The organism is Bacteroides sp. RTP21281st1_H5_RTP21281_210402, assembly GCF_040918965.1.
Taxonomy (GTDB): Bacteria; Bacteroidota; Bacteroidia; order Bacteroidales; family Bacteroidaceae; genus Bacteroides; species Bacteroides congonensis.
This window is the reverse complement of the sequence record NZ_JBCOWR010000004.1, coordinates 288,358-346,028: the sequence shown is the minus strand read 5'-3', so window position 1 is coordinate 346,028 and position 57,671 is coordinate 288,358. Positions and strand designations below refer to the sequence as shown.

At 41.9% G+C, this 57,671-nt stretch carries 48 protein-coding genes, 3 tRNA genes and 1 riboswitch (2 of these 52 only partly in view); of the genes, 14 read left to right on the top strand and 37 right to left on the bottom strand.

The genetic code is table 11. The features are described 5' to 3' along the window. The 9 genes from AB5443_RS08595 to nspC all read right to left on the bottom strand — a co-directional run. A protein-coding gene (locus AB5443_RS08595; protein WP_294543538.1) for an efflux RND transporter permease subunit crosses the window boundary here: on the bottom strand, nucleotides 1-338 show its 5' end (the start). The gene continues 2,788 nt to the left of window position 1, outside the view; only the first 338 of its 3,126 coding nucleotides appear in the window; the start codon lies at nucleotides 336-338; the stop codon falls past the left edge of the window. A gap of 17 nt (nucleotides 339-355) precedes the next feature. Further along, nucleotides 356-1,450 (bottom strand): efflux RND transporter periplasmic adaptor subunit, encoded by a 1,095-nt coding sequence (locus AB5443_RS08590; RefSeq protein WP_368114441.1) that lies wholly within the window; start codon nucleotides 1,448-1,450, stop codon nucleotides 356-358. Between the two features lie 22 nt (nucleotides 1,451-1,472). Then, nucleotides 1,473-2,738, bottom strand: a complete 1,266-nt coding sequence (locus AB5443_RS08585; protein ID WP_368114440.1) for a TolC family protein — start codon at nucleotides 2,736-2,738, stop codon at nucleotides 1,473-1,475. 224 nt (nucleotides 2,739-2,962) lie between these two features. Further along, a complete protein-coding gene (gene nagA, locus AB5443_RS08580; RefSeq protein WP_277135343.1) occupies nucleotides 2,963-4,135 on the bottom strand; it encodes an N-acetylglucosamine-6-phosphate deacetylase in 1,173 nt (390 codons plus the stop codon). A 21-nt stretch (nucleotides 4,136-4,156) separates the two neighbouring features. Next, nucleotides 4,157-5,323, bottom strand: coding sequence for an N-acetylglucosamine-6-phosphate deacetylase (nagA, locus tag AB5443_RS08575; RefSeq protein WP_368114439.1), 1,167 nt, complete (start codon nucleotides 5,321-5,323; stop codon nucleotides 4,157-4,159). Between the two features lie 199 nt (nucleotides 5,324-5,522). Further along, nucleotides 5,523-5,598: transfer RNA gene (locus AB5443_RS08570), tRNA-Gly, on the bottom strand. 34 nt (nucleotides 5,599-5,632) lie between these two features. Beyond that, nucleotides 5,633-5,717, bottom strand: a tRNA-Leu gene (locus tag AB5443_RS08565). Between the two features lie 32 nt (nucleotides 5,718-5,749). Next, nucleotides 5,750-5,822: transfer RNA gene (locus AB5443_RS08560), tRNA-Gly, on the bottom strand. 118 nt (nucleotides 5,823-5,940) lie between these two features. Continuing rightward, a complete protein-coding gene (gene nspC / locus AB5443_RS08555; RefSeq protein ID WP_044655420.1) occupies nucleotides 5,941-7,080 on the bottom strand; it encodes a carboxynorspermidine decarboxylase in 1,140 nt (379 codons plus the stop codon). Nucleotides 7,081-7,256: 176 nt separating this feature from the next. On the opposite strand from nspC, the gene AB5443_RS08550 reads away from it, so the two are divergent. Next, nucleotides 7,257-7,814 carry an NAD(P)H-dependent oxidoreductase gene (locus AB5443_RS08550; protein WP_022138521.1) on the top strand — a complete coding sequence of 186 codons (558 nt, stop codon included), beginning with the start codon at nucleotides 7,257-7,259 and terminating at the stop codon, nucleotides 7,812-7,814. 47 nt (nucleotides 7,815-7,861) lie between these two features. Here the strand turns inward: AB5443_RS08550 and AB5443_RS08545 are convergent, their stop codons facing one another. The 22 genes from AB5443_RS08545 to AB5443_RS08440 form a co-directional block, all read right to left on the bottom strand. Beyond that, complete coding sequence (locus AB5443_RS08545; RefSeq protein WP_368114132.1) at nucleotides 7,862-11,125, bottom strand: efflux RND transporter permease subunit; 3,264 nt, start codon at nucleotides 11,123-11,125, stop codon at nucleotides 7,862-7,864. Between the two features lie 37 nt (nucleotides 11,126-11,162). Further along, nucleotides 11,163-12,677, bottom strand: coding sequence for a TolC family protein (locus tag AB5443_RS08540; RefSeq protein ID WP_368114133.1), 1,515 nt, complete (start codon nucleotides 12,675-12,677; stop codon nucleotides 11,163-11,165). A gap of 28 nt (nucleotides 12,678-12,705) precedes the next feature. Then, on the bottom strand, nucleotides 12,706-15,801 hold the full coding sequence (locus AB5443_RS08535) for an efflux RND transporter permease subunit (protein ID WP_368114134.1): 3,096 nt from the start codon (nucleotides 15,799-15,801) through the stop codon (nucleotides 12,706-12,708). 22 nt (nucleotides 15,802-15,823) lie between these two features. Further along, complete coding sequence (locus AB5443_RS08530) at nucleotides 15,824-16,915, bottom strand: efflux RND transporter periplasmic adaptor subunit (protein ID WP_368114135.1); 1,092 nt, start codon at nucleotides 16,913-16,915, stop codon at nucleotides 15,824-15,826. Between the two features lie 86 nt (nucleotides 16,916-17,001). Continuing rightward, nucleotides 17,002-18,078: a 6-bladed beta-propeller gene (locus AB5443_RS08525; RefSeq protein WP_368114136.1), complete on the bottom strand. Its 1,077-nt coding sequence runs from the start codon at nucleotides 18,076-18,078 to the stop codon at nucleotides 17,002-17,004. After that, nucleotides 18,075-18,533 (bottom strand): hypothetical protein, encoded by a 459-nt coding sequence (locus AB5443_RS08520; RefSeq protein ID WP_368114137.1) that lies wholly within the window; start codon nucleotides 18,531-18,533, stop codon nucleotides 18,075-18,077. The genes AB5443_RS08525 and AB5443_RS08520 overlap by 4 nt, the downstream gene beginning before the upstream one ends. After that, nucleotides 18,521-19,558, bottom strand: coding sequence for a DUF4221 family protein (locus AB5443_RS08515; protein WP_368114138.1), 1,038 nt, complete (start codon nucleotides 19,556-19,558; stop codon nucleotides 18,521-18,523). The genes AB5443_RS08520 and AB5443_RS08515 overlap by 13 nt, the downstream gene beginning before the upstream one ends. 170 nt (nucleotides 19,559-19,728) lie before the next feature. Next, the gene (locus AB5443_RS08510) at nucleotides 19,729-19,983 is read right to left on the bottom strand and encodes a hypothetical protein (RefSeq protein WP_368114139.1); all 255 of its coding nucleotides are present in this window, start codon (nucleotides 19,981-19,983) and stop codon (nucleotides 19,729-19,731) included. Between the two features lie 103 nt (nucleotides 19,984-20,086). Next, complete coding sequence (locus AB5443_RS08505; protein WP_368114140.1) at nucleotides 20,087-21,733, bottom strand: O-antigen ligase family protein; 1,647 nt, start codon at nucleotides 21,731-21,733, stop codon at nucleotides 20,087-20,089. A gap of 403 nt (nucleotides 21,734-22,136) precedes the next feature. Beyond that, a complete protein-coding gene (gene lepB, locus AB5443_RS08500) occupies nucleotides 22,137-23,012 on the bottom strand; it encodes a signal peptidase I (RefSeq protein ID WP_368114141.1) in 876 nt (291 codons plus the stop codon). Beyond that, on the bottom strand, nucleotides 23,009-23,944 hold the full coding sequence (locus tag AB5443_RS08495; protein ID WP_368114142.1) for a DUF4965 domain-containing protein: 936 nt from the start codon (nucleotides 23,942-23,944) through the stop codon (nucleotides 23,009-23,011). The genes lepB and AB5443_RS08495 overlap by 4 nt, the downstream gene beginning before the upstream one ends. Nucleotides 23,945-23,974: 30 nt before the next feature. Then, complete coding sequence (locus AB5443_RS08490) at nucleotides 23,975-24,898, bottom strand: DUF4964 domain-containing protein (protein WP_368114143.1); 924 nt, start codon at nucleotides 24,896-24,898, stop codon at nucleotides 23,975-23,977. Beyond that, the gene (locus tag AB5443_RS08485) at nucleotides 24,889-26,895 is read right to left on the bottom strand and encodes a transglutaminase domain-containing protein (protein WP_368114144.1); all 2,007 of its coding nucleotides are present in this window, start codon (nucleotides 26,893-26,895) and stop codon (nucleotides 24,889-24,891) included. Before AB5443_RS08485 ends, AB5443_RS08490 begins: the two co-directional genes overlap by 10 nt. Nucleotides 26,896-26,901: 6 nt before the next feature. Continuing rightward, the gene (locus tag AB5443_RS08480) at nucleotides 26,902-27,765 is read right to left on the bottom strand and encodes a DUF1573 domain-containing protein (protein ID WP_368114145.1); all 864 of its coding nucleotides are present in this window, start codon (nucleotides 27,763-27,765) and stop codon (nucleotides 26,902-26,904) included. Nucleotides 27,766-27,770: 5 nt separating this feature from the next. Next, nucleotides 27,771-28,823: a BF3164 family lipoprotein gene (locus AB5443_RS08475; protein WP_368114146.1), complete on the bottom strand. Its 1,053-nt coding sequence runs from the start codon at nucleotides 28,821-28,823 to the stop codon at nucleotides 27,771-27,773. Beyond that, on the bottom strand, nucleotides 28,807-29,520 hold the full coding sequence (locus AB5443_RS08470) for a hypothetical protein (protein ID WP_368114147.1): 714 nt from the start codon (nucleotides 29,518-29,520) through the stop codon (nucleotides 28,807-28,809). Before AB5443_RS08470 ends, AB5443_RS08475 begins: the two co-directional genes overlap by 17 nt. Nucleotides 29,521-29,625: 105 nt before the next feature. Continuing rightward, nucleotides 29,626-29,874 carry an NVEALA domain-containing protein gene (locus AB5443_RS08465; RefSeq protein ID WP_368114148.1) on the bottom strand — a complete coding sequence of 83 codons (249 nt, stop codon included), beginning with the start codon at nucleotides 29,872-29,874 and terminating at the stop codon, nucleotides 29,626-29,628. A 212-nt stretch (nucleotides 29,875-30,086) separates the two neighbouring features. Then, the gene (locus AB5443_RS08460; RefSeq protein WP_368114149.1) at nucleotides 30,087-31,163 is read right to left on the bottom strand and encodes a BF3164 family lipoprotein; all 1,077 of its coding nucleotides are present in this window, start codon (nucleotides 31,161-31,163) and stop codon (nucleotides 30,087-30,089) included. Then, entirely contained in the window at nucleotides 31,132-31,365 is a 234-nt protein-coding gene (locus AB5443_RS08455) for an NVEALA domain-containing protein (protein WP_367743593.1), read from the bottom strand. The genes AB5443_RS08460 and AB5443_RS08455 overlap by 32 nt, the downstream gene beginning before the upstream one ends. An 89-nt stretch (nucleotides 31,366-31,454) precedes the next feature. Then, the gene (locus AB5443_RS08450; RefSeq protein WP_368114150.1) at nucleotides 31,455-32,510 is read right to left on the bottom strand and encodes a hypothetical protein; all 1,056 of its coding nucleotides are present in this window, start codon (nucleotides 32,508-32,510) and stop codon (nucleotides 31,455-31,457) included. Between the two features lie 766 nt (nucleotides 32,511-33,276). Next, nucleotides 33,277-34,188, bottom strand: a complete 912-nt coding sequence (locus tag AB5443_RS08445) for an Rpn family recombination-promoting nuclease/putative transposase (RefSeq protein WP_289698843.1) — start codon at nucleotides 34,186-34,188, stop codon at nucleotides 33,277-33,279. Nucleotides 34,189-34,249: 61 nt separating this feature from the next. After that, entirely contained in the window at nucleotides 34,250-35,812 is a 1,563-nt protein-coding gene (locus AB5443_RS08440; protein ID WP_368114151.1) for an ATP-binding protein, read from the bottom strand. Between the two features lie 263 nt (nucleotides 35,813-36,075). Here AB5443_RS08440 and AB5443_RS08435 point away from each other — a divergent pair, with 263 nt between their 5' ends. Continuing rightward, a complete protein-coding gene (locus AB5443_RS08435) occupies nucleotides 36,076-37,320 on the top strand; it encodes an ATP-binding protein (protein ID WP_073345799.1) in 1,245 nt (414 codons plus the stop codon). Nucleotides 37,321-37,431: 111 nt separating this feature from the next. Here the strand turns inward: AB5443_RS08435 and AB5443_RS08430 are convergent, their stop codons facing one another. Then, the gene (locus tag AB5443_RS08430) at nucleotides 37,432-38,118 is read right to left on the bottom strand and encodes a glycine zipper family protein (protein ID WP_368114152.1); all 687 of its coding nucleotides are present in this window, start codon (nucleotides 38,116-38,118) and stop codon (nucleotides 37,432-37,434) included. A gap of 25 nt (nucleotides 38,119-38,143) precedes the next feature. Continuing rightward, nucleotides 38,144-40,519, bottom strand: coding sequence for an ATP-dependent helicase (locus AB5443_RS08425; RefSeq protein ID WP_368114153.1), 2,376 nt, complete (start codon nucleotides 40,517-40,519; stop codon nucleotides 38,144-38,146). Between the two features lie 146 nt (nucleotides 40,520-40,665). Between AB5443_RS08425 and AB5443_RS08420 the strand changes: the two genes are divergently transcribed. The 9 genes from AB5443_RS08420 (at nucleotide 40,666) to AB5443_RS08380 (ending at nucleotide 49,447) form a co-directional block, all read left to right on the top strand. Next, nucleotides 40,666-42,405, top strand: coding sequence for an RHS repeat protein (locus AB5443_RS08420; RefSeq protein ID WP_368114154.1), 1,740 nt, complete (start codon nucleotides 40,666-40,668; stop codon nucleotides 42,403-42,405). A gap of 75 nt (nucleotides 42,406-42,480) precedes the next feature. Then, nucleotides 42,481-43,098, top strand: a complete 618-nt coding sequence (locus AB5443_RS08415) for a superoxide dismutase (protein WP_022138544.1) — start codon at nucleotides 42,481-42,483, stop codon at nucleotides 43,096-43,098. 132 nt (nucleotides 43,099-43,230) lie between these two features. Continuing rightward, nucleotides 43,231-43,324, top strand: a riboswitch (TPP riboswitch). Nucleotides 43,325-43,384: 60 nt separating this feature from the next. Then, nucleotides 43,385-43,585, top strand: coding sequence for a sulfur carrier protein ThiS (gene thiS / locus AB5443_RS08410; RefSeq protein ID WP_044655891.1), 201 nt, complete (start codon nucleotides 43,385-43,387; stop codon nucleotides 43,583-43,585). Between the two features lie 4 nt (nucleotides 43,586-43,589). Continuing rightward, entirely contained in the window at nucleotides 43,590-44,207 is a 618-nt protein-coding gene (locus tag AB5443_RS08405) for a thiamine phosphate synthase (protein WP_368114155.1), read from the top strand. A 163-nt stretch (nucleotides 44,208-44,370) separates the two neighbouring features. Then, on the top strand, nucleotides 44,371-45,147 hold the full coding sequence (locus AB5443_RS08400) for a thiazole synthase (RefSeq protein WP_368114156.1): 777 nt from the start codon (nucleotides 44,371-44,373) through the stop codon (nucleotides 45,145-45,147). Between the two features lie 34 nt (nucleotides 45,148-45,181). Next, a complete protein-coding gene (thiC, locus tag AB5443_RS08395) occupies nucleotides 45,182-46,864 on the top strand; it encodes a phosphomethylpyrimidine synthase ThiC (RefSeq protein WP_368114157.1) in 1,683 nt (560 codons plus the stop codon). 91 nt (nucleotides 46,865-46,955) lie between these two features. Beyond that, nucleotides 46,956-48,080, top strand: coding sequence for a 2-iminoacetate synthase ThiH (gene thiH / locus AB5443_RS08390; RefSeq protein WP_368114158.1), 1,125 nt, complete (start codon nucleotides 46,956-46,958; stop codon nucleotides 48,078-48,080). Nucleotides 48,081-48,084: 4 nt separating this feature from the next. Next, nucleotides 48,085-48,777, top strand: a complete 693-nt coding sequence (locus AB5443_RS08385) for a HesA/MoeB/ThiF family protein (RefSeq protein WP_368114159.1) — start codon at nucleotides 48,085-48,087, stop codon at nucleotides 48,775-48,777. A gap of 61 nt (nucleotides 48,778-48,838) precedes the next feature. Continuing rightward, the gene (locus AB5443_RS08380) at nucleotides 48,839-49,447 is read left to right on the top strand and encodes a thiamine phosphate synthase (RefSeq protein ID WP_022139203.1); all 609 of its coding nucleotides are present in this window, start codon (nucleotides 48,839-48,841) and stop codon (nucleotides 49,445-49,447) included. A gap of 107 nt (nucleotides 49,448-49,554) precedes the next feature. On the opposite strand, the gene AB5443_RS08375 is transcribed toward AB5443_RS08380, so the two are convergent. From AB5443_RS08375 to ppdK, 3 genes are all read right to left on the bottom strand, one after another. After that, the gene (locus AB5443_RS08375; RefSeq protein WP_368114160.1) at nucleotides 49,555-50,124 is read right to left on the bottom strand and encodes a porin family protein; all 570 of its coding nucleotides are present in this window, start codon (nucleotides 50,122-50,124) and stop codon (nucleotides 49,555-49,557) included. A gap of 192 nt (nucleotides 50,125-50,316) precedes the next feature. Beyond that, complete coding sequence (locus AB5443_RS08370; RefSeq protein ID WP_022139205.1) at nucleotides 50,317-50,832, bottom strand: outer membrane beta-barrel protein; 516 nt, start codon at nucleotides 50,830-50,832, stop codon at nucleotides 50,317-50,319. A gap of 214 nt (nucleotides 50,833-51,046) precedes the next feature. Continuing rightward, on the bottom strand, nucleotides 51,047-53,767 hold the full coding sequence (gene ppdK, locus AB5443_RS08365) for a pyruvate, phosphate dikinase (protein WP_368114161.1): 2,721 nt from the start codon (nucleotides 53,765-53,767) through the stop codon (nucleotides 51,047-51,049). Between the two features lie 247 nt (nucleotides 53,768-54,014). On the opposite strand from ppdK, the gene rlmD reads away from it, so the two are divergent. Both rlmD and AB5443_RS08355 read left to right on the top strand, forming a co-directional pair. Further along, entirely contained in the window at nucleotides 54,015-55,385 is a 1,371-nt protein-coding gene (rlmD, locus tag AB5443_RS08360) for a 23S rRNA (uracil(1939)-C(5))-methyltransferase RlmD (RefSeq protein ID WP_277131576.1), read from the top strand. Nucleotides 55,386-55,394: 9 nt separating this feature from the next. Continuing rightward, a complete protein-coding gene (locus AB5443_RS08355) occupies nucleotides 55,395-56,315 on the top strand; it encodes an RluA family pseudouridine synthase (RefSeq protein ID WP_195407830.1) in 921 nt (306 codons plus the stop codon). A 66-nt stretch (nucleotides 56,316-56,381) separates the two neighbouring features. Here the strand turns inward: AB5443_RS08355 and AB5443_RS08350 are convergent, their stop codons facing one another. After that, nucleotides 56,382-56,789: a hypothetical protein gene (locus AB5443_RS08350; RefSeq protein ID WP_073345917.1), complete on the bottom strand. Its 408-nt coding sequence runs from the start codon at nucleotides 56,787-56,789 to the stop codon at nucleotides 56,382-56,384. Between the two features lie 112 nt (nucleotides 56,790-56,901). On the opposite strand from AB5443_RS08350, the gene AB5443_RS08345 reads away from it, so the two are divergent. Continuing rightward, a protein-coding gene (locus AB5443_RS08345; protein WP_368114162.1) for a DUF4080 domain-containing protein crosses the window boundary here: on the top strand, nucleotides 56,902-57,671 show its 5' end (the start). The gene runs 865 nt beyond the window's last position; the window shows 770 of its 1,635 coding nt (coding positions 1-770); the start codon lies at nucleotides 56,902-56,904; its stop codon lies beyond the right edge, outside the window.

Here is a 57,671-nt window from a genome sequence, read left to right as displayed (position 1 = left end):
ACCTGCTGACGGGCTGTAAAATCATCCACACGGTCTTCGAACATCACATTGATAACGGAAAGTCCGAAAAGCGTAGTCGAACGGATATCCGTTTTCTTCTGAACCGGGTTCATGGCTATCTCGATAGGAATCGTGATAAATTTCTCCACTTCTTCCGCGCTGCGTCCCGCCCATTGCGTGATAATCGTCACCTTCGTATTGGTCACATCCGGAAAAGCGTCTATCGGAGTGTGCTTGAAAGAGACAGCTCCGGCTATAATGGCAATCGCCGTACAAAAGAAGATAAAGAACTTGTTCTTCAGCGAGAAAGCCACTATATTATCTATGAATTTATGCATAAGTCTATTCTCTGTTTTTAATCCGTATTCAAAGCATTATACACTAACAATACATTATTATTCAACACCCTGTCTCCTTCGGAAAGTCCGGATCGGATATAACATTCCTTGCTCAACTGCTTATATACATCCACCTCTTTCACTTGCAGCCGTTGATCCGGTTTCACAACCACCACATAATTCCTGCCCCCTTCAAATACCAGCGCATGAGAATCAATGCGGGGCATCGAGGTTCCGTCCGCCCGGCATTTTACGCTTACGTTCGTAAACATTCCCGGCTTCAGCAGATAATCCTCATTTTTGAGTTTGATACGGACATTCATCGTCTTGCTTTCATTGTTCAGCAGATGATATACCTTGTCAATCGTTCCGGCAAATGTTTTATCGGGATAGGCCAGTGTAGAGATACGCACCGAAGCCCCTTCGGACACTTTGCTGATGTCGCTTTCATATACATCCGCCATCACCCATACATCGGAAAGTCCCGAAATCGTGAACAGTCCTTCACTTTGGTCGGGGCGCAACTGCATATCCCTGCTGATTTGTTTCTCAACAATAAAGCCCGATACAGGCGATTTCAACTGATAGTAGGCATTTCCGGAGAAATTATAAATAGAGAAGATTTCCTTTATCCTTCTCTCTTCCGCTTCGGCGCTTGCCAACTCCTGTTTCGCCTGAAGTATATCCTTATCCGAAGCCATGCCGGACGAATACATATCTTGTGTAGCATCCATATTTCTGCGGGTCAGCTGCAATTGCTGCTCCGCGTCTTTCAGTTGCTTTTCATACTCTGCCACTTCCCCACTACGGATGACTGCCAACACATCTCCCTTACGGACGAAATCCCCGATTTCAGCTTTCAGTTCCGTCACCATACCGCCAAACATCGGATATACATGTGCCACTTGATTCTCGTTAAATGTCACCCGTCCGTTCAGTGTCAGTTCGTCTATCACTTCCTGAACATGAACCGTATCGACAGATACGACTTTCAGCAAGCTGTCCGTCAGACATAAGGCAGCCGGGGCAACATTCGGTTGTTCACCTTTGCCGGAGCATGCTCCCAATAAAGTAGTAAGCAATATGCAAGGAAGGAATTTATTCCAGTTCATAGTCTTTGATAATTTATAGATATTAGTAGTTCAATATATTCTGTCCGACAGTTGTATTCAGGTTTTCGATGGCGAGAAACACATCTTTCTTTATCTCATGCAACTGAATACAGGTTTCCTTATAACTGTCATAGTAATCAATAAACTCCAGCAAACTGATATTGCGTTTACTGAAGTTCTCGTTCACACCTGTTATCAGTTTCTCAAAGTTGCGTTCCAAATCCATGTTGGTAGATTGATAAAGCTGCACTGCCTTTTCCAGTGAAGCATAAGCGGTATAAAGCTCCATATCCGCACGGTTGGCAGCATCTTCCTGCTGCACTCCCGCTTGCTGAATGCTGAAACGGGCAGCCTTTATATTTCCCTGGTTACGGTTGAAGATAGGTACGGACAGGCTTACTCCTACCGCAAAATAATCCCTAATAAAGTTTCCGATACGGTCATAACTACCTTTCACCGAAAATTCAGGAAAAGCCATCGACTTCTGCAATTTCAAATTGGCACGGGAAGCGCTTGCCATGCTTCGCGCAATTTTCAAGTCCGGACGCTCATTAATCATCGCTTTCAAATCGGCGAATGACAGTTGAGACAAATCAAGCTGTTTCAATACTTCCTCATCCAATGATAACCGAATCCGGGTATCTCCCGGAAGATTGAGCAACCTGTTGAACTCCCCTCTTAGAGTCAGCAACTCATTCTCCCGTTCATTCTTCTCTTTCTTTAAAGAGAACAGCATGGACTCCAGGCGGGAGATTTCCATCAACGAAATATTTCCTTTTTCTTGTTGCACCTTCATCCCGGCAAGTAAATTTTGCAGGGAGTTGACTTCCTTCTCATAAATAGAGATGGATTTGGAAAGGAAATAAACCTGTACGAACTTCTCATTCAGTTCCCGGCGAAGGGTACGCATCACTTCTTCAAACTGATATCCGGCTATTTCCTTGTTGATTTTTTCCAGCTTCACTTGCTTGTTCCGCTGACCGGCAAGGCGAATCACCTGCTCAATCTCCACAACCGCTTCACCCTCATGCCCAAAATCGAAGTACTTCCCGTTCAGCCGATTGTAGACATTCTGTTCCAGTGAAATCACCGGGTTCTCAAATAGTTTGGCTTGCAGAACCTGTGCTTGTGCCATGTCGATGTTATAACGTTCGGCTATCAGCGACAGGTTACGTTCCAGAAAACGTTGTTCCGCATCCTTTAGTGTCAGCGTGCCCGAAATCTGCTGGGCACATAATACTCCCCTTGTCAATAGAAGAAAAAAGGAAATTAGAAATACTCTGTTCATTGCGTTTAATCTTTGTTACCTTATCGTAGTTTTCGCGACAAAATTACAATTCTGCAATCGTAGAGAAGGAAAAAAGCCATTATAAGGCTCTCATTTCAGATTAGAATTCGATTAGAAAAAGGCTGTTTTCATCATACAGATACCATAAAAATAAGCCCCGATTCCGAAGCAGAGCATCTCTACATTCAGAATCAGGGCTATCTTGTTTCGTATTATTTCAACCGTTATTTGTGCAACAGGATATCAGTTCCCGGAACAATCTTTCCCATCGACCACACACAACGCACATTCAGTTCCTTATCAAGAATCACAATATCGGCATCTTTTCCTTTAGCCAACGCCCCTTTCCGGTCGCTAACTCCAATCAGACGGGCGGGAGTCTCAGAAGCCATGCGTACAGCATCTTCCAAAGGTATATTCGCTTTCTTCACCATGGTACGCACCAGTATATCCATCGTAGCCAAACTACCTGCCAACGCAGAATGGTCTGCCATCTTACATACTCCGCCTTCAATAATATACTGGGGATCAACCGGCACATTACCGTCAGAAGCGGCATAAGCCAAAGCATCCGTTACGAGACAAGTATTCTCCACACCTTTCAGTTTATATACCAGTTTCAGTATCGTAGCCGGCAAGTGAATGCCGTCCGCAATCACTTCTACTGTCATTCCATCCGTCAGATATACACTTTCCACCGTACCTTCATATTTATACTCACGGCGTTTGTGGAAACCCGGCATCGCATTATAGAAATGCGCGGCATGGGTAAAGCCTACCGCATACGCAGCCTTAATTTCATCATACTCGGCTTCGGTATGTGTCACGGCGGTCATAATCCCTTTCGAACGGGTGTACTTCGCGAAATCATGCGCACCGTGCAATTCGGGACTGATGTCCCAACGCTTGATGCAGGAAGTATGCTCCAACAAAGGAATATATTCATTCTCATCCGGTGTTTTGAGGAAGCCGTCATACTGCGTACCTGCCATCTTCGGATTCAGGTAAGGCCCTTCGATGTGCAGACCGAGAATCGGAGAATCTTTCTCCTGCATCAAACTCTCGCAAACATCGACTGCCTGATAAAGCCTTTCGAAAGAAGTGGATGATAAAGTAGGGAACATACTGGTGGCACCATGCTTCAAATGGGCGGTAGTCGCCGTGCGGAAAGCCTCTTCCGTAGCTTCGGTAAAGTCGTGTCCGCCACCACCGTGAGCATGCATACTCACAAATCCCGGTACGATTGTCATCCCGCGGGCATCAATGATCGTTGCACCGATAACCGCCAGGTCACTGTTCGTCACCTCTAATATTTTTCCATCGCAAATCAATACGGAGCCATCTTTCAACCAGCCTTGCGGGGTAAGTATTCTTCCGTTTATTATCTGAGTTAACATAGTCTTCTTTTTTTATAGGATTTAAAACAGTTTGTTGGTGCCTTCCACCAGTTGTCCCATCGCCCACACAGCCCTTACATTCAAGTCTTTGTCCAAAGCAATGATATCGGCATCCTTGCCACGCTCGAGCGTACCTTTACGATCCAGCACTCCCATGATGCGGGCAGGTGTTTCGGAAACCATCCTTATCACATCCGCCAATGGAATCTCCGCCTTCTGCACCATCGTGCGAATCAGGCGATCCATTGTCGCCACGCTTCCTGCCAGGGCGGAACGGTCTGCGAGTTTGCAAACCCCGTCCTCGATAATTACACGCGGGTCAAAAGCCGTCTGACTGTCACTGGCCGCGCAAGCCAGCGCATCCGTTATCAGACAAGTACGCTCCACTCCTTTTATTTTGTAGACAAGACGCAGAATCGTCGGGGGCACATGAATACCGTCCGCCACTACTTCCACGGTCATATCGTCAATCAGATAAATGCTTTCTACCGTGCCCTCATATTTGTATTCCTTCCGTTTGTGGAATCCCGGCATGGCGTTATAGAAATGGGTGGCATGAGTATAGCCCGCTTCATAAGCCGTCAGTATATCCTCAAATTCAGCCTGCGTATGTCCTACCGAAGCCAATATGCCTTTTGCCGTGATATACTTACCGAACTGCATGGCTCCCGGAAGTTCCGGTGCGGCATCCCAACGCTTGATACAATGCGTCTCTTCCAGCAACGGGATATATTCTTCGGGATCGGGATTCTTGATATTTTCGGGAATCTGTCCGCCCGCCATTTCCATATTGAAATAATGTCCTTCGAGGTGAAGTCCGAGTACCGGGCTATCCGGTTCCGCCATCATTTTCTCGGTAGTCTCCGCGGCTGCGCAGATCATAGGAATGGTTGAAGAAGAAAGTGTGGGGAAAATACTGGTAGTGCCGTGCTGCATATGAGCTTTGATAGCTGTTCGGAAAGCCTCTTCCGTACCTTCCATAAAATCCCTTCCGCCGCCACCATGAACGTGGATTTCCACTCCGCCGGGGACAATGTACATTCCTTTGGCATCAATCAGTTTGGCTCCGATAATGGCAAGGTCGCAGTTGGTCACTTCCAGAATTTTATTGTCGCGGATAAGCACTGACCCATCCTTGAGCCAGCCTTGCGGGGTCAGGATGCGTGCATTAATGATTTGTGTTAACATATCATCTATTATTAAATTAATTATAGGTCTGCGTGAATCAATGACGCTCTTTTTGGGGGGAGTACATTGATTTTTTTCATCTGCAAAATTACGCTTTTCTATTCAATCTATTGATAAAATCGTCCGGTAAACTTACAATAAGGTACAAAAAAAAGAGGTTGCCAATCACATCGACTGACAACCTCTTATGTTATATATATGGAGCGGAAAACGAGACTCGAACTCGCGACCCTAACCTTGGCAAGGTTATGCTCTACCAACTGAGCTATTTCCGCAAACTAAATTTCGTCATTCAGAAAACTGAAAGATTGGTGCCCAGAACAGGACTCGAACCTGCATGCCTCTCGACACACGCACCTGAAACGTGCGCGTCTACCAATTCCGCCACCTGGGCAAAACTTAGTTCCAACATTTCAAAGAAACATGAGCGGAAAACGAGACTCGAACTCGCGACCCTAACCTTGGCAAGGTTATGCTCTACCAACTGAGCTATTTCCGCATTTTTTCGTTTGCGGTTGCAAAGGTAGGGATTTTCCGTAAACCTGCAAACATTCTGCATACTTTTTTTAAAGAAATCTGCACACTTTGCCCCCGCCGCAAAACAATCTTTTTGATTATCAACTCATTCGGTCACGATAATCTTCGTAAGAAAATTGCTTGTATATTTCTGCTTTTCCCTCTTTTGTCCATAAAGCGATGGCCGGATGATGGATTCCGTTAAACATGTTTGTCTTTACCATCGTATAGTGAATCATATCTTCGAACACAATCCGCTCTCCGATTTGCAACTCATGGTCGAAACTCCACAGTCCCATATAGTCGCCGCTCAAACAGGAATTTCCGCCAAGGCGGTAAATGTATTTGCCTTCATTTCCCATTTCCGCGCCACGGACTGCCGGCTGATAAGGCATCTCCAGACAATCGGGCATATGGCAGGTAAAGCTGACGTTCAGGATGGCTGTCCTGATTCCACGGCTTTCCACAATGTCCACCACCTCGGAAGTCAGGACACCCGTCTGCCAGGTAAAAGCCGATCCGGGTTCCAGGATAATCCGTAAGTGCGGATAGCGTGATTTTAAGCCTTGCAATAGTTTTATCAGATGTTCCGTATCATAATCTTTGCGGGTCATCAGATGTCCGCCGCCCAGGTTCAACCACTTTATCTGCGGAAACCAACGGGCAAACTTCTCTTCCAGATGTTCCAATGTACGCTCCAGTTCATAAGAGGAAGATTCGCAATGACAGTGGCAATGAAAACCCTCAATCCCTTGCGGCAGCGTCTCCGGCAACAAATCAGCCGTTATCCCGAAACGGGTACCGGGCGCACACGGATTATAAAGTTCCGTTTCCACTTCCGAATATTCGGGATTCACACGGATACCACAGGAGATACCGCTTCCTTCGGCTACCGTCATCGGATAGAAACGGGCAAACTGCGCCATCGAGTTGAATGTGATATGGCTGCTGCATCGCATGATTTCGGGGAAATCCTGTTCTGTATAGGCAGGAGAATAGGTATGCGCCTTGCTGCCGAATTCTTCCAATGCCAGGCGGGCTTCATATACCGAACTGGCGGTTGAATGGTTGATGTATTCACGAAAGATAGGGAAAGAGCGCCACATGGCAAATGACTTGAAAGCCAGGATTATCTCCACTCCCGCCCTGTCGGCTACGTTTTTTATCAAACTCAGGTTCTTTCTTAAAAGTTCTTCTTCCATGATATAGCAAGGAGAAGGAAACCGGGTAAAATCTATCATATACAATATTATTATCTAAAGTAACGTCTTACGAACGTGGATGCAAAAATACAAATTCAAAAGCAAAGAGTGATTGTTTTATTTTTAATTAAGATATTGGTTTTCGAGAACTTTTTCTTATTTTTAGACCTTAATAGTATATAAGTAATTGTATCATCCTAAATACCTGATTGAATATGAATAAAGATTTAAGAAAAGTCGTGATTCTGCTGGCACATCCCAACATGAAAGAATCACAAGCAAACAAGGCATTAATCGACGCCGTGAGTGACATTGAAGGAGTGGCGGTTTTCAACCTTTACGAACTGTCCGAGGAAATCGCTTTCAATGTGGACGAATGGAGTAAGATCATCTCCGACGCTTCGGCTGTCATCTACCAGTTTCCTTTCTATTGGATGGCTGCGCCGTCATTACTAAAAAAATGGCAGGACGAAGTCTTTACTTACTTATCCAAGACTCCGGCTGTTGCAGGCAAGCCATTGATGGTGGTAACAACTACCGGCTCCGAATATGACGCTTATCGTAGCGGCGGGCGAAACCGCTTCACAATCGATGAGCTTCTACGCCCGTATCAGGGTAGCGCGATTCACTCGGGTATGGCATGGCAGACACCCATTGTCGTTTACGGAATGGGAACCGCAGATGCAGGAAAGAATATTGCCGAAGGAGCGAATTTATACAAGCAGAGAGTGGAAATGCTTATCAGCAGCAGTAACGCGGGAAATAACTGGTAAAACCAAAAGCGTAGCTTTAGACCGGATAAAGCTACGCTTTAGCATCCTTAAAGCATAGCTTTAGATGCTGCAAAGCAATGCTTCTTCTTCAGTGTCAGCACCGGCAGGAAAATAAATACCCCGATTACGGACATTATCAATCCCCCGATAGTGCCTGCCGCCAACGGGAACCAAAAACCTTCTTTTTCCGCTCCTACCATGAAAGGGATAAAGCCCAGGATAGTGGAAGCGACCGTCAGGAAAATAGGAATCACTTTCGTGTTCCAGGCTTTCACATAAGCCCGGAGCGGTGAAAGACGCGGGAAGCGTTTACGGATGGCATTGTATTCATTCAATATATAAATGCTCGCGTTCACTGTGATACCACAAAGCAGGACAAAGGAAGCAAAACCGCCCTGGTCGAAGTTCAGTTTGAACCAGTAGAACGTCAGGAACACGCCGATATAAGATACCGGAATCACAAAGATAATCGCCAACGGCTGTTTCAGCGAATTAAAAAGAATACTTGTAATAAAGAAAATAATGGCGATTACAATCAGGAGCAAACGATATTGCTTATTATCCTTTCCGCCCCACGACCAGTTGTTATCTTCCGATTTTGCGGTATATCCCATCGGAAGAAGCTCGTTAAACTCTTCCAAATCTTTCTTCAGCAGTTTATGCCCCTGTTCCGAAGAGCCGATATACTCGTATTGCAGGCACAAGCGATATTGCTGATTTTCCTTTGCCACTTCCTGCGGCATCTGCCCTTTCTCAACGACGGCCAGTTCCGACATCTTATATTCCTTACCGCCTGACTGGAAAGGATAGTACTGCATAGCCCATACATCCCGTTCTTCCGATTGCCGGGAAGAAAGCTTTATCTTTTCCGTTCCTTCTTCCGTCAATACCGAACCAATTTCCATATTTCGCCCATATATCGGACGGATAGCGGAAAACAACCCTCCGGCTCCAATTCCTTCTTCAGCCATCCGCCGTTTGTTCAGGTCGAAGTAGAATTCCATATAATCATCTTTCCACCACGAGAAATCAGAACCTATCGTCACTTCCCTAATCCGTCGGTGAGACAATAGCTTCTCCTTCAAATTCTCCGCCCACGCATAAAGCTCATCATAATTGTACCCGTACATCTTCACCCGGAAAGAACCCGCGTTCTCACGCACACTATTACTGAATCCCTGATCCTGCAATCCGTAGATACTCCAGTCTCCACCTCCCAATTGAAGAGCCTTACTTATCATATTCGCTTTCAATGTATAGGGAAATCCGCTTCTCTGATGCTCTTTAGTAAAATAGATATGGATAGATGCCCTGCGGGCACTCTCCACGGATGCTTGAAACTGCTTGATTTCCTTAAATCCACTCAGATAAGTTTCCATCCGTTTTATCAGTGTATTCATCTGCTCAAGCGTGCTCCCATTCGGTAAATTCGCGTTGGCGTGAAGCACTACTTCTTCATTCCGTGAGAAATAACTCCCCTCATACACCTTTTGTATAAACAGTCGCAGACTTCCACCCAACACCTTATCCACAACCGGTTTCACCTTTTCTTTATAGGCAGAAGTACCCAGCGTTTTATTATAAACTTCCGCCCACTTATCTTCCCCCTTCATCTTTTCCGGCAACAAGAATACAGGCAATCCGAATCCTAATAATAACAGTATGCACACCGCCACTCTCCAACGGCAAAGATTCCGTATCAGCCACCTATAAAAGCGGCTGAAGTAAACCGGAAAACGACGCATTTTCGAGCGTACCCACACAAAGAAACGTACGTTCCCTATCCGCTGTCCCGATTTCGGTTTCAGCTTCAACTTTGGTTTTGAAGGAGAAATTCTTTTCCGTCGCTTCAATCCGATTTTATCAATCAGGGAAGGAACAAAAAACAGGGCAACCAACAAAGAAACTCCCAAATTGATAATCACCACGGCAGCAAAGTCCTGCAAATTAAGCCGTATCTTCTCATCGAGGAAAAAGATGATAACCAATGCTCCCATCGTTGTCAATGTAGCCGCCAGCACGGACATAAACGCTTTCCGGTTGCCACGTCGCAGATAGTGGTCGCTCATCACTATCGTGTTATCAATCACAAGATTCAACGAGACAGTGATACCCGCCAAAGAGTACAACTGCATTTCCAACCCGAAGGCGTAATAAAGAATAACCGCTATCGCTATATTGACAGACAAACTGACAACAATCAGAAACAGATATTTAGGACTGAACGTAATCAACAATACGAACAGAAGCAGGATAGCCACCGTGACTCCCGTACGCAGATAAATCTTACTCAACTCATCCTTGATAAACTCCGTAGCATCATAACTGGTATGAATCTCATATCCTACCGGAAGCAATAGCTGAATGTCATCCATATATGCCTTCACTTCCTTGCTCAACGCCAATTGATTAGCCGTCTCTTCGGCAACTATAGACAGATAAATTGAGTTCAGCCCATTAATCCGGTAATAACTCTGCGGCTGTTGTTCCACCCGTGAAACCTTCACCAGTTCATCCAGACCAATCATTCTCCCGTCCTTCATCTTCACCTGTATCCGACTGGCATCAAACTCCCGGCTGTCATGTTCGGGAACCAACGCCAGGCGTATCCATTGCCTGCCCGAAGCCCCTTGTTCCGCATCATAAGTACCTAAAAATTCTTTCTGATAATGCAGCCCGACCGCCTCGCGAATATCATCCGTATTTATCCCAAGCGCACGCAACTGTTCGGAATCATACTCCAACCGCCACTCCATCGGAGTGGCACCACTAAGGTTAATCTTATAAATCCCCGAAAGCTGTGCCAAGCGTGTTTTTATATGCTCTTCCGCATACTGCTGAATCAATACAGGCGTAGCGGGCGCATTGATTGTAAACGCCATGAAAGGAGACTGGCTGCTCTGTCCCGGACTCTGCATCTGAATATACGGATAACTCACCCCGTCCGGCAACTCCGGCCACGTCTGACGGATAATGGTGGAAGCCTCGAAACGTGCGACTGCCGCATCCACATGCTTGTCCAGGTTCACGCTGATACTTCCCCACCCGTTTCCCGAAGTGGAGTAAATTCCCCGAATCCCTTTCACGCGGGCAAGCATCGCCTCCAGTTTACTGGTAGCCGTCATCTCCACCACACGCGCCGAAGTGCCGGGCATGCTGAAACGTACCGTGAAGCCGGGCAATGTCCGTGACGGGTTCAATTTAACAGGTAACAGCGGGACAAGTGCCAGTCCGACCAACGCCACACAGACAAAAGCCACAATCAGCGTAAAGGCGGAAGCCTTCGGGGACTTATTTATTTCAGATTCCATAATTTTGCATTATCATCATTCATATAAATGGGAATCATCATTTAACCAACTTTCCCCCATTGAAATCGAACCTGTCCGAAAGAGAAAGCTTCGCGGCGAAATCGAACAGGGTAAGCCGGCGTATCTTATAATAATTCAGCCAGTAGTTTTGCAAGGCGGAAATATAATTCCGCTGTGCCTGCTGCTGCCTGTTGAGTGAAAGTGTCAGGCTGTTTATATCCGCCTTGCCGATGATAAAACGCTGTTTCGTCTCATTATAAGCAAGTACAGACAAATCCAGCGCCTCTTCCGCGCTTGCTATCAATTGCTGCTGGATATTGAAATCGCTCACTGTCATAATCACTTCCTCTTCGATGCTAATCTCATCCTGACGTGCCGAAATCTTCACCACATTCAGGTTATTCCGCGCCATATTATACTTGCCTTTACGGACGCCCCAATCCAATAACGGAATGGAAACACTGACCGCCACCAAATCCTGTTGCATCGGTTTATGATACACATCCCCGAAATTATCCGCCACCTGGTTAAAACCGACGCTCGCATTCACACTTGCGTTGAAACGGGATTCTTTCTTTGTCTTGTCCACATTCCGCTGCGCTTCCAGTACATTCTGTTTCAATTCCAGCAATTGGGGATTGTTGCTTCTCCCCCAACTCAAAGCCTCATCCACCGGAATCTCTATCATGCCCGGACGGGAAGGGAGTTTCAGTTCGATTTGCGTATTCTTATCCAGATTAAGAAAAGACGCTAAGGAGAACATCGCCCGTTTCAGGTCGCTAGCCTTGTTCTGAAGAGTGTTCTGTGCGTTGACACGGTCCAGTTTCAATGTCAGCAGGTCGGCCTGTGAGATGGCGGCTATCCGGTGGCGTTGTTGCCCGATACGGTAAAGCGTATCGGTGGAAGCCAGGTTGTCCTTTGCCAGTTTATATTCCGCTTGCGCCATGGCAAGGGAAAAGAAATAGTTCGTGGCCGTTTCCGAGACCTTCTCCACATTATAAAGAAATTCCTTCTTCACGCGCTCGTATTTCAACGGTTCTATTTTCCGCTCCCACTTGAAAGGATTGTATCCTACCAGGCTCTGCGAATATCCGAGCCTTATCGGGACACTGGTGAGTTGTGTCGCGCTGTTATCCCCGAAGTTGCGCATATAGGCAAGATTCGATTCCAGATAGAATGTACCCCCGGTCAGGTCGAGGTTCTGCCTCACGCTCAGTCCGCCGTAGGCATAATATGATTGCTGCGTGCGGTACACGTCGAGGTTGGAGCCCGAATCATAACGTTTCGTTATATCCCGGTTATATTGTGCCGGAGTAAGGTCCAGCGTCAGACTGGGCAGGCGGTTCGCCTTGTATGTCCGGTATTCCCAATAGCCGGAGAGATACATATTCTGTGTGCGGAATGATTCCAGAGAACTGTCGTTGGCCAAAGCAATCGTCTGATTCAAGTCCAGTACCAGATGTTTCTGTGCGTACAGCGGGGATTCACCACAGAGGACACTGAGGACACAGAGAAAGGTGGGAATTCTTAATAATCCGTTCATAACTCTCATATTTGAACTATTCGTTATTATTTGCTACTTATTTCAACTTTCTTACTTCTTCTTTTTTCCGGTAAATGAACCAATAAAGCAACGGTATGATAAACAGGCTCACTGCCGTGCCTATCGACATCGTCCCTATCATGGCTATGGACAACGGCTTTTGCAGTTCCGAACCCATATCCGAAGAGAACAAGAGCGGAACCATGGCGAAAATCGTAGTCAGCGAGGTCATGATAATGGGACGCAGGCGCCTGCGTCCGGCTTCATGGATGGCTTCCAGCAAAGGGACGCCTGCCTTGCGCAGTTCATTGATTGCATCCAGTTTCAGGATAGAGTCATTGATGACGATACCGCAGGTGACGATAAGCCCGATGGCTGACATCAGATTCAGCGTATGCCCGCAAAGCCAAAGCAGCAACAAAGCAAAGGCCACGTCTATGGGAATTTCCGCCAGGACAAGCAAAGGCTGTAAAAAACTCTCGAACTGTGCCGCAAGGATAAAATACATCAGCAACAGGGAAATCAGAAGTATCACTACCAGTTCGTCCAGCATTTCCCGGTTCGAGAAGAAGCTGCCGGAAAAGCCGGTATCCCACTCCCCCGTATTCCCGGCTACCTGCTTCACGTCTTTTATCAGCTTGTCTGCATCGCGCACTCCATAAAAATCGAAGGGCACAAATTCCCCGTTACGCCCGGCAGTAATACTTTTCAAGTCTTCGGCAGGAGCCACCTTTACCAGTTCCCGAAGCGGGATATATTCTATATTGCCTTGGTTATCCGGCTGTGTCTGTATCAATGTCTCCTGCAAGACCCTGTTCACGGTCTTTTCATTCCCTGCAATATTAATCGGAAGATATTGCTGGTAAGAATGCAGCATAGTCACGCTGTTTTCGCGGAAAGCCGTTTTCAAGACACGGTAAAGTTCGTTATAGGAGACACGGTAAAGCAGCAGTTTTTCCTTGCTGATGCTCAGGTTCAACTGATTTTCAAAAGCGATGCCCGTAGGATTGATTCCGGTTTCCCCTGTCAATTCATACTCCAGTTTGCGAATCGTTTCCGCTTCCGGTGCCTGTGCCCTGTTACGGGCATAAAATTCAGCTATGATATCCGGTTCACCCGTCACAAAAAGTTTCTCGAATACCGTTTCCGGCGGAGAGAAAGAAATGACGGAGAGCGGATAACGTTCCTTCAATCTCCGGTATATCTCCTGTTCCAATGGGGCAATCTCTCCGGAAGTTTCCGTCCGGAAATAAAGTTCCGCTTCGGAAGAGGAAAGCTCCCTCTCCCGGTTCAGGATAAAATCCTGTCTGCCGACAGAAGCCGTCTGTTCCAGAGAACGGCCTTCCAGTTCTTTAAAAAGTGCGTCCACACGCTTCCTGTTTTCATCCACGTGGATATTTTCATTCCATTCTATGCGGACAATCAATTCGTTTTCTTCTATATCGGGCATCCGCTCTTTATCTATAAAGAAAAAGAAGAATACACAGAGCGGAATGGAAATGACGCAAAACAATACGCTGAACGTTTTATGACGGAACACCCAGTCTACTCCGGCATCATAGAAACGGTCCAGCGTATGGTCTTTTATCGGGTTATTGAATTTAAAGGAGAGCCACTTCCATTTCCGGGTACGGATACCTGCACGGTAGACCAGCAGATAGAGGACGGGAAGAAGCATGATTCCCGTAAAATAAGACACCAGCAGCCCTACCGTGACGGAGAAAGCCTGGTCGTAGAAAATAGCTCCGGCAATGCCGCTCATAAAAATCAGGGGAGCGAATACGGCGATGGTGGTCAGCGAAGAGCTCAGCATGGGCGTCACCACTTCACTTGTCCCTGTGATACAGGCACGACGCAGGGAATATCCCCGTTCGCGGTATTGCGAAATATTCTCAGTCACGATAATCGAGCTGTCAATCATCATTCCCAAAGCCAGAATCAATCCGGCAAGGGAAATGATATTCAGTGACATATTACAAAGGTAGAAGAATACGAAACTAATTACGATGGAAACCACCATGCTGAGCCCGATGACCAACGGGGATTTCACGTCACCCAGGAACAGGACTGCTACCAGGCAGATAAAGAGGAATCCTAAAGAAAGATTCTGCTGCAGATTGGAAATCGTGAAGTCCAGCAACTCCGTCTGATTGCGGCTGATACTGAAATCAATGTCCGGATATACCCGCTGGAAATACTCCATCGTCCCTATCAGGGAGTTCTTCATCTTGTCCATATTCTCATCCGCCTGCTTGATGACAGCCAATGTCACCGCACGCTTTCCGTTCGATAAGGACACGCCCTTTTCTTTCACAGGCACGATATTAACCTTGCAGAAATCCTTTAACTGCACAATGCGGTCGCCCTTACGCAGATAGATATTTTCCACATCTTCCGCCGTACGCAGTAATGTCGAGAATTTGATATTATATTCATAGTATCCGTCACGTACCGTCATACTGCCCGGTTCTACATTGTTGGACGACAGGGCGGACTCAATATCCTCAACGGCAAGTCCCATCATGGCAAGCTTGTCCTCATCGGGCACAATCTGCACCTGGCGTTCCACCAGTCCGGTCACGTCCACCATAGCCACTTCTTCAAGCTGCTCTATCCTTCGCTTGATAACCGATTCGGCAAATTCACACAAGTCAAGAAAGGATTGCTGTCCCGTGGTAGTAGTACTATAAGCACTGTCATTCTTCAAGGTCAGATTCAGGTAGAACACGGGAATATCCGTTGCGCTCGCCTTGATTACTTTCGGACGTTCCGTTTCCTTGGGGAGATAGTTCATCGCAGCATCTATCTTCTCATTGACCTCGATAAAAGCAAGATCCGTATTAGTGCCGAACTCAAAAGACAGGCGGATGATACCCGCCCCGTCCCTTGATTCGCTATGAATGTCTTTCAAAGTGGAAACCTGAATCAGTTGGCTGCGCAAAGGTTTCACAATCGTGTTTTCCAGTTCGCGGGCGGATGTATTCGCGGCAGACACTTGTACGGTAATCTCCGGAATGGCGATATTCGGAAGCAGCGATATCGGCAGTGTGGAATAAGTCACCAGGCCGATTATAAAACTGGCGGTGAAAGCCATTAACACGGCGATAGGACGCTGGATTAAAAATTTTATCATGCTTACTTGATTTTGGGACGGATTATCTTACATTTACTTCCGCTTCATGCGCCAGATTCAGGTTTCCGGTCACAATAACCGTGTCTCCTTCCAATAAACCGTCTTCAACACCTTTCCGGGATTTATCAGAAACAATGTATTCCGTTGCGTTCTCCAGTCCCGTATGCACATAGTTCCACATAGCCTTGCCTTCTTTCAATGTGAACACCACCTGCTTGCCGGAGCGCAGTACCACAGCCGTCTTGGGAATCACCAACTGTTCACCCAGATTCCGCCTGACACTGACCCTCACATTCATACCGCTGAACAGCTTGCCTTCACCGTTCACATCAGCCTTCACCTTCACCATTCCATTGGTATCCACCAACGGATTGACTTCAGATACCCTACCCTCAAACGAGCTTCCCCCAGCATAAGGAATGACCGTCACCTTATCACCTTTTTTAATAAAGGCAAGTTCATTCTCCAATACGGTAAATTCAGCTTCCATCCCTCTGGTGTCAAGGATAGTGCAGAATACTTCCGAGGTATTAGCCGGGTTATAAGGTTTTGAGAAAAGATTAGCCACTACACCGTCAAAAGGCGCGGTAAGTGTCGCATGTTCCGTCTCCCTTTTTGTCAGTTCGTACTGGGATTTCGACTGCTCGTAACCGCTCTTCACTTTTGCAATCTTCATGGTCTCCACAGGAACCTTGCTGAAATCATCCGGCGTATATCCCTGCCCGATGAGCACATCTTTCAATTCAAGCTCAGCCTTCAACAAAGCGTCTTCCGCCTGGGACAGTTTCTGCTCCAGACGGAATTTGTCCAGTTCAGCCAGCTTTTGTCCTTTATGTACACGGTCGCCGTTCTTCACATAAATACGGGCAATGACTTCACCCGTTTCAAAGCGCAAATCAGCTTTACTGCGGGCGTTCACCTTTCCGTTGCTTACCAGTTCATGGTCAAAATTACGCTTCCTCAGAATTTGGGTAGTAACTTCATTCTTTGTGTCTGGAAGGACGGTGGAAATCCTTTCTTTTGCCTTCTCCACCATATCGTTCTTGCCTGAACATGCTACTAACACTACCAAAGTTCCACATAGTAGTATACAAGAAAAGTTGTGTCGTTTCATACTATTTTTTTTAATTGCCCCAATATAAATATTTTTATTTTACTGACCTTTTGAAAGATGAATGTATTTACACACACTATGATCGCCTATCTTTTTCTTATTCTACATGTCACTATAACAGGATTCTCGTCATTATCAGTAGGCAAACCTAACTTTTCCACCTCTTCACCTTGCAGGACAGAACATATCATATCACCCCGAACGTATGAAGGCCATATATTTATCTTTTTTCCATCAATGAGTATCGAAATACCTCTGGCATCTACAGGAGAACTTACAATATTCCTATATATCAACTTCATTGATGACACATCCCACACATCATAATAGATTTTATTGTCATAATAAAATCTTAAGAAATAAAAATCTTCTGAGAGAAATCCGTAATCTCCCCATATATATGAGTCCCGTTCTTTTTTCCTTTTTATATCTGTGAAAATTTCAAACGGCAAAGCTAACTCCCCTTTATCTATATAAAACAAAGGATTAACATTCTCGTTATTTATTTGGCACAAGGTATCTGTATCCATAAAACAAGGATAGCCATTAAATACATCAAAATCCCTCACTTCTACTATGTCTTTATAATTCATGACTTCCTTATTTCTTTTCCATATTTTTTTTACGACATTCCAATCTTTATTATAAAGTGTAATATCGCATTGTCTGTTGACTCCACTATATGCTACAAAACGGGAACTTTCAAGCATCTCTATTGACACAACAGAATCATTTGTATATTCCTTCAAAAAAGAGCCGTCATAATTATACGTTTTGATATTACCTCTTCCTTCAAGCACATACACCAACTTATCAACACAATCGATACATACATCGTTCAATGATACATATTCTTCCGGTCCGTTCCCTTGCCTGCATATTTTTGATTCATATCTACCAGTTTCAATATTAAAAAAATAAAGAGTATTTATATCTCTAACAACTATTTTATCATCACAGAATGCCACAATTTGGCAATCACTAAGCAATGACTCATCTGTAGTTTCTAGAGGAATCACACTGACATCTTCAAATATATCAATATTTTCAACTTTAGAATCGACCTTTATCGACTCTTTCAAAGGCAAACATGTCTCTTCGTCTAACTTCTTAGTACATGAGAAACACAATAAAAAGCTCAATGCTAAAACACTTTTTTTCATAATACACTATTAAAATATTTTTCCACAATACTAAACCCATCTTCATAAGGAGACTGATAATATATATCAACAATTTTACCATTTCTAAGTTGTAGTATACAGGGATATATCTTTTTATCAGCCTCACCTATCACCAGCAATTGGTTATTTTTATCTATAAAAGCATTATCCATATCTAATTTTAGACGGTTTTTTAGATTTTTCATAGACACAATATGCGTAAAGATAAATTTTATCTTTTTATTACTTTTATACCGACAATAAAAGTCTTCTGCATACGTTATACATCCAGAGCATCCTTGATGGGGAATTATTATAATAAAATCTGTTTGCTCTAATTCAGAGTCACTCCACACAGAAGATACAAAAGTATTATAGGATTCTTTCAAATCATCTCCTTTGCAACCACACATCAGTATTATTGATAGCAATATTATACAATTTATTTTACACATAATACAAACAATTTATATTTCAAAACATTTTCATCACTTTTTTGAGGAATATGTAATCCGCTTTCATTAACAAAAACGGCATATCGACTATTCAAATTTGGTTTACCGATAAAAGTTTCTCCTATAATTTGAAATTTATCATTCAATATTATAACTGAAATTTCTTTCTGCCACCCTGGAATACCTTCATAAGTACTTTTCATTTCTGCTATTCTATAATATACATTCCTATACTTGTCATACAATATTCTAGAATAGCTATGATTTTCTACAAAATGTTTTATTTTCAAATCAGAAGTTGCTGGTATATCCTTAGATTGATTTAAATAATATGTAGCATCAATCAATTGGCTTCCAGCATAATATTTATGTAGTTCTTTTTTATTTCCAGAAAGAGTATAAATATAATGTTCCGCAGGAAAACTTATTATATAAAGATCCAAAAACTCATTATAATCAGAATATACCCATCTATAAAGACCACCACCCCAATTCTCTTTATAAACATCAGAATAGGGCATATAATAGTTAATCTCCCCTGTCTGTAAATTAAAAGTCGCCATAGTCTTACGATTCATTTCATTCTCATCACTATATTCTCCTGCCATACTTCCTAAAAAAGTAACAATATTATTTTTCAGAATAATTGGTGATATTCTATTAATCGGTAAAGGAGCATACTTAATACTAGGAAACAACTTATATGAATTCAAAATATTTCCTTTATCACCATATATCATCAAATTTCTTTCATTATAATCAATTACTAAAATCGAATCTCTATTTATCACTGTATATGAAGAAGGGGATGAGCATTGAATATTTATAGTATTTATCAATTTCTTTTTTTCATAATCATACATCAATATCCTTCTATTAGACAAGAAAGATAGTATCCCCCATTCATCATTATATTCTAAAGCAGTAAAAATATGAGAAGTTATAGAATCTAAAGGGAATTCAATACTAAGACTATCCACAAGTTCATATTTCAAAGTTTCACAATCTTCATGATGAGGATTCACATTTTTTCTATATTCACTACAGGAATAAAACGTGAATATAAAAAACAAGATTATACACAATTGTCTCATAACAACATTTATCTTACTGTTATTACATAGACCTATTCAAATACCTTGAACATATTTGTATATTACATCAAGTAATTTGAATAGGTCCACAACATCAATAATTAGTTAGGATATTCTCCTTTTACGCAATCATCTATCCAAAACGAATTCTCACAAAAGTATACAGTACCATCTGTAGTACAGTCTCCATTATTTTTACCTGTTTTGCTGATACAACCTTCGCTACTATCCGCCAAAGATTCAACCTCATTTAAAATCAAATTGGATAACTTATTACATTTTTCTGATTTACAAATGTTATAACTGGCAATCATACTAAATACTAATACAACACTAAACAAAGTTTTCTTATTCATTTCTTCTTAAAATCTAATTATTATACTCATTTTTTTATTTTCTCGTATTTTTATCATATAACAAGATCTACTTCATTACACACCTCCTTTCTTTGGTTAATACTTAATTTACTTTTACACTATAATCGACTATTATTTTCCTGACTTCTTCCCTCATCTCCCGCACTGCCATCGATTGCACTTTCGGCTCTTTTGTCAACACAATTTCAGCCGAATACTTCAATTTATACGGCTGACAATATTCCGGTTCCGCATAAAGTTTCGCCAACAGATAATATGGATAAATCCGCCCCGGAAGCCGGTGCGTAGACCGAATCAGGTATTCTTCCGCTTTTTCATAATCTCCTGATGCCTGATAATTCTTGCCGATAATATTCAGAATCATGGGATCATTACTGTGTGTCATCGCTTCCTCCAATATCCTTGTCGAGTTATCATATTCTTTCAATTTATGCAGAGAATATCCGTATTCAAAAAGAAATGCTCCACGATTCGTTAATTCGGGATATAACTTCTCGTAGTCTTCTTTAGCTGACCGGTAAGCCCCTATATTATAAAGCATCTTACCACGATGCCAACTCTTACACGCATCATATTGGTTGTTTTTCCAATAATACGCTCCCAATAACACCATCATTGACATAAAGAATAACAGTATTATCTTTGAACGCCCGATAACACAAGCCGCCAATAAAAAATAAAATGTCACTGCAAATCCGGGAATCTGCATCGGATAAGAGGAAAAGGCAAATACCAAAACAGAAATTACACTCCCACAAAGACCTATTCTTCCTTCACTATTCCCCTTCCAAAGACAAAATCCAATAACTAAAGAGACAACTAATAAAAAAGGAATCCCGTATTCCACCGCTACTTGCAGATATTCATTAAAAGCATATTCCGGACTTCCTGCCACCAATTCTTCCGTCTCCGAATATTCTCCGTTGGCGAAATAATCTTCCTGCGCTCTGCCATAGGCCGAGACAAAATTCCCTGTTCCATGTCCTATAACAGGACTTTCGGCAATAGCAAGAGTACTGACTTTCCACATGAACAAGCGGCCGTTGGCAGAAGTTGCTTTCAGTTGAAAAAGTGCGTAACCAATCATTACCACTATACTCCCTCCTACAATACAAGCCAGTACCACCCTTTTCTTATATTTTCGCCCAAATTCTTTCAGTTTGCTTCCCCACGAAACATGCATCCCATATACCCATGTACCTGATATTGCGGCAGCAATCCATGCCGAGCGGCTCATACCCGCAGGCAACACACAAAGAATCAACAACATAACTCCTAATGCCACGTAATACTTTCCCTGCTCCGCCCATGTACGTTCCGTCCTTTCTTTCAAATTCAGCCATTCATGCAGGCAAAGCGGAAATATCATCGACAAATATCCCGAATAAGGTCCCGGATTATAAAAAGATCCTGTAAGCGCATATAAAGAATGATTGGAAACAGCCAGGCCGTATATCTGTCTCAATCCCCAGACAACTTCGATTCCTCCCAATACAATCAATACCCATGTCACTATGGATGAAAAAGACAGACGCTGTTTCCCGTTCAGGCAAAGAGACGGCAGACTACAAACGACAAAAACAAAAGCCATGCGTCCCAACCACAGCCTTTGATATGCCATTTCACCGACAGGAATATCGCCCGAAGTGGCAAAAGTCACTACACTCAGGATTGCAGCAACCCCTAAGAGTGCCACCACATCCGCTATGCATTTTTTTACTGTTCCCATCAACTTAAAATCTCATTTATCAAAACATATTCCAATCTCCGTCATTGTCACTTTTTCCATTATTTACTTATAGCATAAGCACTTATAATGAAGGTAATTATCTGACTATAGAACATTCATTATATCTCACTGATATACAATACAATAAAGAAAAAAGTGACGAATGCCATAAACTCTGTACATCTTATATCATATTGAAGTATTACACTTTCCTGACTCATCTACATCATTTATATAAACGTTCTACATCTTTTGACTAACTCTCCTATATGTTTTTACTGAAACAATCACATGTTTTCAAAAAACATGCTAAGTGATTATTTTTTTCTTCTCAATGTTTTTTAAAATCATCACAGTGTTTTTTTTAATCATTGCATTCTTTTTTTTAATCATTGCCATTCTTTTATCTGATTTTCTTCATTAACCTGTCCCAACGGAGCTTCTCCGTAAATTTATCTTCCGAATACCAAATACGGGTAGCCTTACCTACAATATATTCTTCAGGCAACATCCCCCAGTATCTTGAATCTTGTGAATTTGCCATATTATCACCGGAAACAAAATAATAGTTCTTTTTAAAACGATATTGGGTAATCACACTGTCCCCCAATACTATTTGTCCGTCTTTTATACGTAGTTTTTTCTTCTGTTCCCACCCTATCAATTGCCTGTATAAAAGACAGTTCGTACGGTCCATCATTACAGTCTGACCTTTCTTGGGAATCGGCAAAGGTCCGAACTCACGGATAGTCCATCCAATTTGTTTGTCATACGGAAATGTACCTACAACAATACCATGCTGCTCCGGATGCTTCAAATTCGCCAAATATTGCTGGGCATCGTAGTTTCCCAACTGTTCACCACAACCACGTACTTTATAAAATCCCCCACGAATCTCCAATGTATCCCCCGGTAGTGCGACACACCGTTTTACATAATACTGCATTACATCCATCCGGACACTATCCCAACGGTTCATCTGATAAGGAAAATTGAAAACCAGTATATCATTTCTCTTGAAACTCCCCCATCCGGGCATCCTATGGATAGTGACTTCCTCATTATCCAAAGCTGCAAACACATCGAACAGGCGAGCCCCCCTTATCATCTTATTGACCAATATCCGGTCGCCATCCTTCAATGCCGGTTCCATAGAATCCGAAGGTATCCTGAATGAAGTAAAACAAAATAGTTGCATCAAGAACAGAACTACCACCATGCAGAATATGAAGAAAGCCAAATTCTCCAATATCGCCCGAATTCTCTTTATCTTGCTCATAAGCTTCCTTTTAATTGAATCAATTTACGATAAGCCGCCAACCCTAACACACATTTCACGCGTTCGTCATTTTCATCCAATAACCCAGCGAAAGGATATGTCTCTTTTTTCATCTTTTTTTGCAGATAATCCGCCCACACACCCAATTGCTCCCAATGCATATCAGCGTAACTGAAGTCCTGTTCCGCCTCAACAACAGCAGTTGTCATCATCAGCATATTGGCAGCCGCTTCTACGGCACAGTCTTCCAATTTCACCTGTTTACCGGCAACAGGATACAAGCCTATATCATATGGCGGATATTTCTTGCTCCAATGAATATCTTCACAGTACTCGAATATGGGATCCAACAAACCTCTCATCCAGTCGGTACGATGAAAGAATAACAATACCGGAAAACTCTTATAAGCTTCTCTGACATTGCCCAAAGTATCGCCCAAACAAAAAAGCTTATTATCAGAAAATGACATAAACCTATGAGAGGATACAAAATTACGGTAAGCAGGAAGCATTTGCCCCGCGAATACCTTATCCCCTGCCTGAAATGCCTTGGAGTTCCATCGGTTATCCAAAATATCACATTCCGCTTTAAGTTCCTTATATCTATTTCCTACGGATTTCATTAATTCTTTTACCGCCCTTGTCCCATCACTATTCCAAAGAGGAGACAGCACCTCTCCATCATATTGCAGCACCTGTCCTTCTTCATATCCGACAAGTAATACCCCACTATTCTTATCCTCTTCATTTCCCACGTACAGCTTTTGAGACAAGATGGCATGACCATCCATACATGAAAAGGTTGTTTCATCCGCTGCCATAGCCAAATACAAGCTGTCGGACTTCACAAAACGCCAATCCTGTTCAGTCCAACTATCAATTTCCCTCTTGCCAAACAGCCATTCCGTATCCACGTCGAACAAAACTTCCACCGTATGTTCCTTTCCGCTTTCCGTACGGACCTAATAGGAAATAAAACCGACAGGCCAGCCTGTCATATTCCACTTTTCCGACAAGGAAGGTGAGACAAAGTCAATCTGAAGATCCACCTCTCCACATTGGAAAATAAATTGAGTCTGCGTAGCTTGCACATTCATCTTTTTCAAAGTTGCAGGTTTCGCATCGGCATACGTTTTATTTTCGATATACAAACCAAAATCCAATAAGCCGGCACCTCCCGTATTACGGCAATATGCAGCCAGGACATTATTTCCATCAACTATTTGATTAATTGCTTCATCAGTCAAACGCTGGCATTTCGTTTGATGTGTAAATCCGCTTTCCAACAGATGTTTCCCATTACAGAAAAGCTTTATCCGATTGTCGCATACATAACGGGCATAAACTTTACGATTCTTCAAAGCGTCTTTTTTATCCACCTTGATATGCCTGCGGACATAAATATTTTCCGCTCCCCACAAAGTATGAGCCGGATAATAATACCCTTTTACTGGACCAAAAGCCCCTTTTCCTTCACTCCACCAAGAATCGTCATATACCCTCTGCTCCCATCCTTTTCCCGGAAACAAGAAAGAATATTTTCCAGTCCACCCGACAGTATCCTCCGAAAGAGGTGCTAAAGGAGATATACGTAAAGAATCACCTCCCATGAAACGATAAACTTTACCATCTACACGTAAAAGACCTGTTATCGGGAATGTCTTTCCGGTTCTCAACTGCGGATAACTTTTGTTTAGTGAATCACCTATTACTTTGATACTAACATCGGGAGTAATCGCCAATAACGTATGCTCAACAGGAGCAATACCGGAAAGATGCGAAATCTTCTCCTCCGAATAAGAACAAGCATATATCAGAGAAATAATACCTGAGATTACAATTATTCTCCATGCCACGACAAGCCTGATATGAGTTCTTATTTCCATAGTTGAGTTCCGTTTTCATAAATAAAGATTCTTTCATCCAGTCCGCGCGTATGATTTCTCAGAAGTAACAGCGTATTTACGGGAATATCCCGAAATACCAATGAATCGGCAGCCGCCTTGATTTTTCCAGCAGACTTCCAATCCCTGTCGCAATAGAATAACTCATACACATCATCAGGACGAACATAATTATCTCTGTTACGCGGGGTATAGACAATACGGTCCACACGGACTTTTCGGCCTAAATCAAGTCCCGCCCATCCTCCGGTAGGTTTATGATAATCAAAAGAAGTCCATGTTTTCCCGTCAAAGACATTGGTATATTCATGCGTTCCGTCATGTTGACTACATCCGGGAGTCCCTATGATCTTCCCTGACAGAGCAGCGGTATCATTCTTCTCGTAAAAAGCGACTTCCGAAATATTGCAAAAGCCTTTAGCAGGACCAAAATATCTAAGATAACGATATTCTTTATCGGACCAACTCTTTACAGTTGTATTCAATCTATTAGGTTTGCCTTGTATAATAAACAAAGTATCTTTTTCCAGAAAATCAGGATGGTTGCTCCCTTCAAAAACTCCCCCTATCATTTTATTTCTAAACCTGTTTTCTATTTCGATATTACATTTTGCATATAATACCACATCTTGCCTCTCTTTTCCTACAGGGTAATAATGAATTTCATCATTCTGTTTATCAGCATAAAAAGGATCAGTCAAAAAACATAACTCCCCATTCTCATAGGTAGCAACTCTCATAAACGAACCTTTCCGTACATACTGAAACGCTAAGTGACCGGCATCATATGCAGTCCAATCAACGGGTGTCCAACGATCCCTTGCACTGACACATAGATAAGCAATTTTCCCGTTCCGTTTTGTTTTATACTGTTTATCTAAAGGAATAACTAACTTTCTATTAAAGCTATAGCTATATTCATGAGTTACATCCGCAAATTTAGGTAAACGCCAAAATGGATATAATTCTTCACCATACTTTGCCATTTGCTCGTACAGTTCCCTATTCACACTAAAGGTATATCTATACAATTTAGAACTATCGTCCCACCGATACCACCAGTTCTTACGTACAGGTCGTAGTATTTGTGGAAATTCAGTCATATATACCTCTCCATCTTTATTCCATGTTGTTAACCAGAAATGCCCGGCATTCATGTAACCACGTACAGGAACAAAGTCAATAGCACAAGGAATACCCAAAGCTCGAAATAGATAAACTGCAAAATCAGTCATATCTCTACAACTTCCTGACATATATTGTACATATTCCGATCCTATATGCCCAAATGGATATGGCGTTACAGAGGTATAATAATAACTCTTATCTGGCAATTTTCTTATTAGATAATTAGCGGCAACCACAGGGTCTTCAATATCTAACGAATCTGACATACGCAATGAATCCAATATTGAATTGTATTTTTCATAGTACGTTTCACGCCAATATGCTAATGGTTCATCACCTATTCGATAAGGCAACAAATACTCACAAAATGTTTCAAATGAAATATTCTTTCCCCATGGTTGTTCCTGCCAAACTTTAAATGCCCAATCAATATTATGGCATAGATAAGCGGAATCTATCTCCATTATATCCCGTTTCTTATTTGGATCTTTCATAGGACCATACACATTCTTGACAGAATCAGCAATTTCTTGCGGCGTCTTTCCTTTACTTGTTTTTAGCCATACATAGTAAGATTTGTAATTATCCAATTGTTCTCCATCAGAATAAGTATAAAAAGGCATATTCTCAATCAGAAAACAAGCGGCTTTATACTTTAGACTATCACTTGAATGCACTTGATAACGGCAAAGTACTTTTTCCAGTTCTTTTCTACTACTTCCTGCAGATTGTAAAGCAACTTCTAGAGAAGTCATTAATTCCTCTCCAAGTACTATCATATCTACAACTTGCCATCCTAGCAAAATAGATAGAACAATAAATACAAACTGGATATATTTCAAACACCTCATCTAACTTTATTTTGCGTTTCCATTAATTCTTAACTTTAATGGAGCACCTTCTGCATTACAATACACTATAATAGTTTTATCAAAATGTTCCGGATATTCCGCTTGATATCTTATTTTTATACAAGTACTATCTTTAGGTAATACTGGTTTCTTATCATGCGTTACAACAATACATCCACAAGAGGTCACTATTTCATCAATAACTAATAGAGAATGACCAACATTCTTTACTATCAAATCTTTCTCCTGACTATCTTTCCAAGAAAAACTCCCCATATTTATCATTTGCTCAGTAATTGTAATTTGTGTTTGAGGTATTTGATTCACCCCTCTATTATTTGCCCCCAAAAGTATATTAAAATATAAATCTTTAATCTTCGGATTAAGTATGGGATTGCCAATTGCAATTACCCTATTCTCTTTATCCAATAAAAGCACTTGAAACCTTGGATCGGAAGAAAAATTATTCATAATGTTAAGAGAATCATATTCATCAATACATATTGGATAGTCAAATTTATCACGTTTCAAAATATGTTCAAATTCCCTCTTATCTTTAGGACACACATAAAAAAGATAATCAATTTTACCTTTAGCAACAGAATCCATTTCACTTAAGAAACTTTTCCATTTATGCAGTTGGAGTTTACAACTAGTACACCCAGTTGAATCTACATAAATCATTAATTTAAAATCAGAGTCTGTATCAAATTTCACAGTATCACACATATATTGTGTAAAAACAGATTTTGCCGGAAATTTAATTTCCTTTCCTTTCCATTCTTTTACTGTATTCACAAGACAAGTTCTGTCTGCATTTTGACAAGAGACACACATAAGCATACATACAACAACTGACAAATATCTCATTAATATTAAAATTTAAATTGTACAATATGACTTTCTGGTTTATCAGTTAACCCATAAATTATTCTAGACTTTTCATCAACAGCAAAATCAAAAATAGGAGTATCCAGTTGGTAATATTGCAGCGGATTTCCATTCCAATCAAAAACAAGAATTTTATCTTTCAAATAATCATGATTTCTAGGATTAAAGACTTTTCCTGAATAAAGAACAAATACTTTCTTCCCTACTGATAATGGAAAAGAATAAGCATCTCTTTCAGCTCCTTTATTTGTTTTTATTCGGTCTCCAACTTGATGAATTTCAGGAAAGAAATGTTCAGGTCCATGTATTCTTTTTATAAGATTCATATCAGTATCATAACATTCTATTAAATCCGTTCGTTTATATGAAACAAAAAACCTATTTTCCTCTACATTAGCTGTAAAATCATTTATAAATCCTTCTACTTGTTCAATGTTTGTTTGAAAACTGGAAAGTTTCGGATATCCACCCTTGTAACAAATTGTATCTCCATCTAAATTAAATAATCCAAATCTCTTATTATTTAGATTAAAAACTGAAGCTATAAAACCTTTTTGAGGAATAAAGACTACATTGTCACAAAAATCCTCGAATTCAATAGTCTTATTGATTTCCAAGTCTTCTCCTCTAAGAAATTTCTGACGGTCACAAATATTCAGAATTTTCCTATTTTTGTCGTATATCCAAACATTATCATCTGTCGAAGGAATAAAACGAGGATCAATCATTTCATTAGGACCAATTCCAAAAGAGACACATTCGCCTATCTTCTTTTTAGATAAGATATTGAATATATAATAAGCATATTCAGTATTTCTATTTTTCATAATTAAGAAAGAGTCAACTAGATGTATTTTAACAGGTTTCAATAAAATATCATCGAAAGCAACACTATCTCCTTTCAAAGAAACAACTGCTCCAAAATTAGAAAAAGAAATACGCTCTGCATCTGCATATTTCTCATTACCTTGACATGAACTTAAAAGTGCAAATAATATAGATGTCAATATGTATATACTTTTATTTTTTTTCTCCATTTTTTGTTAGTCTATAATAGATGATACAATAATTACCTAATTGTTTATAGATATCTTCGTATTTCTGCTTGTCAAAAAGAAAAAACTGTCCGTTTCTCATTTTCTCAACTAATTTTTCTCTTTTTGTAGTACCTTTTTCTTCTTCATATATTAATAAAGCCGGTATATCTTTATCTAAGACTAAATCTCCTTTTGTATAGTTACAGATTCTAACAATATGATCTTTTGACATAGTAAAAGGAGCACCAAACACTACTCCATTCAAAAAATAGCAATAAATAGTAGCTTTCTGAAACTCTTTATAATCCAACAATACATCAACCCGAGCTCTATTACCTTTTACTATTTCTCCACCATTGACTGCCGAAACGACTTCTTTCCCATTGATTAACTGTACAATATAAAGTGTCAGATATATATTATTAGGAACATAAGGAGAATAGAATTTTCCTCTTGCGTCGTTAATACCGGTGGGCATTGGAATTGGAATAGCACCTTTAGGAACTGAAAGACTTTTAACTCCTGAAGAGTATTTTTTCATATAAGGTTTTCCTGTTTTATAATAAGTTGTATCTTTCTCAGATACTGTAACTATATTATTTTTACGTATATACTCTTCAACAATCTGTTCTAAATTTTGAGCATAGAGTTCAAAAGTTCCTAATAGCAGAATTAATATAACAATTAGTTTCATCATAAATATTATGAAAGACTTAGATTATGCCAAAATCTAACACTAAAGCCTCATACTTGAGTACTATTAAAGTCCAAGACCTTAGGCATAATCTTAGCTAATTAAACATCAATAGCTTCTCATATTTGGACAATAATGCCATCTATCAGAATGTCCAAAACAATCATATGCAGGGTCATAACAGCAATGTGCCATATAACAATCATACGGCGTTGTTTCACCATAATCTGCTAAAGCTTCTACATTATTAAGAACCAAACTTGATAGATTCATTCCAGTCTTTGACATATAGATATTATAGCCCGCAGCTATTACAACTGCAACTACAACTACTATACCTAACAATTTCTTTTTCATGTCAGTATTTTATATTTAATAAATAAAACCACAATTTTCTTCTGTATATATCCTTTCAACAGAATAGCAATTGTTTGCTACATTAACTTTTTATTCTTATGTTTGCATCGGAATCTTTTTTTTAAAGGTTTAGGAGCAGATGATATGTAAGCAAATCCGGCAAGATGAACAAACTCATCATTCTGCTCCTTTAATCAAGTTAATTTTCTAATTCAACCAAAGCTAAACTTTAGTATTGGCTGGTCGTTATTTACATCTGTCGCCATTATTGTTTTAGTAGCTTCATCTACCCAAATACCATATATATAATGGTCGAGTACATATTTACACATCGGTTCTCCTTTCAAACTAAATACATAAATGTATTTTCCTCCGTCAGGAAGCCTTCCACTTTGTCTTGCTATCTCTTTAAAGGGCGTTCCGTGAAATACCGTATAAATGGCACTATTCGTTACTTGAACATCACTGAATCCCATGATGCCTGTTGGTATACCATATCCATCTGAAATTTTGAATTCAGGTTCATCGTGCTCACCGATACGAACAACATGAGTACTGTCTTTCAAATTATAAACTTCAACCACCTCTCCCAGTTGAGTGACAGAAGCTAAAACGCCATTATGGGGATTATAATCTAAAAAGCTACGCCATACCTGTGCTAATGCCGGACGGGCTTCTTGCAAAGCTTTCTCATTCGCTGTAGGTATAGCGCCTATCTTCTCTATAAGTTTACCTCTGCAACTAACCTTTAAAAAGCTGCTCTCACCTGAATAGTCAGGAATAACAAATGTTGTATCATCATACACAGCAAAATCAAGCGGTCGAAGTATATCTTCATCCAATGTTACCGCTTCTTCACGAAGCAGTGAATCACCGGATGAAGAAAAATCTAACCTAGTTAATTCGCTTTTGTTGGCATCTAAAGTCCATAATTCATGGTTATACAAACGGAAGTTTTCCATCGATAACATTTCCGTTGGAGAATCGCCTCGTCTGCCAAAAGAAGATAGATACCGGAAACTTGGGTATTGGAATAAGTGCCCATAATATTCGGAACCATGTAAATCCATCACAATGGCTTTATCCCCTTCTATCCGTATCCGAAAAGGATAGCGGAACAAGGCTGTATCAAGCTCTATTACCTGTGCCGACAGATGTTTCTGCATCGGAAAATCCGAATATTTAATCCCCAAAAAAGTTTTTGGGGACTGTGAGCACGAGAATAATATCCCAACTACCAATATCAGTAGCAGAAGCTTACCAATCCAATATAAATGGTTCGAAAACATACTTTACTTTTTCATGGTTTAAAGGACAATCTACAGAACCGGTACCTCTACATCTAGTCGTAGGATTCTCACCGGCAGCCAATGCTTCCACATTATTTAATAAAATAACATTTTGCAGTTTGTTGTGCTCAGCTTTTCTACAAAAGAAAATAGAAACCAATACGACAAAAGAAAAGACTCCAAACTTTAAATACTTTTTCATACTATGATATAAATTGATTAATTTTTGCCCGAAAGTAGGCATCTGATTAGAACATGGCAAATTATTGGCGTGAGAAATCGTGAGAACTATTATGAGAATTTTCTCACAATAGTCCTCAAAACAAGTTTTATTCGATGAAATGGCACTTTTTCAACAATCAAAGAATAGCTATTTCCAGATGATTTAATAGATAAGTTCACTGATTTTTCCCGAAATACGCCCCTTAAATCACTCAGCACACGACGTAACCTACCTTCTACGCCTCTATCTTCCGGTCTCCAGAAACATAAAATAATCTCTTCTTTTGTCACTGTATGATTTGGAGCTTTCAAAAACAACAAAATCAAAGTTGCAGATTGACCACGAATCTGAGTCTTTCGATTATCTACATAAAATTCATGCGAACTGTAGACATAACGAAGATTCGCCAATTTTATATCTGATTGGGAGATATCTGTTACTGAAGGAACACTCTTTTTTATTTTTTTTCTTAGATAATAGATAAAACAAACAAATAAAAGAACAAGGATAATTAATTCCACAATAACCACCATCGTTATTGAGGCGTTTTTAAGAACTGTCAACCAAGAATACCGAATAAAAGGCTCTACTTCAATTTCATTGGTAAGTCCGGCATAAACACTACTAATCTTTTTATACTCGGGTAAAAATAACGTAGAATCTCCACAAGCAAGTACATAGGCACTATCTGTATGAATATGTATTTGTAATGCATGACAAGAAACAATATTAGCTGCAGACAGTTTCTTACTCCACAAAGATAAACAAGCATCAGCATCTATTCCCTCTTCTGCTAAAACGGTATGACTTATTCTAGTATCAATATCCGAACTCACTACGACCTTGTTTTCTTCAACCACAATATCTTTTACTTTTTTACCTTTAGAACTAGTTATAGTACAATGCTCAAAGTTCCTGTTCGGTTCCATTTTATAACCAGCCTCATATAGTCCCAGTGCATCATATTGTGCATTGAGTCCATCTTCTATTGTTTCCAATAAAGTTATTTGAGTCTTATTTTCAAGTGCAACTTCTCCTGAAGCATAAAGCATTCGTTCTAATGTAACAACAAGAATTATCATTAAAATGAAAAATAGTAAAGCCATTCGTCTGTCTGAATTCATAATCTACACCAATAACAAATTATTATAAATAGTTCTTATCATGTTTCTTTTTATATCTTTTTCAGCCACAAAGGTAACATTATTTAAACTAACAAACGAATAAATCAAACGATAACCATATCATAAGCAACAATATTCTTGCAGTTTCAACAGAGAATGAAATGTCAACCGTGTCTCTCAGAATAAGAGATTCTGTTCTATCTTTAAGATTCTCCCTTTTAATATTCAATTCAAAATCGAGCAAATAGAAAAATAAATGCATAAATTAATGCAAGAATATGCTATTCATGAGCTAAAAACTGCATAAATGAGGAATAAAAAACAAGTTATTCTCTCTTGATTAAGCTCCGTTCCTTTAAAAGGAACGCATCGTTGGTCGGTGAGGGTCAATGCTTTTCTCACCGACCAACGATGTATTCATCAGTGTGACTCTAAATAACCTGCATATTTTCAGCTATTCCATGCTTTTTACTACAATAAACTGATGTAGCAAAATACGATATAGCCCCACAATTCTTTGACGAAATATCATAATTAGCACTTTATTACAAACTATATGCACCACAATAACATATAAGCAGAAGCAATACAGATTTTCATAATGCCTGATTACTCGCATATTTGCTTGCGCACCATGCACTGTTCAGATTTCAAGCAAGAGAAACGCATACAGTATCCTATTTTTATGAATAAAAAAACGCTCCCAGTATAAATGGAAGCGTTGTCTTTATCATTTTAAAATTCACAATTTTCGGTGGCAATCCTACTACAAACTTTTTATTTCTTCAATGGATAGTCCTGTAACTTGCGAAATGGTATCAAGTGGAATATTCAAAGATTTCATATTATGTACCATTTCTCTTTTTTCTTCCATACGACCTTCCATAAGTCCCTCTGCACGCCCCTCTGCACGACCTTCCGCACGCTCGGTATATATATTGTCACGTAGAATCACTATATTATCCAAATGACGATAATAAGCATTTAATTCTTCTTTAGTCATCTTATCCAGTTTCAAGCGTTGACGAGCCTCATCCAACCCCGGTGCTGTCGCACTATCGGGTATATCACCAGTATTCATATAATAAATCCATTCTTCCAACGGACTCCGAGCCACTTGATTGAAATCATTGACCTTCAGAATGTAATATTCGGGATAAAGCTGACTGACACTATCTACTTTGAATGTCTGTTTCTGGAAAGGAGTCAATTCCAAAACATCTCCCTGATGGATTCCACGGAATTCAGTTTTTCCATGATATACGATATCTTTTCCACTCCCTAAAGAGAAATATACAATATTGACACTATATACTTTCCTTACTTTGTCATACCCTTCCCCGCGGTTTATGTATTCGGTCACCAATTTCGAAGTGCCGAATAACATACGTTGGAAATACGCATACTCATTATTGTTTTGAACTTCAATCAAAATGAGTTCACCCTTTGAGTTTTCCGCAAGCATATCTACCCGATTATACTTGTCAAACTCATCCTCTTGATTGCTTTCACTTTCCAACAGCTTCTGAATGACTATCTTTTCATTTAGAAGAGTGGTAAGAAAGCCCTCGAGAACTGCAAAATTGGCTTTATTACGCAACAAGCGTTTCATTGCCCAATCGAAACGAATATAATTACTTGCCATAAGTTCGTCTCCTTTACCGTTTTCTTTTTTCATGCTAACAAAGGTAAGCAGAAAATGTTTGATTTCAAGTATATATGATTCAATTTATTTCTGTCTAAGAATATTCTATCTCCCACTCTCCCAAAGTCCGCGTTGCGCTATCGAAATTCGCTCCAACTTTAACAACCTTGCGATGGTCTATCTCATAAGGGATGGCATATTGTTTACTATTAATTTGCGCCAATGCCTCTTCAGGAGTACCATCCACCTTGAATTCAAGTACATAAACCGCGTCAGGCATTTTGATTACCACGTCGGCCCTGCCAATGGCATTCTTTACCTCTACATCCACATATTGCCCCATCAAACGGAACAGCAAGTAAAAGATGGTTTGATAGTGTTTTTCCTGATTATTCTCCAAATCATAAGGAATAGAAGAGAAGAAAGAACGGGTACGAAGCAGACATTGCTCAATATCACCTTTCATCAAATCCCTTACAAAAGAGACTACATAGAAATTACTTTCGCGGGTGGGTTGATTGAGATAGGAAGGGATCAACGTCTCAATAAAGCCTATTTTAACTTCTTCGTTAGGATAACCTAACGTGTATGTACGGAAAAGAGGTTCATATCCTTTAATAGTCAGATAACCGCTCTGATAAAGTACAGGAATCGGATCGGTGATAACCTCTGTCGCTTTATCAAAGTCCTCATCTTTCACTTCCATCTTCTCCAAGAGATTGAGATTGAAGTCCATTCGCTGTAACATCTCAATCAAGAAAGTGGGTGTGCCGGTAGAGAACCAGAAACTTTTATATTTTTTTTGAGAAAAAGCATTGAAAAGACTGAACGGGTTATAAATATCTTCACAATGTTCACTGAAATGATAACCGTCATACTGCCGTTTCAAATGCTGGCAGGCTTCTTCATATGTCTCATTGTTGGCTTGAGCAATCCTCTCAATATCCGGTTGCATCTGATTCCGTAATTCCTGCTCTGTAATGCCGCAAATAGTACTGTAATCATCACTCATACTGATATTCTGCAAATTATTCAGCTCACTGAATATGCTCATCTGACTGAACTTACTAATACCTGTCAGAAACAAGAAACGAAGGTATTGTCCTTGTGCTTTAAGGGGGCTAAAGAACTTACGCATTTCAGTTCGTAATTGTCCTTGTAAAACAGAGTCACTATTACTATCCAATAAAGGTGCATCATATTCGTCAATCAATACGACAACCTGCTTTCCTGTCTGTTGATTAATTCGCTGAAGCAAGCCTGTCAAACGAGCTGCATAACTCGTTTCTTCTTCATTTTTTCCATAAGTCCGCTCCCACTCGCTCAGATAAAGATTCAGTTGTTCCTGCAAATCTTCAATAGTGGTATATTTTGTTCTGCTGAAATCAATATGCAACACAGGATAAACAGTCCATTCCTGTTCCAACTGTTCTATTGCCAGTCCTTTGAATAAATCTTTTTTCCCGGAGAAATAGGCTTCAAGAGTAGAAACCAGAAGACTTTTTCCGAAACGGCGCGGACGGCTAAGAAAATACACAGTATCAGTATGAACTAATTGATAAACCAATGCAGTTTTATCAATATATACACAATTCATATTACGTAACTGCTCAAAATTCTGTATCCCGATAGGATATCTTCTGAATATCTCTTTCATATAAATAGCTTTTATTTCTTCGTGCAAGCAAAGGTAAGCAGAAAATGTTTGATTTCAAGTATATATGCTTCAAATTCTCATTAAAAAGCAAAAATACACAATTGGTTCAAGAAAACAACATCATCGTGAGTATATTAGGAATAGCATTCATTACTAATGAATATTTTTATCAATTTTCATTCATTACGAATGAGAACTTTTAGCATTTTCTATTCGTTTATAATGAGAAGTTTCATATCTTTGCAATTAAAAGCCCAATTATCATGAAAGAATTATTGAAGCATATCATATTCGATCAACACGAAAAAGATATATCTCAAATGATTGAAAGAGATATTGATTTACGTTTAGTCAAAAGTCCTGAAGTATTAGTTATTTCAGGTATAAGAAGATGTGGTAAATCTGTACTTTTGCAGCAAATACGCTCGCAACAGTCAGAGCAAGACTTTTACATGAATTTTGATGATGAGAGGCTTATCAACTTCAAGGTTGATGATTTTCAAACTTTATATGAAGCTTTCATTGAATTGTTTGGAGAACAGAAGACATTTTATTTTGATGAGATACAGAATATTCCCGGTTGGGAAAGGTTTGTAAGAAGACTCCACGACAGCGGATGCAAAGTATTTGTCACAGGCTCCAATGCCAATATGTTAAGCAGGGAGTTAGGTACACACCTCACCGGGCGTTATTGTCAGATTGAATTATACCCTTTCTCATTTCCAGAATTTCTTAAAATGAAGGAAGCATATCCGCAACAAAAAGACTTTTATACCACCACTGGGAAAAGTATACTGAAAAGACACTTCGACGAATACTTAAAAACTGGTGGTTTTCCCCGTTATATAAAAGACAAAAACAGTAATTATCTATCCACCCTTTATGAAAATATTATTTATAAGGATGTGGTTACCCGAAACAAACTCAATGGTGAAAGGGAATTACTGGAAATGGTTTATTATTTGGCTAGCAATGCTACTAAACGTTTTTCATATAGTTCGTTAGCAAAAACAATAGGCATCAAACATACGGAAACGGTCAAAAATTATCTGGAATATCTTGAAAATACTTATCTGCTATTCCAAGTAATGAAGTTTGACTGGTCTGTAAAGAAACAAATGAATAACCAAAAGAAAGTTTATTTCATTGATAATGCCATTATTGGAAAAGTGGGCTTCAATGCTACTGACAATATTGGACAGTTACTTGAGAATTTAGTGTTTATAGAAATAAAACGTCGGGGAAAAGAGATCTATTATCATGATGACGGAATAGAATGCGATTTTATCATGCGTGAGAATGGACATATTGTAGCCGCCTGTCAAGTTACCCGTTCGATGAAAGATGAAAAAACAAGGCAGCGTGAAATTAATGGATTAATTTCCGCACTTAATGCTTATAACCTCACTGAAGGGCTTATTTTAACTGATGACGAAACCGAGGAAGTAACTATCGATAACAAAAAAATACAGATTATTCCTATATGGAAATGGCTCTTAAAAGAGTGACGCTATCCCATCAACATAGTGACGGTATATGCTCAGGATAGCGTCACTATCCCGGGCACATACCGTCACTATATTTATGCCGGATATTTCCGGATTATTATCCCCTTAAAATCAACGTTGTGTAGGCAGAGTAAACTCTTGCGAATCGCAAATGATTCCATTCTCGTCCGCCACTGCTACACGGAATGTCACTTCACCGTCTTTCAGCCTTTCGCCTGCATGGATAGATGCCGTATAACGGATACCTTCGCCCGGAAGAATCTCCTCTATCATAACGGAAGGGGAAATGCCGAGATGTTTCACTTTACCAACGGTTTCCACCACAGGAACTACGTTATAAACTGGTTTCCGCCCTTCATTCATAACTTCAAAAATAATCTTGCTGTTCTCTCCCGCATCAATCACATGGTTGCGGTTATCATCAATAAAGCGGATTCTACGTAATTTCAGTTGGGTAAGCGGGCGCTGAGCCTGTGGTTGTTTCTTGTATTTCTGAACACGGACTTCACGCACTTCAGGAATGTAGGCATCTTCTTCAATCTGTTCCTGTCTCGGTGCCGTCAACGCATTTCCTATTGCCGCGCCGGCAATGGTTCCTACAATATTTCCGATAGCAGATCCGCGGTAACCACCTCGCCATCCACGATTATTATCTCCGATAAGTCCGCCTATCGAACTTCCCAGACTGCCACCGATAGAAGCACCTGCCACGATAGCTCCCGGATTCCCCATACGCCCCGACGCACATCCACTCAAAATCAAAGCGGAAAGCAAAAATACTGTTAGTTGTTTCTTCATGAACCTCTCTATTTAGTGTTACTTCTTATTCTACCACCTTAAAACGAGCGAAACGCAATAATAGTTGCTTGTCACCCGCATTTTTAAAATGAATGGTTGCTTTCGCATTGTCTCCCGTTCCTTCCACTTTTATCACTTCTCCGAGTCCGAAACGCTCATGTTCTATCATTTGCCCGGCTTGTACGCCTGCTACCGATGCCGAACCGGAAGATGCTGCCTGACTTCCCCCACTGCTGCCTATCGTACTCACCTTCCTCAAGTTTCTCGGTACACTGGGAGCTATAATCTGTGCCTTCGGCCGTTCACGCTGTTCAGACGAAGATGTACTTCCGAAAGGTGTACGCGATGGAGAAGCAGAACGGGTAAATCCGCCTTCTATCTCTCTGCGGAAACGTCCCGCACCTTCATCAACCGAACGGCTGACTCCCGATTCATGCGGCATCCGCAAGAAATTAATATCAATATCCCGCAAGAAACGGCTGGGACTTCCAAATTCCATCTTTCCGTAACGGAAACGGGTTTTGGCAAACGACAGATAACAATGTTCTTCGGCACGGGTAATGGCTACATAGAACAAACGCCGCTCTTCTTCCAATGCCCGGGGTGAATCGCCTACCATACCGCTAGGGAACAAGTTTTCTTCCAATCCGACCACAAACACGTTTTTAAATTCCAATCCCTTGGCGGAATGGACGGTCATCAACGTAATCTTCTCTCCATCATCCGCTTTGTCGGAGTCCTGGTCGGTAAGCAGGGCAATCTCCGAAAGGAAATCGGTAAGGGAAATATTCGGATTACCTTCTTCCTGCCGCAAAGCACAGAAGTCGTTCATACCATTCACCAGTTCTTCTATGTTTTCCTTGCGACTCAAATTCTCCGGAGAAGTGTCCTGACAAACATCATTGATAATGCCGGACTGCCGGATAATATCTGTTCCTATCTCGTAAGCGTTCTTATCCGCCTGGTCGGTAATAAAACCTTCTATCAGTTCACGGAAACCCTGAAGTTTGGTATGCGTCCCTTTGTTGATATTCAGTCCGTAGCTTAACGGTTCGCAGAGTGCTGCCCACAGGCTGACTCCATTATCGGTAGCTGCCGATATTATTTTGCCGACAGTCGTATCTCCGATACCACGGGCAGGATAATTGATGATACGCTTGAATGCTTCTTCATCATTCGGATTCACCACCAACCGGAAATAAGCGATGACGTCTTTTATCTCTTTTCGCTGATAGAAAGAGAGTCCGCCGTAAATCTTATAAGGCATTGTCCGTTTCCGAAGAGCTTCTTCAAAAATACGGCTTTGCGCATTCGTACGATACAGGATGGCAAAATCAGCATAGCCGTAGTCATGCTCCCGGCGCAATTCGGCTATCTTATTAGCCACAATATCACCTTCTTCCACATCACTGTATGCCTGAAATACGCCGATAGCTTCTCCTTTCTCCTTCTCGGAGAATACAGCTTTCCGTATCTGACGCTCATTCTTCTCAATCAGGCTGTTGGCAGCACAGACAATAGTCTGTGTGGAACGGTAATTCTGTTCCAATTTAAAGACTTTCGTGTCAGGATAGATTTTCGTAAAATAGAGAATATTGTCAATATCCGCTCCACGGAAAGAATAGATGCTTTGTGCGTCATCCCCTACGACACAGACACGCTGGTTCTCTTTAGTGAGTTGCAGGACAATGCTATGTTGGGCGTAATTGGTATCCTGATACTCGTCTACGAGCACATAACGGAACTGTTCCCGATAACGTGCGAGCACATCCGGAAAATCACGGAACAGAATGTAGGTATATACCAGCAGGTCGTCAAAATCCATAGCTCCCGCCTGGCGGCATCTTTCCCAATAACGGGTATAGATGTCACGAATAGCGGGCATTTTGGCTGCCATATCGCCTTCGTACGCTTCCTTATTGGCAGCATATCCCGTAGGAGTGACCAGATGATTCTTGGCATTGGAAATGCGGGATTGTACGATACCCGGTTTATAGGTCTTTTCGTCAAGCCCCATCTCTTTGATGATGGAACGGAGCAGGCTTTTACTGTCCGCCGTATCATAAATGGTAAACTGGGAGGTAAATCCGATATGTTGCGCTTCGGCACGAAGAATACGGGAGAATATGGAATGGAAAGTCCCCATCCACAAATAACGTGCCCGCTCCATACCTACCTGGCGGGCAATACGCTCTTTCATCTCACGGGCTGCCTTATTGGTAAAGGTCAGCGCGAGGATGTTCCACGGATTGTAACCGTTCTCCAGCAAATAGGCGATTTTATAAGTCAATACGCGCGTCTTCCCCGAACCCGCACCGGCTATCACCAGTGAAGGCCCGTCATTATAAGTCACTGCTGCACACTGACTCTCATTCAATTCCTCTATATAATTGGTACTCATAACAGCATTATAAAAACAATGAGGTTTTTTAACAAACCCTCGGCGTTCAATTTTGTTCTCAATACAAAAGTATAACATTCATTCGAGAATGAAGGTATTTTTATGATTTTTCATCACTAACTATTTTAACCTAACCCCCAAAAGCAATGAAAAGAGGTATATTTTTATCAATTATTTTAGGTTTGTGCCTGGTCGCCTGCATTCCACAGGCTATGGCACAGAAACAGAGCCGGTTGGAAAAACTGCTCAGGTATCTGAATGACAACGACGCTGACAAATGGCAGAAGAACCGCGAAAAGGTAGACGATGAAACGCAGGCATATTATGCCGAGGAACTGGCTTTACTAGATGTCCTCAACGACCTGTGGAACAAACAGAGCGAACAGGCCGCCACCGACTATTTCGGATGCTACGAGAAAGCCGCCAAAGCCTATTTTCCCAACATCTGCGACGAGGAGAAGATACAGCTTTCCAACGTGCAGGACAAGGCGGAGCAATCTATCGTCTATATTTTAGAGGCTTCGAAAGATCAGATTCCTTTCAGCCGGACACTGATGGACAGTATCCGTTCAAGCGGTTATCCCGCAGATTCCGCACTGATACAGAAGTTACGGGATATCCGCGAAATGTCACTACTGGAAGGTATGCTGAAAACACCTGCATCCGGCACTTATCAGACGTACATGACCGAGTATCCGAACGGAAAATTCATCTCCCAAGTCAATGCCGCCGAAAACAAACGGCTTTATCAGATTGTGAAGAGTAATCCGACACCGGAGAATTTCAAAGCTTTCTTTGATAATCCCGCCATGCAAAAATTCTTCACGGATAAGGATACCCGCCCGTTCCTGGGTGAAGTGCAAGCGTTATACGACAATTACCTGTTCCATAGCATTGACAGCTTACGGGAAGGGGGAAATGCAACGGCTATCCGGCAAATCATCGACGACTACAAGCGCACACCTTATCTGGATACCGCGGCGCGTACGCATCTGAATGATTTGGAATATCTTAGTGAGAAAGCGGATTTCGAGCTTTTAAAGCCGGCGATAGTCAGTTCTGAATCTTTGAGTCTGTTGCAGGAATTTCTTTGTACGCACAAATACAAGGAGTTTCGTGACCAGGCCAATGCGTTACGGACACCGTTTATCTTGCAAACAATCATCTCCACTCCCACTTCCGTGAAATATTATAATGCGGGACGACTGATAAAGTCTGCCGAAAACGACAGTACGGGGAATATCTCTACCACTTATTCATATGACGATAAGGGACAACTCATCTCCACGTTATCATTGACCATGAAAAACGGGCAGGCAAGCAATGAAATGCAGACAAACAGGCTGTACGACCCGCAAGGTCACTGCATCTTTGAAGTACAGACGAACCCGAAGACCAAGACGGACGTTTACCGGCGAACACGCCGTATCGGTGCCGATGGAAGCATCGAGAGCGATTCTCTAAGATATGCGGATGGCAGACTCATCATAAGTACTTATGATAAGCAGGGCTTATTGACCGAAGCCAAAGAGTATAATAAGAACGGAGAGCTCCAAGGCTACACCGCAAACAAATATGATGACAAAGGCAGATTGATTGCCTCACAACATCAGAACTTACTGTTCGCCAACTCGTCCGACCAGATTATTTCACAGAAAGATGCTTATGAATATGACAAATACGGTTACCTGACGCAGATTGTCTACCAGCGGATTATGGGCAACAACCAGAAAACGTCCGGCTGCCTGACTTGCTTGTACGATAAATACGGTAACCGGATTGATGGAAATTCTTACTATGAATATGACAATACGGGACAATGGATTTGCCGCACGAACCGGGACAACCCGAAAGAAGTGGAACGGATACAGTATATTTATAAATAAAACAAGATACTGTGAACATTTTGCGGAAGGCTTCTGTTATTATAGTATAACAAGCCAATTAAAACTTGTAACATTATGAATACTATATTAATGTCTTTAATTATGATGACCATGACTTACGAAATGCCTAAACTTCCTTACGCAAACAATGCGTTGGAACCTGTAATCAGTCAGCAAACGATAGATTTCCATTACGGAAAACATCTACAAACGTATGTAAATAATCTGAACAGCCTCGTACCGGGAACAGAATATGAAGGTAAAACGGTGGAAGAAATCGTTGCCGCAGCACCGGACGGAGCTATATTCAATAACGCCGGACAAGTATTGAACCACAATCTGTATTTCCTGCAATTTGCCCCGAAACCTGCGAAGAAGGAACCGGCAGGCAAACTGGGAGAAGCCATCAAACGTGACTTCGGCAGCTTTGAAAACTTCAAGAAAGAATTCAACGCAGCAGCAGTAGGATTGTTCGGTTCGGGATGGGCTTGGTTGTCCGTTGACAAAGACGGCAAACTGCACATCACTAAAGAAGGAAACGGAAGCAACCCTGTACGTGCCGGATTGAAACCGCTTCTCGGATTCGATGTGTGGGAACACTCCTATTATCTGGATTACCAAAACCGCCGTGCCGACCACGTAAACGCCCTGTGGAACATCATCGACTGGGATGTGGTTGAAAAAAGAATGTAACCGGACTTACTGACTAAACTATACTAATGAAAAGGTCGTTGTGAAAATCACAGCGGCCTTTTTTTACGACAATAATGAAAAAAAACTACTGATTTAGTGTTTTTCTGTTTCTTTTTCGCTTACTTTGCCCCCGTAAAGACAAAGGGGTGCCCCATGAGGGGCTGAGATTATACCCTAGGAACCTGATGCAGTTAGTACTGACGTAGGGATTGTGTTTCTTCTTATCGCCTTTCCATAAAAGCACGCTCTTTGTATTTACTTTCAACTTATTTATTCTGATAGGACAATGAAAGTACAAGTGAACAACAAAGAGGTGGAAATTATTCCTGACTCTACCCTTACACAACTGACAGCACAACTCGAACTTCCGGTTCAGGGTATCGCTATCGCCGTGAACAACAAAATGATTCCCCGCACTGAATGGGAGCGTTTCATGCTGCATGAGAATGACAGTCTGGTAATTATCAAGGCAGCTTGCGGAGGATAAAGTGATGGTCAGCCTACAATTTATCACGCATCAGACCGAACGGTATTCATACCTCGAATCGGCACGTATGGCACTCGAAGGCGGGTGCAAATGGATTCAACTACGCATGAAGGATGCTCCTCCCGAGGAAGTGGAATCGGTGGCGCTGCAACTGAAACCGCTTTGTAAAGAGTACGAAGCTATCCTCATCCTTGACGACCACGTCGAACTGGCCAAAAAGCTGGAAGTGGACGGTGTGCACCTGGGTAAAAAGGATATGCCTATCGACCAGGCACGGCAGACACTCGGAGAAGCCTTTATCATCGGCGGCACGGCAAACACATTTGAAGATGTCGTACAGCATTATCGCGCCGGAGCCGACTATCTCGGCATCGGGCCTTTCCGGTTCACCACTACCAAAAAGAATCTAAGCCCTATACTGGGCTTGGAAGGATATTCGTCCATCCTTTCCCAAATGAAGGAAGCGAATATCGGACTGCCCGTAGTGGCTATCGGTGGAATCACCAACGAGGATATTCCTGATATTCTCCGCACAGGAGTCAACGGGATTGCCATGTCCGGCACGATTCTCCGGGCGGAAAATCCGGTAGAGGAAACACGTAGAATCATTGAAAGTGATTAATAATTTGTCAGATGATAAATGAAAATTTAATTCAGACAGAAGAACAAAAGAACATAAAATAAAACAGTAGTTCAATAACAGCAAAATAACTATCTAAGCGCAGCTCTTTATGTTCTTTTGTTCTTCTGTCCAAAATTTGAATAATCAACTAAAATACATAGACATGGAAAAGTTAGTAATTGCGGGACGTGAGTTTGACTCACGCCTTTTCCTTGGAACAGGAAAATTCAATTCCAATGAAGTAATGGAACAGTCCATTCTGGCTTCAGGCACAGAAATGGTGACGGTTGCCATGAAACGTATCGACATGGACAATAAAGAGGACGACATGCTGAAACATATTATCCATCCGAATATCCAGTTATTGCCCAATACTTCCGGTGTACGTGATGCGGAAGAAGCTGTTTTTGCCGCACAGATGGCGCGTGAAGCGTTCGGTACGAACTGGCTGAAACTGGAAATTCATCCCGATCCCCGTTATCTGCTCCCCGACTCTATCGAAACACTGAAGGCTACGGAAGAGTTGGTAAAACTGGGCTTTATCGTATTGCCTTATTGCCAGGCAGACCCTGTACTTTGCAAACGGTTGGAAGAAGCCGGCGCGGCTACCGTTATGCCTCTCGGTGCTCCGATTGGCACGAATAAGGGATTGCAAACCAAAGAATTCCTACAAATTATTATCGAGCAGGCAGGTGTCCCCGTTGTTGTTGATGCCGGTATCGGCGCGCCAAGCCATGCTGCCGAAGCCATGGAACTGGGTGCTTCTGCCGTATTGGTAAATACGGCAATCGCCGTTGCCGGAAACCCGGTAGAGATGGCAAAGGCTTTCAAAGCTGCTACCGAAGCCGGACGGCGGGCTTACGAAGCGGGATTAGGACTGCAAGCGGACAATTTTATAGCTGAAGCAAGCTCACCTCTGACTGCTTTCCTGGATAAATAATATGAATGAGTAGCTGACTACTAAAAGAACAATTATGGAACAAAGAATAAAATTTCCCCGCTCCCAAAAAGTATATTTGCCCGGCAAACTTTATCCGGATATCCGTGTAGCCATGCGGAAAGTGGAGCAAGTGCCCAGCGTCAGTTTTGAAGGTGAAGAAAAGATTGCGACACCGAATCCCGAAGTATATATATATGATACCAGCGGCCCGTTCAGCGACACGGATATGAGTATCGACCTTAAAAAAGGGTTACCGCGAATGCGTGAAGAATGGATTGTAAGTCGCGGTGATGTGGAACAACTTCCCGAAATTACATCCGAATACGGACGCATGAGACGGGATGACAAGAGTCTCGACCACCTGCGTTTTGAACATATCGCCCTGCCTTATCGTGCAAAAAAAGGGGAAGCTATCACCCAAATGGCATATGCCAAAAGAGGAATCATCACTCCCGAGATGGAGTATGTGGCTATCCGTGAGAATATGAACTGTGAGGAATTGGGAATAAAAAGCCATATCACTCCCGAGTTTGTCCGCAAGGAGATTGCGGAAGGACGTGCCGTACTGCCTGCCAATATCAATCACCCGGAAGCTGAACCGATGATTATCGGACGCAACTTTCTAGTGAAAATCAATACGAATATCGGAAACTCCGCTACTACTTCGAGCATTGACGAAGAAGTGGAAAAAGCATTGTGGAGTTGCAAATGGGGCGGTGATACGTTGATGGATCTCTCTACGGGAGAAAATATCCATGAAACACGCGAGTGGATTATCCGCAATTGCCCCGTTCCGGTCGGCACGGTTCCTATCTATCAGGCGCTCGAAAAAGTAAACGGCGTGGTGGAAGACCTGACATGGGAAATCTACCGGGACACTTTGATTGAACAATGCGAGCAGGGAGTGGATTACTTTACGATTCATGCGGGTATCCGCCGCCATAATGTACACCTTGCCGATAATCGCCTGTGTGGTATTGTCAGTCGCGGGGGAAGTATTATGAGTAAATGGTGCCTGGTGCATGACCAGGAGAGTTTCTTGTACGATCACTTCGATGATATTTGCGATATCCTGGCAGAGTATGATGTAGCGGTGTCTCTGGGAGACGGACTTCGTCCGGGTTCTATCTACGATGCCAACGATGAAGCTCAGTTTGCAGAACTGGATACGATGGGAGAACTCGTGCTCCGTGCCTGGGAGAAGAATGTCCAGGCATTTATCGAAGGCCCCGGCCATGTTCCGATGCACAAGATTAAAGAGAATATGGAACGTCAGATTGAGAAATGCCACGATGCGCCGTTCTACACGCTCGGCCCGTTGGTGACGGATATTGCTCCGGGATACGACCATATCACTTCCGCTATCGGTGCCGCACAAATCGGATGGCTGGGTACGGCAATGCTTTGTTATGTGACTCCGAAGGAACATCTTGCCCTGCCGGACAAAGAGGATGTCCGTGTAGGAGTTATCACCTACAAGATAGCTGCTCATGCCGCCGACCTTGCCAAAGGGCATCCGGGTGCACAGGTACGTGACAACGCATTGAGCAAAGCGCGTTATGAATTCCGTTGGAAAGACCAGTTCGACTTGTCACTCGACCCGGAACGGGCACAGACTTATTTCCGTGCAGGACACCATATCGACGGAGAATATTGTACGATGTGCGGCCCTAACTTCTGTGCGATGCGATTATCACGTGACTTAAAGAAACGATGAACGGAATAGTGATTAGTGATTAACCCGCAAAAGGACATCACTAATCACTCACAGCAACCATTAATCACTAAAAAACTAATCACTAATAAAAATGTTCTCTGACGAATTAGAAAAAATATCCTGGGAAGAGACGACAAAAGCCATCTATTCCAAAACTGATGCTGATGTACGCCGTGCATTAGGCAAGAAAGAACATTTGGACGTCAACGACTTTATGGCGCTGATTTCGCCTGCCGCCACTCCTTACCTTGAAGTGATGGCACGCCTTAGCCAAAAATATACAATGGAGCGGTTTGGCAAGACCATCTCTATGTTTGTGCCGCTCTACCTGACTAATTCATGTACCAATTCCTGTGTCTATTGCGGTTTTCATATCAGTAACCCGATGAAAAGAACGATACTGACCGAGGAAGAGATAATCAATGAATACAAGGCTATCAAACGGCTGGCTCCTTTTGAGAATCTTCTGCTCGTGACGGGTGAGAATCCTGCGGTAGCCGGAGTTCCGTACATCGCCCGTGCACTGGATTTGGCAAAGCCTTATTTCAGTAATCTGCAAATCGAGGTGATGCCGCTTAAAGCGGAAGAATATAAGGAACTGACGGAGCATGGACTGAACGGAGTAATTTGTTTTCAGGAGACTTATAATAAGTCAAACTACAAGACGTATCATCCAAGAGGCATGAAGTCAAAATTCGAATGGCGTGTGGATGGGTTCGACCGCATGGGACAGGCAGGCGTGCACAAGATTGGCATGGGTGTCCTGATCGGACTGGAAGAATGGCGGACAGATGTCACCATGATGGCTTATCATCTGCGTTATCTGCAAAAGCATTACTGGAAAACAAAATACAGCGTCAACTTCCCGCGTATGCGCCCGTCGGAGAATGGCGGTTTCCAACCGAACGTAATCATGAACGACCGGGAACTGGCTCAACTGACATTCGCCATGCGTATCTTCGACCATGATGTGGACATCTCTTATTCTACCCGTGAAAGTGCTGAAATCCGGAATAACATGGCTACACTGGGTGTAACGACCATGAGTGCGGAAAGTAAAACAGAACCGGGAGGATATTACAGTTATCCACAGACACTGGAACAATTTCATGTCAGCGATGAACGGAAAGCGGTGGAGGTTGAACGTGATTTGAGAAAGTTAGGACGTGAACCGATTTGGAAGGATTGGGATCAGTCTTTCGATTTTAAAAGATAAACGGATGCGGTACGACAGACAAACGATTCTTCCCGAAATAGGAGAAGAAGGTCAGAAGAAACTGTTGGATGCCAAAGTTCTCATAGTAGGCGTGGGAGGGTTAGGCTCTCCCATCGCCCTCTATCTGGCGGGTGCTGGTGTAGGCTGTATCGGGTTGGTGGATGACGATGTGGTAAGCATCAGCAATCTGCAACGGCAAGTGCTCTATTCCGAGAAAGAACTGGGTAAGTCCAAGGCAATATGTGCGGCGGAGCGACTATCCGCCCTTAACAGTGAAATCAAGGTACAGCCCTACTCCACCCGGTTGACCGAGGATAATGCTCGTGATATTATCAGGGAATACGATATGGTCGCAGATGGTTGCGATAACTTCGCCACACGCTATCTGATTAATGATATTTGCATCGAACAGGGAAAGCCGTATATATACGGTGCTATCTGCGGTTTTGAAGGACAAGTTTCGGTATTCAATTTTGGAAAACGGAAGAAAAATTACCGTGATCTCTATCCTGACGAAGAAGAAATGAAGCGGATACCACCGCCACCGAAGGGTGTGATGGGAATTACTCCCGCCGTTGTAGGAAGCATTGAAGCTACGGAAGTTCTGAAAGTTATTGGTGGATTTGGCGATGTTTTGGCAGGTGAACTATGGACTATTGACTTGCGTACATTGCAATCTAACAAATTTTCACTATAAACGTTGGTTTCTGATATAGTTAATCACTAACTTTGCTAAACAATCCAAGTTAACAAAGGAAATGAAATTAATTGTAGTCACCACACCCACTTTCTTCGTTGAAGAAGATAAGATTATTACTGCTCTTTTCGAAGAGGGCCTGGATATCCTACATCTTAGAAAACCGGAAACTCCGGCCATGTATTCAGAACGATTACTGACTCTTATCCCGGAAAAATATCACCGACGCATTGTCACGCACGAGCATTTTTATCTGAAGGAGGAATTCAACCTGATGGGGATTCACTTGAATGCGCGAAATCCGAAAGAGCCTCACGACTATGCGGGGCACGTCAGTTGTTCTTGCCACTCCGTCGAAGAAGTAAAAAATAGAAAGCATTTCTATGATTATGTTTTCATGAGCCCTGTCTATGACAGTATCTCTAAAGTGAATTATTATTCTACATATACTGCCGAAGAATTGCGTGAAGCCCAAAAGGCTAAAATCATTGATTCCAAAGTGATGGCATTGGGGGGTATCAATGAAGACAATCTGCTGGAAATTAAAGATTTCGGTTTTGGGGGAGCTGTCATACTGGGTGACCTTTGGAACAGGTTTGATGCTTGCTCGGATCAGAATTATCTGGCGGTGATCGAGCATTTCAAGAAGTTGAAGAAATTGTCGGATTAAAGAAAGAAGTTTATCAAAATTGATAGTGTACCTTCAATAATATAAGAAAAGCCGTTGCGAATCATCTTCTGCAACGGCTTTCCTTTTCTTTATATCCTGTTCTGTTATCAGAACTTGTATCCTACAATGATAGAGAAGTTCATGTTTTTAGGATTGCCAACTTTTTGTACATCTACCAAACCGAATTGGCCATCCAAGCCTGCAATAATTCTGCCGAATTCCAATGCTACTCCAACACCAAGACCTGCATCAAAACGCTTAATTCCATCATCACCGAAAGTATCTTCCTTATATTCCACATTACCCATATCAGCTTTCGTTTTTCCAGCAACACCACATGAAAAATAAGGCCCTGCATTAACCACAAGATTCGTATTATCAGCTACATTGAAACGAGCCGCCGCCATTACTGGTAATTCCAGATAATAAGCATTGATTGTAACTTCATCTTTCTTAGCACCTTTACCAGTCAGAAATAGAGAAGGTTGCAATGACCATGTGTCATCAAAAGCATATTCAAAACCGCCACCAAGTTTGAAACCAACTTTTGCATTCAAATCAAGATCACCTGTATAATTACTAAAGTTCATACCAACCTTGGCATTCCAACCTGTAATCTGAGAAAAACCTGCTACTGAAATCAGCGCAAATAATACAAATAAAACACTCTTCTTCATAATTTTAAAGTTTTAAATTAATACTCAAGGATTTTATTTTCCTTATTGTTTAACAATACAAATGTATAATTGTAATTCGTATTAAACAACTTTTTCGTTAACAAATGCGTAAATTATAGAGTTTATACATAAAGAAAGGGAATTCCCTATTTTAGAGAACTCCCTTTCCTATTTTTTGTTCGGTCTTTCTTATCAGAATTCGTAGTGGAATCCAAATGACAAGTCTTCGCTACTCAGTTTAAGACCGAAAGAATCTCCGGAAGTATTTATGTTTCTACGATAGCCCAAGAAACCATACTTGGCAACGAAAGAGAAATGCTTGTTCAGTTTCACGGCAATACCCGGTCTGATACCGATCTGTCCTGCTTTGCTGGTATCACCATCTTTGATTTTCACAAAGCCGAGAGCAGCAGTTCCGTCCATAAACAGACGAACAGCACTGTTCTGATAATAAGACCAACGAACATACGGAGCTACAAATACTGCATTGGCAGTTACGCCTTCATCATATTCATGTGAATAATTCAACTCAGCACCCAATGCCCATGTTTTATTAAAGTTATATCCGATTTCCGGAGCCACTTTAAATGATGTAGTGTTGTCCGTGCTGTTACGCCAAACGTTCAAAGATCCGCCTACGTAAATGTCCTGTGCTTTTACAGCGATAGCCACCAACATGATAACTACCAATAATAAACTCTTTTTCATCTTCTTGTTTTTTTTAATTATACCATTAGACCCCATTTAGATCCGTTTCCGGGGTGCAAAAGTATAACCCTTTTTTCGTTAAAACAACTTTTTAGTTAGTTTTTTATAAAATACACAATTTTCGGTTTGTACAAAATAAAATAGACTGCAAATACTTTCACAAGTATTTACAGCCTATTTATCAGATAGTCAAGTACCTAACCAGTGTATTCAACTATCCCTCAATAGCTGCCTGAGCCGCCGCCAATCTTGCGATAGGCACGCGGAATGGAGAACAACTAACGTAGTTTAATCCCACTCTGTGGCAGAACTTCACTGAAGAAGGTTCACCACCATGTTCACCACAAATACCGCATTTCAAATCCGGGCGGATAGCACGGCCTTTTTCTGTTGCCATACGTACCAGTTGTCCCACACCATTCTGGTCGAGCACCTGGAACGGGTCTACTTTCAAAATCTTCTTTTCCAGATAAACAGGAAGGAAGGAAGCAATATCATCACGAGAATAACCGAAGGTCATCTGCGTCAAGTCATTTGTACCGAATGAGAAGAATTCAGCAGAAGAAGCAATGCGGTCGGCTGTCAAAGCTGCGCGCGGGATTTCAATCATTGTACCTACTTTGAAGTCGATGCTGTCTCCCAACTCTTCGAACAACTTCGCAGCTTCTGTGCGAATCACGTTTTCCTGTTCCTTGAATTCATACAAGATACCGGTCAACGGAACCATGATTTCCGGATGTGTCTCCACTCCTTCTTTCTTCAATTCCAATGCAGCACCCAAGATAGCACGTGTCTGCATCTGAGTAATTTCAGGATATGTATTTCCCAAACGGCAACCACGGTGACCCAACATCGGGTTGTGTTCACACAATGATTCTACACGTTGCTGGATATACTGCAAACTTACGCCCATTGTATCTGCCATCTCCTGCTGTCCCTTCAAATCGTGGGGAACGAACTCATGCAAAGGAGGATCGAGTAGACGTACAGTCACCGGACAACCTGCCATTGCCTTGAAGATACCCTTGAAGTCCGCCTGTTGGTACGGAAGAATCTTAGCCAATGCCTTGCGACGCCCTTCGGCATCTTCCGCCAAAATCATTTCACGCATAGCCTTAATCTTCTCACCTTCGAAGAACATATGTTCCGTACGGCAAAGACCGATACCCACCGCACCGAAATTACGGGCCACTTCCGCATCGTGCGGAGTATCCGCATTGGTACGCACTTGCAGACGGGTATATTTATCAGCCAATGTCATCAATTCGGCAAAGTCACCGGAAAGCTCGGCAGCTTTCGTCTCTACCTTACCATTATATACTACACCCGTACTTCCGTTCAGAGAGATGTAATCGCCTTCTTTCAGCACCACACCGTCAATTTCCACCGTACGTGCCTTATAATCAATATTCAATGCGCCTGCACCCGACACACAGCATTTACCCATACCACGGGCCACCACAGCAGCGTGAGAAGTCATACCGCCACGAGCTGTCAGGATACCTTCGGCAACTGCCATACCTGCCAAGTCTTCAGGAGAAGTTTCGATACGGACCATCACTACACGCTTTCCGGCAGCATGCCATTCGGCAGCGTCGTCGGCGAAGAATACAATCTGACCGGTTGCAGCACCCGGAGAAGCCGGAAGACCGCGAGTCAGGACTTTAGCTTTCTTTAAAGCATCCTTATCAAATACAGGATGAAGCAATTCGTCCAGCTTATTCGGCTCAACACGCAGCAAAGCTGTCTTTTCATCAATCATACCCTGACGAAGCAAATCCATAGCAATCTTCACCATGGCAGCACCTGTACGCTTACCGTTACGTGTCTGAAGGAACCAGAGTTTACCTTCTTGTACGGTGAACTCCATGTCCTGCATATCTTTATAATGATTTTCCAGTTTAGTCTGAAGCTCATCCAGCTCTTTGTAGATTTCCGGCATAGCTTCTTCCATAGAAGGATATTTTTCTGCGCGTTCTTCTTCGCTTACTCCGGCCAGTTGAGCCCAGCGTTGAGAACCGATCTTAGTAATCTGCTGCGGAGTACGGATACCGGCTACTACGTCTTCACCTTGCGCGTTAATCAGGTATTCACCATTGAAAAGGTCTTCACCCGTACCGGCGTCACGTGAGAAACAAACACCGGTTGCCGATGTCTCACCCATATTACCGAATACCATTGCCTGAACGTTTACGGCTGTTCCCCATTCGTCAGGAATACTTTCCATCTTACGGTAAAGGATAGCACGTTCATTCATCCATGAATCGAATACTGCGCAGATGGCACCCCAAAGCTGTTCGTATGCACAAGTCGGGAAATCTTTTCCTGTCTGTTCTTTTACGGCAGCCTTAAATTTCTTCACGAGTTCTTTCAGGTCTTCCACTTCCAGCTCGTTGTCGAGTTTCACACCTTTCGCTTCTTTCACCTCTTCGATGATTGCTTCGAACGGGTCAATATCTTCCTTATTAGTAGGTTTCATTCCCAAAACCACGTCACCGTACATCTGTACAAAACGACGGTAAGAATCCCATGCAAAACGTGCGTTACTAGTCTTGCGGATAATACCTTCCACCACTTCGTCATTCAGACCCAGATTCAGGATAGTATCCATCATACCCGGCATAGACGCGCGGGCACCGGAACGTACAGACACCAACAAAGGGTTTTCAATGTCACCAAATTTTAATTTCATCAAGCCTTCTACATTAGAAATGGCTTTCACGACATCATCTTTGAGCAACTCAACCACTTTGTCACGCCCTAACGTGTTGTATTCCGTACAAACATCTGTAGTTATTGTGAATCCGGGAGGGACTGGAATTCCGATTAAATTCATTTCTGCAAGATTGGCACCTTTACCACCTAGCAAATTCTTCATGTCAGCCTTTCCTTCTGCCTGACCATTACCAAAGGTATAAACTCTTTTTTTATCCATAATACTGTGTTTAAAGTTACATTATGATTATCTTCTGTTCGCAAATCTAAGGATATTTCGCAAATCAGAAAACTTTTTGCGAAAAAACTTTCTATCAAAATGCAATTTCGACATTACAATCTGGAATATTTCTACAGACACGAAAGTTTTCCAAAAAAAATACCTATTTTTGCAGAGTAATTATTAGACTGGTGTAAAAGTGGCAAGAAAGAAAAAAGAGCTTCCCTTATTGGAGAAGGTAACAATCATGGATGTGGCTGCCGAAGGAAAAGCCATCGCAAAAGTAAACGACCTGGTAATTTTTGTCCCCTACGTAGTGCCGGGTGACGTCGTAGACCTTCAGATCAAGCGTAAAAAGAATAAATATGCCGAAGCAGAAGCGGTGAAGTTTCATGAACTATCGCCCAATCGCGCCGTTCCTTTCTGCCAGCACTATGGTGTATGCGGCGGCTGCAAATGGCAAGTACTTCCCTACGCGGAGCAAATCAGATACAAACAGAAGCAAGTGGAAGATAACCTGAGACGTATCGGGAAAATCGAGCTTCCTGAGATTTCTCCTATTCTCGGTTCAGCTAAAACGGAGTGGTACAGAAACAAACTGGAGTTCACTTTTTCCAACAAACGTTGGCTGACAAACGAAGAAGTGCGCCAGGATGTGAAGTATGACCAGATGAATGCGGTAGGTTTCCATATTCCGGGAGCGTTCGACAAGGTACTGGCTATCGAGAAATGTTGGTTGCAGGACGATATATCCAACCGTATCCGGAATGCGATACGCGATTATGCTTACGAACATGATTATTCATTCATCAATCTGCGTACACAAGAAGGTATGCTGCGGAATATGATTGTCCGCACTTCTTCAACGGGCGAATTGATGGTAATCGTGATTTGCAAGATTACGGAAGAGCACGAAATGGCCCTATTCAAGAAACTGCTTCAGTTTGTCGCTGATTCTTTCCCGGAAATTACATCTTTGCTATACATTATTAATAATAAGTGTAACGACACCATCAATGATTTGGATGTGCACGTATTTAAAGGTAAAGATCATATCTTTGAGGAGATGGAAGGCCTGCGTTTCAAGGTAGGTCCGAAATCATTCTATCAGACCAATTCGGAACAGGCATATAATCTATATAAGATAGCCCGTGACTTTGCCGGACTGACCGGAAATGAACTGGTGTACGACCTTTATACCGGAACAGGCACGATTGCCAACTTCGTTTCACGACAGGCACGCCAGGTGATCGGTATCGAATATGTGCCGGAAGCTATTGAAGACGCAAAGGTAAATGCAGAAATCAATGATATTAAGAATACCTTGTTCTATGCCGGCGACATGAAGGATATGTTGACTCAGGACTTCATCAATCAGCATGGACGCCCGGACGTTATCATTACAGATCCCCCTCGTGCAGGTATGCATCAAGATGTGGTTGACGTCATTTTGTTTGCCGAACCCAAACGGATTGTTTATGTAAGTTGTAATCCTGCTACTCAGGCACGCGATTTGCAGTTACTGGATGGTAAATACAAGGTGAAAGCTGTGCAGCCGGTTGATATGTTCCCTCACACTCATCATGTGGAGAATGTAGTATTACTAGAACTTCGATAAAAGAAAAAAATGGAAAAAAGACCTAGAAAGACACCTGCTGAAAGAGCACGTGCCCAATATACGAACTATGCAGTCAGGGAACCGATGGAACTCATGGATTTCCTCGCTTCCAAAATGCCGGACGCAAGCCGCACAAAGCTGAAATCTTTGTTAAGCAAGCGGGTGGTATTTGTTGACAATGTGATCACTACACAATTCAACTTCCCTCTTCAACCGGGAATGAAAGTGCAAATCAGCAAGCAAAAGGGAAAGAAAGAATTTAATAATAGATTGCTGAAAATTATATATGAAGACGCTTATATCATTGTTGTCGAAAAGATGCAAGGACTTTTATCCGTCAATACGGAGCGCCAGAAAGAGCGTACTGCTTATACAATACTCAATGAATATGTACAGCGTTCAGGACGTCAGTTTCGCGTATTCATCGTTCACCGCCTGGACAGGGACACTTCCGGCTTGATGATGTTTGCCAAAGACGAAAAGACCCAGCGGGTTCTGCGTGACAATTGGCACGAAATAGTGACAGACCGCAGATATGTGGCAGTAGTGGAAGGAAGCATGGAGAAAGACTATGATACGGTAGTATCCTGGTTGACTGATAAGACTTTGTATGTAAGCTCCAGCGAATATGATGACGGTGGTTCAAAATCAATCACACATTATAGAACCATCAAACGTGCAAACGGGTATTCTCTTGTAGAACTTGATTTGGAGACAGGACGCAAGAATCAGATTCGTGTGCATATGCAGGATTTAGGTCATCCGATTGTCGGTGATGGAAGATATGGCGGAGAAAACTATTCGAATCCTATCGGACGATTGGCTCTTCACGCTTTCAAGCTTTGTTTTTATCATCCGGTAACGGGGGACTTGATGGAGTTTGAGACACCCTATCCGGCAGATTTCAAGAAGCTGTTTTTGAAGAAATAAAAAATAAAAGCGGAACTCTTTAAAAAAGAGACTTCCGCTTTTTATTTATATTAAAATATTCATCTTCTATTGCATTTCCAATGTAAAAGGAAAACCTTCCGAATCTCCTGTCAAATAAAAAATCCCAGTCATTAATCCCCGACGTATGTTCACATCATCCATGTAGGAGATTCCATTTCTACCATAATCCAAAACAAGGTTATTACTGTAACGATCCTCCCAATACCACTGAAAACGAAAATGATCATATGGGTCACCATTACGATAGTATTGATATTCTTCCCCAAAGCCATCCGGGTCAAAAGTAAACTCACTATATATATACCTTCCATTGACAGCACTCATGCCGACATCTCCTGCCCATATCCTGCCAAACATCTGCTCTTCTAAGTCTTCATCGTCCTCACACGAAGTAAAGCCAACCAATAAAGTCAGCATCATTAAGATACCTGCATATCTCTTAACCATTTTCATAATCTTCCAGTTTATTGCGTTTATAAATACAAATTTAGCGTTTTTATTTTACTATACACCCCAAGCCATAAGTTTTTTGTACCTTTGCCCTCGATAATATAAAAAATTCCACATGAAACTCCTTTGGCTTGATTTAAATAGCTCCTATGCACACTCCTCACTGGCACTCCCTGCACTCCATGCTCAAATAGCAGACGATACTACTATTGAATGGTGTGTAGTCTCCGCCACGATCAATGAAAATACCGGTAGCGTTGTCAATCAAATCTATCATCACCAGCCGGATATCATTGCAGCCACCAATTGGCTATTTAATCACGAGCAACTATTACACATCGTTTCACGTGCAAAAGCATTATTACCTCATTGCTGTATCATACTCGGCGGCCCCGAGTTTTTAGGAGATAACGCAGCTTTCTTATATAAGAACAAATTTGTAAGCGGAGTGTTCCGCGGAGAAGGCGAAGAAGTATTCCCTTTATGGCTAAAAGTGTGGAATCACTCAAAAGAAGCATGGAAATCCATAACCGGACTCTGCTACATTGATGAGACGAACCAGTATCAAGACAACGGCATAGCCCGTGTCATGAATTTCTCGCAACTCATCTCACCAGAAAAGAGCCGTTTCTTCAACTGGAGCAAGCCCTTTGTACAGCTTGAAACGACCCGCGGATGTTTCAACACCTGCGCTTTTTGTGTCAGTGGCGGTGAAAAACCTGTCCGCACCATTCCTCTGGAAGCTATCCGTGAACGCCTGAACGATATTCATCAACATGGTATCAAAAATGTACGTGTGCTCGACCGCACCTTTAATTATAATAATAAGCGTGCCAAAGAATTACTCGACCTGTTCCGCAACTATCCGGACATCTGTTTCCATCT

Coding starts and splice junctions, on each gene's coding strand:
- AB5443_RS08400 (WP_368114156.1), top strand. CDS start 44,371: ATGGAAAAGTTAGTAATTGCGGGACGTGAGTTTGACTCACGCCTTTTC.
- lepB (WP_368114141.1), bottom strand. CDS start 23,012: ATGAGCAAGATAAAGAGAATTCGGGCGATATTGGAGAATTTGGCTTTC.
- AB5443_RS08350 (WP_073345917.1), bottom strand. CDS start 56,789: ATGAAAATGGTTAAGAGATATGCAGGTATCTTAATGATGCTGACTTTA.
- ppdK (WP_368114161.1), bottom strand. CDS start 53,767: ATGGATAAAAAAAGAGTTTATACCTTTGGTAATGGTCAGGCAGAAGGA.
- AB5443_RS08380 (WP_022139203.1), top strand. CDS start 48,839: ATGAAATTAATTGTAGTCACCACACCCACTTTCTTCGTTGAAGAAGAT.
- AB5443_RS08415 (WP_022138544.1), top strand. CDS start 42,481: ATGAATACTATATTAATGTCTTTAATTATGATGACCATGACTTACGAA.
- AB5443_RS08405 (WP_368114155.1), top strand. CDS start 43,590: ATGGTCAGCCTACAATTTATCACGCATCAGACCGAACGGTATTCATAC.
- AB5443_RS08370 (WP_022139205.1), bottom strand. CDS start 50,832: ATGAAAAAGAGTTTATTATTGGTAGTTATCATGTTGGTGGCTATCGCT.
- AB5443_RS08590 (WP_368114441.1), bottom strand. CDS start 1,450: ATGAACTGGAATAAATTCCTTCCTTGCATATTGCTTACTACTTTATTG.
- AB5443_RS08445 (WP_289698843.1), bottom strand. CDS start 34,188: ATGAAAAAAGAAAACGGTAAAGGAGACGAACTTATGGCAAGTAATTAT.
- AB5443_RS08550 (WP_022138521.1), top strand. CDS start 7,257: ATGAATAAAGATTTAAGAAAAGTCGTGATTCTGCTGGCACATCCCAAC.
- AB5443_RS08510 (WP_368114139.1), bottom strand. CDS start 19,983: ATGAATAAGAAAACTTTGTTTAGTGTTGTATTAGTATTTAGTATGATT.
- rlmD (WP_277131576.1), top strand. CDS start 54,015: ATGGATGTGGCTGCCGAAGGAAAAGCCATCGCAAAAGTAAACGACCTG.
- AB5443_RS08545 (WP_368114132.1), bottom strand. CDS start 11,125: ATGGAATCTGAAATAAATAAGTCCCCGAAGGCTTCCGCCTTTACGCTG.
- AB5443_RS08440 (WP_368114151.1), bottom strand. CDS start 35,812: ATGAAAGAGATATTCAGAAGATATCCTATCGGGATACAGAATTTTGAG.
- AB5443_RS08525 (WP_368114136.1), bottom strand. CDS start 18,078: ATGAAAAAAAGTGTTTTAGCATTGAGCTTTTTATTGTGTTTCTCATGT.
- AB5443_RS08435 (WP_073345799.1), top strand. CDS start 36,076: ATGAAAGAATTATTGAAGCATATCATATTCGATCAACACGAAAAAGAT.
- AB5443_RS08465 (WP_368114148.1), bottom strand. CDS start 29,874: ATGAAAAAGAAATTGTTAGGTATAGTAGTTGTAGTTGCAGTTGTAATA.
- AB5443_RS08585 (WP_368114440.1), bottom strand. CDS start 2,738: ATGAACAGAGTATTTCTAATTTCCTTTTTTCTTCTATTGACAAGGGGA.
- AB5443_RS08375 (WP_368114160.1), bottom strand. CDS start 50,124: ATGAAGAAGAGTGTTTTATTTGTATTATTTGCGCTGATTTCAGTAGCA.
- AB5443_RS08530 (WP_368114135.1), bottom strand. CDS start 16,915: ATGAAACGACACAACTTTTCTTGTATACTACTATGTGGAACTTTGGTA.
- AB5443_RS08385 (WP_368114159.1), top strand. CDS start 48,085: ATGCGGTACGACAGACAAACGATTCTTCCCGAAATAGGAGAAGAAGGT.
- AB5443_RS08420 (WP_368114154.1), top strand. CDS start 40,666: ATGAAAAGAGGTATATTTTTATCAATTATTTTAGGTTTGTGCCTGGTC.
- AB5443_RS08450 (WP_368114150.1), bottom strand. CDS start 32,510: ATGAATTCAGACAGACGAATGGCTTTACTATTTTTCATTTTAATGATA.
- AB5443_RS08460 (WP_368114149.1), bottom strand. CDS start 31,163: ATGTTTTCGAACCATTTATATTGGATTGGTAAGCTTCTGCTACTGATA.
- AB5443_RS08540 (WP_368114133.1), bottom strand. CDS start 12,677: ATGAGAGTTATGAACGGATTATTAAGAATTCCCACCTTTCTCTGTGTC.
- thiS (WP_044655891.1), top strand. CDS start 43,385: ATGAAAGTACAAGTGAACAACAAAGAGGTGGAAATTATTCCTGACTCT.
- AB5443_RS08485 (WP_368114144.1), bottom strand. CDS start 26,895: ATGAGGTGTTTGAAATATATCCAGTTTGTATTTATTGTTCTATCTATT.
- thiH (WP_368114158.1), top strand. CDS start 46,956: ATGTTCTCTGACGAATTAGAAAAAATATCCTGGGAAGAGACGACAAAA.
- AB5443_RS08520 (WP_368114137.1), bottom strand. CDS start 18,533: ATGTGTAAAATAAATTGTATAATATTGCTATCAATAATACTGATGTGT.
- AB5443_RS08425 (WP_368114153.1), bottom strand. CDS start 40,519: ATGAGTACCAATTATATAGAGGAATTGAATGAGAGTCAGTGTGCAGCA.
- AB5443_RS08505 (WP_368114140.1), bottom strand. CDS start 21,733: ATGGGAACAGTAAAAAAATGCATAGCGGATGTGGTGGCACTCTTAGGG.
- AB5443_RS08430 (WP_368114152.1), bottom strand. CDS start 38,118: ATGAAGAAACAACTAACAGTATTTTTGCTTTCCGCTTTGATTTTGAGT.
- AB5443_RS08535 (WP_368114134.1), bottom strand. CDS start 15,801: ATGATAAAATTTTTAATCCAGCGTCCTATCGCCGTGTTAATGGCTTTC.
- AB5443_RS08355 (WP_195407830.1), top strand. CDS start 55,395: ATGGAAAAAAGACCTAGAAAGACACCTGCTGAAAGAGCACGTGCCCAA.
- nagA (WP_368114439.1), bottom strand. CDS start 5,323: ATGTTAACACAAATCATTAATGCACGCATCCTGACCCCGCAAGGCTGG.
- AB5443_RS08470 (WP_368114147.1), bottom strand. CDS start 29,520: ATGATGAAACTAATTGTTATATTAATTCTGCTATTAGGAACTTTTGAA.
- AB5443_RS08490 (WP_368114143.1), bottom strand. CDS start 24,898: ATGGAAATAAGAACTCATATCAGGCTTGTCGTGGCATGGAGAATAATT.
- AB5443_RS08480 (WP_368114145.1), bottom strand. CDS start 27,765: ATGAGATATTTGTCAGTTGTTGTATGTATGCTTATGTGTGTCTCTTGT.
- AB5443_RS08475 (WP_368114146.1), bottom strand. CDS start 28,823: ATGGAGAAAAAAAATAAAAGTATATACATATTGACATCTATATTATTT.
- nagA (WP_277135343.1), bottom strand. CDS start 4,135: ATGTTAACTCAGATAATAAACGGAAGAATACTTACCCCGCAAGGCTGG.
- nspC (WP_044655420.1), bottom strand. CDS start 7,080: ATGATAGATTTTACCCGGTTTCCTTCTCCTTGCTATATCATGGAAGAA.
- thiC (WP_368114157.1), top strand. CDS start 45,182: ATGGAACAAAGAATAAAATTTCCCCGCTCCCAAAAAGTATATTTGCCC.
- AB5443_RS08455 (WP_367743593.1), bottom strand. CDS start 31,365: ATGAAAAAGTATTTAAAGTTTGGAGTCTTTTCTTTTGTCGTATTGGTT.